The following is a 57,671-nucleotide window of genomic DNA, read 5'->3' on the forward strand; positions in this document are numbered from 1 at the left end:
ACATAATTGTCAATAATATAGAAATGTTTATAACATGTTGATAAACTGTACATAATATCCTAAAAAATTTTTTTTATTAAAATTTATTGGAGGAATAAGAATGGATGCCGATCTAAAAAACTTGTGGGATAAAACTTTAGATATTATAAAAAGCGAATTAAGTGAGGTTAGCTTTAATACTTGGATTAAAAGTTGCGAACCCCTATCTATTTCTTCAGATACACTTAAGATAAGCGTTCCAAATTCCTTTACTCAAGACATCTTAGACAAGCGATACAAAGTTCTAGTTGCAAACTCAATAAAAGCAGTGTGTTCAAAATTATATACAATTGAATTTATCATAATGTCTGATAATTACGATAAGGAAGACGATAAAGCAAATCCTACCAATAATAAAACTTCAAAATCAATTATTGTAAATGATGAAATGTCTTCAACTTTAAATCCCAAGTACACATTTAATTCTTTTGTAATAGGTAACAGTAATAGATTTGCTCATGCAGCATCATTAGCAGTAGCTGAATCTCCTGCAAAAGCTTATAATCCATTATTTATATATGGTGGTGTTGGACTTGGAAAAACTCATCTAATGCATGCTATAGGTCACTATATTTTGGAAGGAAATCCTAATGCAAAAGTTGTTTATGTTTCTTCTGAAAAGTTTACTAATGAATTAATTAATGCTATTAAAGATGATAAAAATGAAGAATTCAGAAATAAATACAGAAATGTTGATATTTTGCTTATAGATGACATTCAATTTATTGCTGGAAAAGAACGTACTCAGGAAGAATTTTTCCATACCTTTAATGCACTACATGATGCTAATAAACAAATTATATTATCATCAGATAGACCACCAAAAGAAATTCCAACATTAGAAGACAGATTGCGTTCTAGATTTGAATGGGGATTAATCGCAGATATTCAAGTTCCAGATTTTGAAACTAGGATGGCGATTTTAAAAAAGAAAGCTGATGTTGAAAACTTAAATGTAGCTAATGAAGTAATGGGCTATATTGCTACAAAAATAAAATCAAATATAAGGGAACTTGAAGGAGCATTAATAAGAATAATTGCATATTCTTCACTAACAAATAGAGAAGTTACTGTGGATTTAGCTTCTGAAGCTCTAAAAGATATAATATCTAAAAAACAAGGAAAACATGTAACTATTGATTTAATTCAAGATGTAGTATCTAGTTACTTTAATTTACGTGTAGAAGATTTAAAATCACAGAGAAGAACTAGAAATGTTGCATATCCAAGACAAATTGCAATGTATTTAAGCAGAAAATTAACAGATATGTCTTTACCCAAAATAGGAGAAGAATTTGGTGGACGAGATCATACCACAGTAATACACGCATATGAAAAAATATCTGAAAACTTAAAAACAGATGATTCATTACAACACACTGTTAATGATATCACAAAAAAGCTGACTCAAAATTAATCCACATCTGTATATAATAATTCAATCATAACTTGTGGATAATATTTTTGTGGCAATAATATTATGTAACTTGTGGATAACCAGTTGAATTTGTTACTGATTTATCCACAATATTTTTGAATGCAATTTTGTTGATATAACAAGGTTAGAACTAGTTATCAACAAATTAACAGCCCCTACTACTATTATTACTATAAAAATATTAATCTATATCTATTTATTATCTTTAAATTTCATGTTAATAAATAAGGAGGATTCAAAATGATTTTTACATGTGAAAAGCAAAAAATATTAGAAGGTATTTCTATCGTACAAAAGGCTATAACAGGCAAATCAACTATGCCTATACTAGAAGGAATATATATAAAAGCCAAAGGATCAACATTAACACTTATTGCTTCAGATATGGATGTTAGTATTCAAACATTAGTAGATGCAACAGTTATAGAAGAAGGTAGCATTGTTATTGATGCTAAAATATTTGGAGAAATAATAAGGAAATTACCAAATTCAAGCATAAAAATTGAGATTATTGAAAATCAATTACTAAAAATTACTTGTGAAAAATCTGTATTTGACGTAGTTTATATGAATTCAAATGAATTTCCAGAATTACCTCAAATAAATGAGCAATTAAAAATATCAGTAAATCAAAATATCTTAAAAAACATGATAAAAGGTACATCTTTTGCTATTGCGCAAGAAGAAACTAGACCTATACTTCAAGGAATTTTATTTGAAGTACAGAATAAAACATTAAATTTAGTAGCTCTTGATGGGTATAGACTAGCTATAAAAAGTGAGTTTTTAGATAATGATATGGATATAGACGTTGTTATCCCTGGGAAAACATTGATTGAAGTATCTAAGATATTAGAAGATATTGATGAGATTGTAGATATAACATTTACAAATAATCATATACTATTTAATTTGGAAAAAACTAAAATAATATCTAGACTATTAGAAGGTAAATTTATTAATTATAATTCTTTATTACCACAAGAACATAAATTATTTGTAAATGTAAATAGGCAAGAATTACAGAATGCAATAGAAAGAGCATCTTTAATGGCCAAGGATGGCAATACTAATTTAATAAGACTAGATATACAGCAAGATAATCTAATAATAACATCTAATTCTCAATTGGGAAAAGTACGAGAAGAAATATCGATAAAATTGCAAGGAGAAGGAATTCAAATTGCATTTAATTCGAAATACTTATTGGATGTATTAAAAAACATGGAACAAAATGAAGTTGTTATGAAAATGACATCAGGAATAAGTCCATGCGTAATTGAAGAAGAAAATAATGAAAATGCTAAATATTTAGTATTACCTGTAAGATTAATGAGATAGGAGGATAAATATTATTATTAATATTTATACAATAAAATGAATAAAGTAAAAATTGATACTGAAAATATAAAATTAGATGCCTTTTTAAAATGGGCTGGGATAGCTTCTTCTGGGTCAGAAGCTAAATTTTATATACAAGATGGATTAGTAAAGGTTAATCAAGAGATTTGCATTCAAAGAGGAAAAAAATTAAAAATTGGAGATGTAATAACTTTTGATGACTCAGATTATGAAATTATATGAGATGATTATTAAAAATAATAAATAAACTGTTATTTTATTATATATGATATAATTATTATAGGTGTATTTTTATGTATGTTAAAAACATAAGTTTGCTTAATTATCGAAATTATGAAAATCTAAATATACAATTAATTAAAAATGTTAATGTTTTTGTAGGTGACAATGCTCAAGGAAAAACTAACATTTTGGAAGCTATTTATTATAGTGCATTTGCAAAATCACATAGAACTTCAAAAGATAAGGAACTGATAAATTGGAAGAAGGATAACGCTTATATTAGTTTACTTGTAGGAAAGAATAGATTAGATAAAAAAATAGATATAAACATTTTAAGAGATGGAAAAAAGGCTATTAAAGTAAATAATATTAAAGTAAATAAGATAGGTGAATTATTTGGAACCTTTAACGTTGTAATGTTTTCTCCAGAAGATTTAAAAGTAATAAAGGAATCTCCTACTATTAGAAGACGAATGCTAGATATGGAGTTATCTCAAATTAATCCAAAATATTATTTTAATTTAGTTCAATATAATAAAGTATTAAATGAGCGTAATATTATATTAAAAAGTAAAATATTTAATCAAGATATTTTAGAAGTATATGATATGCAATTAATTGAATATGCTGATTATATTGTTTCAAAAAGGTTAGAATATATAGATAAGATAAACTTTTTTGGTGATGAAATCCATAAAGAAATAACATCTAGTAAGGAAAAAATTGAATTTAAATATAATTGTACTGTGAATTTGGAGAACTTTAAGGATAATTATTTACAAAAACTAAAAGCTAATGTTTTAAAAGACAGGGAAAGAGGATTAACTTCAGTAGGTCCTCATAGAGATGACTTTAGTGTATTTATAAATTCCATAGATACCAAAATATTTGGATCTCAAGGTCAACAAAGAACATCAATTTTAACTATGAAGTTTTCATCTTTAAAAATAATAAAACAAATAACTGGAGAATATCCAGTCTTATTATTAGATGATGTTCTATCTGAACTTGATTCAAGTAGAAAGAGATATATACTAAGTTCAATAAATGATATACAGACAGTAATCACATGTACTGGTGTCGAAGATTTAAATGATTATTTAGATGAAAAAGTTAAGATTTTTACAGTATCAAATGGTAAAGTTTTAAATTAAAGGAGGAATATTTAGTGTTTTTACATTTGGGTGAAAATGTTGTAGTTCCTATTAAAGATATAATTGGAATATTCGATCTTCAAAATACAATGTATAGCTCTGATACAATACAATTTTTGAGATTAGCAGAAGAAGATGGTTTTGTAGAACGCATTACTGATGAAACACCAAAATCATTTATTATTGCAGAAGTTGATAATAAGAGTAAGATATACCTTTCACCAATTTCATCAACAACATTAACAAAAAGAACTGATATAGAATATAGTTCTTAATTTTATAATTAATAATAATTTTAATATTTATTAAGTTTAGGAGGAGTCTGATTTGGAACAAAATAATAATAAGTATGATGAAAATCAGATACAAGTTCTTGAAGGATTAGAAGCAGTAAGAAAAAGACCAGGTATGTATATTGGAAGTACTAGTTCAAGAGGGCTTCATCATTTAGTTTACGAAATAGTTGATAATAGTATTGACGAAGCATTGGCAGGATTTTGTAAGAAAATAGAAGTCAACATTAACGAAGACAATTCAATTACAGTAAGCGATGATGGTAGAGGAATGCCAGTTGGGATGCACCCTAAAATGGGTAAATCTACAGTTGAAGTTATAATGACAATATTACATGCTGGTGGTAAATTTGGCGGTGGTGGATATAAGGTTTCTGGAGGACTTCATGGGGTTGGTGCATCTGTAGTTAATGCTCTTTCAGAAGATTGTACAGTTACAGTCAAAAGAGACGGTCATGTATGGCAACAAAAATACAGTAAAGGAAAAGTACTTACTGAGGTTGTAAAAATCGGTAATAGTGATCAAACTGGTACAGAAACTTATTTTAAACCTGATGCTGGAATTTTTGATGAAATTATATTTGATTTTGATGTATTAGCTCAAAGATTAAGGGAGTTAGCTTTTTTAAATAAAGGAATTTATATAGAGCTAATAGATAAAAGATATGATAAAAAAGAAACTTTTCATTACGAAGGTGGAATAAAATCATTTGTTAGCTATTTAAATAGAAACAAAGTACCACTTCATGAAGAACCAATATATATAGAGGGAGTAAAGGATAAAATAGCTGTTGAAATAGCACTTCAATACAATGATGGTTATACTGAAAATATTTTCTCTTTTGCAAACAATATAGATACTGTTGAAGGTGGTACACATTTAGTTGGTTTTAAAACAGCGCTAACAAGGGTTTTTAATGATTATGCAAAGAAGTTTGGACATATAAAGGAAAATGATAAAAATTTCACTGGTGATGATATAAGGGAAGGTCTTACAGCAGTAATATCAGTTAAAATTGAAGAACCACAATTTGAAGGGCAAACCAAGACAAAGCTAGGAAACAGTGAAGTTAGAGGAATAGTTGATTCGATTGCAGGTGAAAATATAGGGATATTCTTAGAGGAAAATCCTGCTGTTGGAAAGATGATTGTTGATAAAGCGCTGATGGCAGCAAGAGCAAGAGATGCAGCTAGAAAGGCAAGAGAATTAACAAGAAAATCTGTATTAGAAAGATCTGCATTACCCGGGAAATTAGCAGATTGTTCTTCAAAGGATCCTCGAGAATGTGAAATTTATATAGTCGAAGGAGATTCTGCCGGTGGGTCAGCTAAACAAGGCAGAAATAGAAAATTCCAGGCCATTTTACCACTAAGAGGTAAGATACTAAATGTTGAAAAACAGAGACTTGATAGGATATTGAATGCAGATACTATAAGATCTATGGTTACTGCATTTGGTGCTGGTATAGGAAATGATTTTGATGTGGAAAAAATTAGATATGATAGAATCATAATAATGACAGATGCCGATGTTGATGGAGCTCATATTAGAACATTGTTATTAACATTTTTCTATAGATACATGAAGCAATTAATAGATGATGGCCATGTATACATAGCTCAACCGCCACTATACAGAATTATTAAGAATAAAAAAGAGTATTATGCTTATAGTGATAAAGAATTAGAACAAGTATTACAAGAAGTAGGTGGAAAAGACAATTCTACTGATATTCAAAGATATAAAGGTCTTGGTGAAATGAATGCAATTCAATTATGGGATACAACAATGGATCCAGAAAAAAGAATTCTATTAAAAGTAAATGTAGAAGATGCTATGGCAGCAGATGAAATTTTTACTATATTAATGGGCGAAAAGGTTGAACCAAGAAAAGATTTTATACAACAAAATGCTAAATATGTTGTAAATTTAGACATTTAGTACTGATATGAGGTGAAGTACATGGATTTTAATGAGGGTAAAGTTGAACTTGTAGATATTAATAAAGAAATGAAACGATGCTATATAGATTATGCTATGAGCGTTATAGTAGGGCGTGCATTGCCAGATGTAAGGGATGGATTGAAGCCTGTACATAGAAGAATACTATATTCTTTACAGGGGTTAGGATTAACTCCTGATAAGGGCTATAGAAAATGTGCAAGAATAGTCGGTGAAGTTTTAGGTAAATATCATCCACATGGTGATACTTCTGTTTATGATGCATTAGTAAGAATGGCTCAAGATTTTTCTATGAGATATATGTTAGTAGATGGTCATGGAAATTTTGGATCAGTTGATGGTGATAGTGCTGCTGCTATGAGATATACAGAAGCAAAAATGAATAAGATAGCTGTAGAGATGTTAAGAGATATAAATAAAAATACAGTTGATTTTATGCCAAATTTTGATGGAGAAGAACAAGAACCAGTAGTTTTACCATCAAGATTTCCGAATCTCTTAGTTAATGGTTCATCAGGAATAGCAGTTGGAATGGCAACAAATATTCCACCGCATAATTTAGGAGAAATAATAGATGGAACTATAATGCTTATCGATAATCCAGAAGTTACGATATTAGATCTTATGACTAAAATCAAGGGGCCAGATTTTCCTACTGGAGCAACTATTATGGGCAAAGCAGGGATTAGAGCTGCTTATGAAACTGGAAGAGGTAAAGTGGTTGTTAGAGCTAATGCAGAAATTGAAGAGGAAAATGGAAGACATAAAATAGTTGTAACCGAAATACCATATATTGTAAATAAGGCGAAGCTTATAGAAAATATTGCAGACTTAGTAAAGGATAAGAAGATTACTGGAATATCAGATTTAAGAGATGAATCAGATAGAGAAGGTATGAGAATAGTAATAGAACTAAAAAGAGATGCTAATCCTAATGTAGTGCTAAATTTACTATATAAGCATACTAAGCTTCAAGATACATTTGGGATTATAATGTTAGCATTGGTTGACAATGAACCAAAGGTATTAAATTTAAAAGAAATATTAAGAAACTATATAGACTTCCAAAAAGAAGTCATAACAAGAAGAACAATATTTGAGTTAAATAAGGCAGAAGCTAGAGCTCATATACTTGAAGGATTAAAGATTGCATTAGACAATATAGATGAGGTTATAAGCATAATTAGAAATTCTAATACTAGTGAAATTGCTAGAGATACTTTGATAGAAAGATTTAATCTTTCAGAGAAGCAAGCTCAAGCTATATTAGATATGAGATTAAGAAGATTAACAGGTTTAGAAAGAGATAAGATTGAAGATGAATTAAATGAATTAATGAGGCAAATAGAATATTTAAATTCTATTTTAGCAAGTGAAGAAAAATTATTAGGAGTTATTAAAGATGAACTTCTAGAAATAAAAGCTAAGTATTCAGATGAAAGAAGAAGTAAAATAGAAAAAATTATAAATGAAATTGATATAGAAGATTTAATCCAAGAAGAAGATGTTGTTATAACATTAACTAGTTCAGGATATATAAAGAGAATTTCAGCTGATACTTATTCTTCACAAAGAAGAGGTGGAAAAGGAATTCAAGCAATGACAACAAAAGAAGATGATTTTGTTGAACATCTGATGATAACATCTACTCATTCTGATGTATTGTTCTTTACTAATAAGGGAAGAGTATATAAATTAAGAGCTTATGAAATTCCTGATGCTGGAAGACAAGCAAAGGGTACAAATTTAATAAACATTATAGCAATAGAGCCTGATGAAAAAATTCAAACAGTATTAACTGTAGCTGATGGAAAAAAAGAAGGATTTTTATTTATGGGTACTAAACAAGGAATTGTTAAGAAAACTCCAGTAAGTGAATTCAAAAACCTAAGAAAAAATGGATTAATTGCTATAAGCCTAAAAGATGGAGATGAGCTATTAAAAGTAAAGAACACATATGGAGATGCAAACATAATGATGGTAACTCAAAATGGTTATGCAGTTAAGTTTAACGAAAAAAATGTTAGACATATGGGAAGAACTGCATCTGGAGTTAAAGCTATTAACTTAAAAGAAGATGATGTAGCTGTATGTATGGATATAGCAGTTGATGGAGAAGAATTACTAGTAATAAGTGAAAATGGATATGGAAAAAGAACTCCTATTGAAGAATATAAACTTCAAAACAGAGGCGGCGTAGGATTAATAACTTATAAGATTAGTGAAAAGACTGGAAAACTTGTTGGAGCAACAATATGTAAAGTTGATGATGAATTAATGCTTATAAATTCTAGCGGTGTAGCTATTAGAATAAATGTAGCTGATATTTCAGTTACTAGCAGATCTGCAATGGGAGTAACATTAATGAGAACCAGTGATGATGAAAAAGTTGTTGCAATTGCTAAAATATTAGGTAGTGACGAATCAGAAGAAGATTCTATTAATGAAAGTGATGAAACTTCAGAAGAATAATATTAACTGAATTTTATATGAATAAGATTACTAACGATAAATTCAAATTTATCATTAGTAATCTTAATTTTTTGCAAGTTTAAACAATAAAATCTTAGTAAACAATGTCAAATGATCCTAGCGTATCATAGTTAGAAAAATAAAAGAAAAAGTAAATAAATAGAGAATAACTAATTTAAATTAATTTAATTGCAATATATTATGTAAAAACATATAAATATTATGTTAATATAAAACACGTCGCTAAGAGTGAAAGAACTTGAGAAAATTACGACTATAGCATATAGTGTTAACATTTTAAATACTATTAAAATGTTGTTGACAAAGCTAAAGTTAAGTGATATACTAGTGAAGTCGCTTGAGGGTGACAAAAACAAACAAAAGATTACAGCGAAAGCTGTAAGAAAGAAAATGGTCTTTGAAAATTGAACAGAATAAGATAAATATATTTAAGTAAACCAGCAATTTTTATTTGAGTAAGCTAAGATTAAACTTTTTATTGAGAGTTTGATCCTGGCTCAGGACGAACGCTGGCGGCGTGCTTAACACATGCAAGTCGAGCGATGAAGTTCCTTCGGGAATGGATTAGCGGCGGACGGGTGAGTAACACGTGGGTAACCTGCCTCATAGAGGGGAATAGCCTTTCGAAAGGAAGATTAATACCGCATAAGATTGTAGCACCGCATGGTGCAGCAATTAAAGGAGTAATCCGCTATGAGATGGACCCGCGTCGCATTAGCTAGTTGGTGAGGTAACGGCTCACCAAGGCGACGATGCGTAGCCGACCTGAGAGGGTGATCGGCCACATTGGGACTGAGACACGGCCCAGACTCCTACGGGAGGCAGCAGTGGGGAATATTGCACAATGGGGGAAACCCTGATGCAGCAACGCCGCGTGAGTGATGACGGTCTTCGGATTGTAAAGCTCTGTCTTCAGGGACGATAATGACGGTACCTGAGGAGGAAGCCACGGCTAACTACGTGCCAGCAGCCGCGGTAATACGTAGGTGGCAAGCGTTGTCCGGATTTACTGGGCGTAAAGGGAGCGTAGGTGGATATTTAAGTGGGATGTGAAATACTCGGGCTTAACCTGGGTGCTGCATTCCAAACTGGATATCTAGAGTGCAGGAGAGGAAAGTAGAATTCCTAGTGTAGCGGTGAAATGCGTAGAGATTAGGAAGAATACCAGTGGCGAAGGCGACTTTCTGGACTGTAACTGACACTGAGGCTCGAAAGCGTGGGGAGCAAACAGGATTAGATACCCTGGTAGTCCACGCCGTAAACGATGAATACTAGGTGTGGGGGTTGTCATGACCTCCGTGCCGCCGCTAACGCATTAAGTATTCCGCCTGGGGAGTACGGTCGCAAGATTAAAACTCAAAGGAATTGACGGGGGCCCGCACAAGCAGCGGAGCATGTGGTTTAATTCGAAGCAACGCGAAGAACCTTACCTAGACTTGACATCTCCTGAATTACTCTGTAATGGAGGAAGCCCTTCGGGGCAGGAAGACAGGTGGTGCATGGTTGTCGTCAGCTCGTGTCGTGAGATGTTGGGTTAAGTCCCGCAACGAGCGCAACCCTTATTGTTAGTTGCTACCATTTAGTTGAGCACTCTAGCGAGACTGCCCGGGTTAACCGGGAGGAAGGTGGGGATGACGTCAAATCATCATGCCCCTTATGTCTAGGGCTACACACGTGCTACAATGGCTGGTACAGAGAGATGCTAAACCGCGAGGTGGAGCCAAACTTTAAAACCAGTCTCAGTTCGGATTGTAGGCTGAAACTCGCCTACATGAAGCTGGAGTTGCTAGTAATCGCGAATCAGAATGTCGCGGTGAATACGTTCCCGGGCCTTGTACACACCGCCCGTCACACCATGAGAGTTGGCAATACCCAAAGTTCGTGAGCTAACGCGCAAGCGAGGCAGCGACCTAAGGTAGGGTCAGCGATTGGGGTGAAGTCGTAACAAGGTAGCCGTAGGAGAACCTGCGGCTGGATCACCTCCTTTCTATGGAGAAATCTAGATCAGCATGATGTCTGACTAGTACAGATACATTTATGTATCAAATTAAAATACTTACTCGACAGGTTGCTTAAAGTATTTGTTCTGTTCAATTTTGAAAGACTAGGTCTTTCAAAAGATATGGGGGTTTAGCTCAGTTGGGAGAGCACCTGCCTTGCACGCAGGGGGTCAAGGGTTCGAATCCCTTAATCTCCACCATTTGATTTAATTTAGTAATTGAATCAATTATTGTTCTTTGAAAATTGCACATAGATTTGATGTATAAAAAATACAACAAAGCCAAGAATATATATTCTTTGTGATATGACTAATAAATAGGTCAAGCTACAAAGGGCGTATGGTGAATGCCTTGGCATCAGGAGCCGATGAAGGACGCGATAAGCTGCGATAAGCTTCGGGTAGACGCACATAGTCAGAGATCCGAAGATTTCCGAATGAGGAAACTCACATGGGAAACCCCATGTATCATAAAGTGAATACATAGCTTTATGAAGGTAAACCCAGGGAACTGAAACATCTAAGTACCTGGAGGAAGAGAAAGAAAAATCGATTTTCTTAGTAGCGGCGAGCGAAAAGGAAAGAGCCCAAACCAGAGATTTATCTCTGGGGTTGCGGACAGAACATAACGTGAAATTATTGTTAACCGAACACAACTGGAAAGTTGGACCATAGGGGGTAATAGTCCTGTAGGTGAAAATGATAATGAACAGTTCTGCACCAGAGTACCACGAGACACGTGAAACCTTGTGGGAAGCAGGGAGGACCACCTCCCAAGGCTAAATACTACCTGATGACCGATAGTGAAGCAGTACCGTGAGGGAAAGGTGAAAAGAACCCCGGGAGGGGAGTGAAATAGAACCTGAAACCATATGCCTACAACCGATCAGAGCACCTTACGTGTGTGATGATGTGCTTTTTGTAGAACGAGCCAACGAGTTACGGTATGTAGCGAGGTTAAGTACTTAAGGTACGGAGCCGAAGGGAAACCGAGTCTTAATAGGGCGATTAGTTGCATGCTGTAGACCCGAAACCGGGTGACCTATCCATGGCCAGGTTGAAGCGAGGGTAAAACCTCGTGGAGGACCGAACCACGTTGCTGTTGAAAAAGCATGGGATGAGCTGTGGATAGCGGAGAAATTCCAATCGAACTCGGATATAGCTGGTTCTCCTCGAAATAGCTTTAGGGCTAGCGTCGGAAAATGTGAGTAGTGGAGGTAGAGCACTGAATAGGCTAGGGGGCATAGCGCTTACCGAACCTTATCAAACTCCGAATGCCATATACTATCAGTCCGGCAGTCAGACTGTGAAAGATAAGTTCCATGGTCAAAAGGGAAACAGCCCAGATCGTCAGCTAAGGTCCCAAAGTGTAAGTTAAGTGGAAAAGGATGTGGGATTTCTAAGACAACTAGGATGTTGGCTTAGAAGCAGCCACTCATTAAAAGAGTGCGTAATAGCTCACTAGTCAAGAGATCCTGCGCCGAAAATGTCCGGGGCTCAAACTTACCACCGAAGCTACGGGTTCACGTTTATACGTGAGCGGTAGAGGAGCGTCGTAATCGGGCTGAAGTCGTACCGAAAGGAGCGGTGGACTGATTACGAGTGAGAATGTTGGCATTAGTAGCGAGATGTAGGTGAGAATCCTACAGGCCGAATATCTAAGGTTTCCTGAGTAAAGTTTGTCTTCTCAGGGTTAGTCGGGACCTAAGGCGAGGCCGAAAGGCGTAGTCGATGGACAATTGGTTGATATTCCAATACCACTATTATCGTTAATATCGAGGGTGTGACGGAGAAGGATAGGATGTGCTAGCTATTGGATGCTAGTCTAAGCGTTTAGGGAGTTGGGATTGGCAAATCCGTTCCAACAATTCTGAGGCGTGATGGGGAAGGTTCTACGGAACCGAAGTATCTGATTCCATGCTTCCAAGAAAAGCATCTAGAGAGAGAAGTAGTGCCCGTACCGCAAACCGACACAGGTAGATGAGGAGAGAATCCTAAGGCCGACGGAAGAATTGCAGTTAAGGAACTAGGCAAATTGACCCCGTAACTTCGGGAGAAGGGGTGCCTGCGAAAGCAGGTCGCAGAGAATAGGCACAAGCAACTGTTTAACAAAAACACAGGTCTCTGCTAAAGCGAAAGCTGATGTATAGGGGCTGACGCCTGCCCGGTGCTGGAAGGTTAAGGGGAATACTTAGCAGCAATGCGAAGGTATGAACTTAAGCCCCAGTAAACGGCGGCCGTAACTATAACGGTCCTAAGGTAGCGAAATTCCTTGTCAGGTAAGTTCTGACCCGCACGAATGGCGTAATGACTTGTGCACTGTCTCAACTGCAAATCCGGCGAAGTTGTAGTGCGAGTGAAGATGCTCGCTACCCGCGATTGGACGGAAAGACCCCGTAGAGCTTTACTGTAGCTTAGCATTGAATTTCGGTATTGTCTGTACAGGATAGGTGGGAGACTGGGAAACTAGGGCGTCAGCTTTAGTGGAGTCGTTGTTGGGATACCACCCTGATAGTATTGAAGTTCTAACTGGATGCCATGAAACTGGTGACAGGACATTGTTAGGTGGGCAGTTTGACTGGGGCGGTCGCCTCCTAAAATGTAACGGAGGCGCCCAAAGGTTCCCTCAGAACGGTCGGAAATCGTTCGAAGAGTGCAAAGGCAGAAGGGAGCCTGACTGCGACACCTACAAGTGGAGCAGGGACGAAAGTCGGGCTTAGTGATCCGGTGGTACCTCGTGGGAGGGCCATCGCTCAACGGATAAAAGCTACCTCGGGGATAACAGGCTGATCTCCCCCAAGAGTTCACATCGACGGGGAGGTTTGGCACCTCGATGTCGGCTCGTCGCATCCTGGGGCTGAAGTAGGTCCCAAGGGTTGGGCTGTTCGCCCATTAAAGCGGCACGCGAGCTGGGTTCAGAACGTCGTGAGACAGTTCGGTCCCTATCCGTCGCGGGCGTAGGAAATTTGAGAGGAGCTGTCCTTAGTACGAGAGGACCGGGATGGACTGACCTATGGTGTACCAGTTGTTTCGCCAGAAGCATAGCTGGGTAGCTAAGTCGGGAAGGGATAAACGCTGAAAGCATCTAAGTGTGAAGCCCCCCTCAAGATGAGATTTCCCATAGCATAAGCTAGTAAGACCCCTTGAAGACTACAAGGTTGATAGGTCAGAGGTGTAAGTATGGTAACATATTTAGCTGACTGATACTAATAGGTCGAGGGCTTGACCAATTAGTTAAGTTGTAAAACAATACATTAAAAAACTATGTGCAATTTTGAAAGAATATTACTTAAAATTACTTGACATATTGTATATTAATAAGTATAATTTTCTTTGTAATATCTGGTGATGATGGCATAGAGGTAACACTCCTTCCCATTCCGAACAGGAAAGTTAAGGTCTATTACGCTGATGGTACTGCATGGGAGACTGTGTGGGAGAGTAGGAAATTGCCAGGTAAGTTAATAAAGGGATCTTTAGCTCAGTTGGTTAGAGCAACCGGCTCATAACCGGTAGGTCTAGGGTTCGAGTCCCTGAAGGTCCACCATGGGGGTATAGCTCAGCTGGGAGAGCACCTGCCTTGCACGCAGGGGGTCAAGAGTTCGAATCTCTTTATCTCCACCAAAATAAAGTTATGAAGTAATTCATAACTTTTTTTGTTATATAAATATTTATGGCTTTTTAATATTGGTTAAAATATTCAATAGGAGAAATTATATTATGATAGCATATAGGATTAAACAATTTTATTGGGCAATAGAATCATTATTTATTAAAGATGATTTTAAAATGTTAAATATGTATCTTAGTAATCTTGAATTGAGTTTATTTATGAAAATTACTAAAGCAGAACGACAGCATTCTATAAGAGTATGTAAAGCTGCAATAGAATATATTAGATCTAATAATATACATGATATTGATGAATATATAATGTGTAAATGTGCATTATTACATGATATAGGAAAATCTAAAGTTAAATTAAATATAATATATAAAAGTATTATTATAATTATAAATAAGATTACCTTTGGTAAATTTTTAAAGTATAATAAAAATACGAGAATAATTAATTATTATAATCATCCTAAAATTGGAGTAGAATTATTAAAAGTCATTGGTCAAGAGAATCAAGATATAATAGATTGTGTTAGATATCATCATAATGTGGATATGTTAAAGGAAAATAAGTATATAGAAATAGTATATATTTGTGATAATTGTAATTAGAATAGGAGGTAAATATGAATTCTATTGAGAGAAGAGAGTACATAGTTAAATTATTGTTAGAGAGCGAAGAGCCCCTAAAAGGAAGTTTTATAGCTAAAAAATACTGTGTTACTAGGCAAGTTATAGTAAAGGATATAGCTATTCTTAGGGCAAAAGGTAATAATATAATAGCAACTCCAGATGGATATATAATTAATGCAAATCAAAATAAGGTTAAGGCGATTATTGCAGTAATGCATTCAGAAGAAGATATGTTTAATGAATTAAGTATAGTAATTAAATATGGTGGAATGATTGAAGATGTAATAGTAGAACATCCATTATATGGTGAGATAAAGGGAATGCTGATGATTAAGAATTATAACGATTTAAATAAATTTATAGAAAGATATAAAGCACAAGAAGCTAAGTTGTTATCAGCATTGACTAATGGAGTTCATATTCATACAATAGCTGCTGAGAATCAGGAAGATATTAATTTAATTATATCAGAATTAAAGCTAAATAAGTTTATAGTTTCAGATTTGGAGGATTAGTTATGGATTATGATGTGTTAATTTTAGGTGGGGGAATAATTGGATGTGCTGTAGCATATGAACTTTCAAAGTATAATTTGAATATAGCTTTAATTGAAAAAGATTATGATGTAGCCAATGATATTTCTTTTGCAAATACAGCAATTATTTTTGATGGGTCAGAAGCAGAAAATGATTTGATGAGTTCATTAGAGTTTAGAGGAATGAATTTGATTAAAAGTCATTGTGAAAAGTTTAATCTTTCATACAAAAAAGTTGGACTATTAAAAGTTAATTTAAATGAAACAAAAGCTTATATAATTGACGATATGTATGAAAAAATAAAAATCAGAGAAATTGATGGAGTACATATAGTTAATAATGAAGAAATTAGTAAGATAGAGCCTAATTTAAAAGTAAATGCTAGTAAAGCTTTATATTCAGAAAATATTTCAATAATATCACCATATAATTTAGCTGTTTCTTATGCTGAGGTTGCAGTAGATAATGGGGTTAATTTTAGATTAGAAGAAGAGGTTATAGATATAAAATCTATTTCTAAAGGATTTAAGGTTACAACAAATAAGAATAAATTTACTTGCAAATTTGTGGTAAATACAATTCCTAATGAAGTTTTTAATGATGAACATAATGAAATGGAATGCAATTCGAAAAATAAGAAAGTAAGATGTATATTATTAGATGAAAAGTTAGAAGAAAATATAAATACTGTTATTATAAATTATATAGATGAAGATACATTTATTATAAATGTTCCTTGTGTGATAGGTGGAAATCTAATTGGAATAAAGAGTGATAAAATATTAAGTTTTGAAAATGATTTGATATTATCTCAAAATTCATTAAAAAATATAAACAGAGAGTCAATAAATAGTATATTTACTGAAGTATATAATCAAAGTAATATGTTTATAGATGATAGTAATTTGGAAGATGGATATATAAGAATTTCTGGAAATAACTATGCCAAAGTTACTATTGCGCCTGCTATTGCTCAAGAAATAGAAGAAAAAATAAAAACAAATATGAATATAACTAAAAAAAGAGATTATATAGATAAAAAAAGAGAGGAATACGTATTTAGTAATATGTCTAAAGAGCAGAAAAATAAAATAATAGCTTTAGATAAGCGATATGCAAATATTATTTGTAGGTGTAATAATATTACTGAAGGAGAAATTGTTGATTCTATAAGAAGACCTTTAGGTGCTAGAACTATAGAAGGTGTTAAAAGACGTACTGGTATAGGTCTTGGTGGGTGTAATGGGTCATATTGCAATATGAAGATTATGAAGATATTAGCAAGGGAGATGAATAAAAGTATCTTAAATATTGTAGATGATTCTATGGATTCTAAAATTTTGGTAGGAAGAATTAAAGAATTTAATGAAATTTAGGAGGAAGTAAGTATGACATCTAAAGATGTATTTACAAGTCTGGTTAGAATTAGAGGTAGCCAAAACTACAAAGTAGTTTCAGTAAAAAGTAATAAACCTATAGAAAAACATTTTTGGATAGAATTTTCTAAAGTGCTTGGTAGGATTTATGTAAGTACACCTATAAATATAGGAGATATTGTTTGTAAAAATGTAATGAATACTGGAGTAGATATAGTATGTACAAAAAAAATAGAATAAATTATTAAAAAGTTGTTGACACATGTCTAATTGATTGATATAATGATATCTGTCGTGAGACGTGGAAAGATGGTCGAGTTGGTTTAAGGCACCGGTCTTGAAAACCGGCGTGCGTGTGAGCGTACCTAGGGTTCGAATCCCTATCTTTCCGCCATTTTTTTTGTCTAAAAATATTTTTATTAGATGTTATAAAAGTGGTTAAGGATCTAATCATTTTAATGATATAGGTTGGATAGATAAGATATAAGTTCAAGTAATTAATATTTTCAAAAATGCATTTTGATTTTACTTAGGATAAAAGATTAATGTGTAGTAAAACCAAATTAATTATAATAAATTGTTGACAATAGTAAATTTGGTTGATATAATAGTTTTTGTGAGTTACGGAAAGATGGTCGAGTTGGTTTAAGGCACCGGTCTTGAAAACCGGCGTGCGTGTGAGCGTACCTAGGGTTCGAATCCCTATCTTTCCGCCATATTTTAAATATGTAGGGCACATGGAGGATTACTCAAGTGGCTGAAGAGGCGCCCCTGCTAAGGGCGTAGGTCGGGTAACTGGCGCCCGGGTTCAAATCCCGGATCCTCCGCCAAAACATCTAACATTATGTTAGGTGTTTTTTTTATGTTCTAGTGTAAAAAGGCGCCTACAAATAATTAATTTTAAATTATATAATAAATTTAAATTAATTATTATTTTGAAAGAGAAATAGCATTTAGTATATTATAATAAGAGAATAGGATGATATATTAATTAACTTAAGAAGGTGGAATATGCTTAAAGGTTATAAAGTATCTTTGAGGCCATTGGAACAAGAAGATATTGGAATGTTATATAAGATATCTAATGAGGAAAATGTAAGAAAATTTAATATAAGACATAATACTATACAAGATAACGGTGAAGAAATAAATTTAAGAAAAGCTTTTAGTATAATTAATGAAAATGACATTTTAATTGGTTTTATAACGTATAAAGAAATTTATGATAAATTGATATATTCTATTGGCATAACGATTGGAAGTAGTTATTGGGGAAGGGGATATGGGCAAGATTCTATAAAAACATTATTACGATACTTATTTGGTGAATTAAATGCTATGAAGGTTGAATTAGAAGTTATTAAAAATAATTTAAGAGCGATAAATTGTTATATAAAATGCGGATTTGTTGAAGGTAGAATAAAAAAGAATAATATTTATGTAGATGGTGAATATATGGATATTATAATTATGGAGATATTTAGAGAAGATACAAACTATAATTAATATGTGAGGGAAAATGTATATGAGCATAAGATTTATTTATGGAAGAGCAGGAACAGGTAAAAGCAGATTTTGTATTAATGAAATAAAAGAAAACATATATGGAGAAAATTTTGAAAACAAATTAATTTTATTAGTACCAGAACAATATACATTTACAACTGAAAATAAAATTTTACATTCAATTGGAGAAAAGGCTTTTTTAAGAACGGAAGTGCTGAGTTTCAAGAAAATGACTCGTGAAGTTTTTGAAGAATATGGAGGACGTGTTAAAGAAATAATAAAAGAGTCTGGAAAGAACATGTTAATTCACCGTGTACTAAATGAAAATATGGATAATTTAACTTATTTTAAAAAAATATCTAAGGAGCAAGGATTCTATGGAATCATATCAGAAGTAATTTCTGAATTTAAAAAATATAATATAAATCCACAAAGTTTTCAAGAAATAGATAAGAATATAGATAATGTTGAATTGATAAAAAAACTTAAAGAATTAGATGTAATTTATGAAGCTTTCAATTTGAAAATGCATGAAAATTATATTGATGGAGATGATGAACTAACGTTATTAAGTGAAAAATTATTGAAATGTAATGCTTATGTTGATTCGGAAGTATGGGTTGATGAATTTACTACTTTTACTCCCCAACAGTTAGAAATATTAAAATTATTAGCTAAGCGATGTAAAAGAGTTAATATAACTCTCTGTATGGATGCTCAACCATTCAAAGATAATGATAAAGATGTAACTAATATATTTAATGTAACAAAAAATACAGAAAATAAGATATTAAAAATAATGAGCGAAAATAATATAGCTTATGATAAACCTATTTATCTAAACAGTTCTATGCCATATAGATTTAAACATAACAGTGAGCTTTGTCATATAGAAAAATACTTTTTTAATTATCCATTTAATAAGTATTTTGAAAAATGTAATAGCATAGAACTTTACAAGGCAAATAATATTTATGATGAAGTCGAGAGAGTTGCTAAAAGCATCACAGAACTTGTTAGAAATAAAGGATATAGGTATAAAGATATATCTGTTGTATGCAGAAATATAGAGGATTATGAAAAAATAACTGCTGTAATTTTTAAAGATTATGATATACCATATTTTTTGGATAAGAAAATTCAGTTATTAAGTAACCCTCTAATTATACTTATAAGTTCTTCTTTTGAAATTTTATCTAAAAATTGGTCTTATGAGAGCGTATTTAAATATTTGAAAAGTGGGTTAACTGGGATTGATAGTTCATATATAGATATTTTAGAAAACTTTATATTGGAGCACGGGATTAAAGGATACAAATGGACTGTGGACGAAATAATTTCTGAAAAATGGTTTAATAATAATGAAGATATAACGAATGAACAAATATCAATTGCTGAAGTTATGGAGGAAATAAGAAGGCCTCTCATTATATTTCATAATAAAATAAATGGAAAGCATAAAGTTAAAGATATGTGCGCAGCTATTTATGAATTTTTAATTGATATAAATGCATTTGAAAGAATAGATCAATGGATTAAAAATTTTGAAGAAATAGGGCTAGAAGATAAGGTTAAAGAATATAGTCAAGTTCAAAGTATAGTTATAGATATATTAGATCAAGCAGTTGACGTAATTGGAGAAGAGATAATAGATTATTTTGAGTTTTTTAAAATATTAAATTCAGGATTTGAAAATGAAGAAATAGGAGTTATACCAATTGCATTAGATCAAGTAAATATTGGAGATGTAGCAAGAATCAAAGGAAGAGAAGTGAAAGTACTTTATATAGTTGGAGTTAATGATGGTGTATTTCCTGCTGCTAAAAAGGATGAAGGAATATTATCTGATAGAGATAGAGAAATATTAAGTGAAGTTGGAATAAATTTAGCTGCAACGACAAGAAATAAGGTGTTTGAAGAGCAATATATATTATATACAGCATTAACAATAAGCAGTGAGCGCCTAATATTATCATACCCAATGGCTGATTTTGAAGGCAAATCTTTAAGACCATCAACAGTCATACATAGAACAAAGAAGATATTTCCTAAGCTAATAGAAGAGAGTTCAATCTATAACTTAGATAACACAAGAAATAAATTTACAAAGGTTATATCTCCTATTCCAACGTTCAATGAACTCATAGTTGCTGTAAGGAGAGATTTTGATAAAGAAGATATAGAAGCTTATTGGCCAGAAGTTTATAATTGGTTTAAAGAAAATCAGAAATATAAAGAGAAGGTTGAAAATATTTTTAAGGGACTTACATATTCAAATGTAGGTGATAGAGTTGCTAAAAAGAAGCTTAGAGAGCTTTATCAAAATGATATGGGGAAACTAGTATTTAGTGTTTCACGATTAGAAAAATATGCTGAATGTCCTTTTTCTTATTTTGTTCAATATGGGCTAAAAGCGAAAAATAGAAAAATATATGAATTTGCACCTCCAGATCTAGGATCATTTGTTCATGAAATGTTAGATTCTTTTACTAATAAAGTTAAAGAAGAAGGTATATTATGGTCAGAATTAAATAATGAAAAATGTAAAGAAATAGTATCTAATATTATTGATAAAAAATTAAATTCAGAAAGTAATTCAATATTAAATAGTACAAATAAATTTAAATATTTAACTAAAAGGTTTAAGAGAGTAATATCTAAATCAGTTTCAGTTATAGCAAACCAAATAGGAAAAGGCGAGTTTGAAGTATTTAAGACTGAATTTAAATTTGGAGATTATAATTCTGGGGAAGCTATAACTTTAGATCTAAGTTCTGATGAAAAGGTATATCTTCAAGGTAGAATTGATAGGATAGATACGTTAGATTTAGATGGAGAAACGTATATTAGAGTTATAGATTATAAAACTGGAAGCAAAAAATTTGAGTTAAATGAACTCTATTATGGTCTACAGATGCAGTTATTAGTATATTTAGATGCACTTATTAGAAACTCTAAATATATTTTGAATAAACAAGCAAAACCAGGAGCTATATTATATTTTAAAATAGATGATCCTATAATAAAAAACAATAGGGAAATGGAATTAGAGGAAATTGAAAAAGAGGTGTTAAATAATTTAAAATTAAAAGGTTTAATTTTAAAAGATGCTAGAGTAGTTAGGGCAATGGATAAAGACATTGATGGTTACTCGTTAATTATACCAGCTGCATTTAAGACTGATGGAGAATTTAAGTCTAATAGTGATGTTATTACTGAAGAGGAATTTACATTGCTTAGAGAATATGTTAATAAAAAGATGGTTGAATTATGTGAAGAAATGTTAAGTGGTGAAATAAAAATACAGCCAACTAAAAGATCTAATAAAACTCATTGTGAGTATTGTGATTTTTCATCTATATGTCAATTTGATACAACTATAAAAGATAACAAGTATAATGTAATAACAAAAAAAGCAACAAATGATATTTGGAAAAATATAAAGAAGGATATAAATGACTTGAGTGAAGAAGAAAATTCAGATGATTTAATTTAAGTTAATGATAATAAAGAATAGTGTGAAACAGTTTCTATTATAGTTTGGATTATTTTAATTAGAAGTAGGAGAGATTAATATATGGGAGAAACAAAATGGACTAATGAGCAGCTAAGTGCAATTAAAACTAGAAATTGTAACTTATTAGTTGCAGCAGCAGCTGGATCTGGTAAAACCGCTGTTCTAGTAGAAAGAATTATAAAAATAATAACTAATGAAGAAAATCCAGTTGATATAGATAAATTATTAGTAGTTACATTTACTAATGCAGCAGCAGCAGAAATGAAAGAAAGAATAGCTGACGCTATATCAAAGGAATTAGAAAAAAATCCAAACTCAAAAAATTTACAAAAACAATTAACTTTATTAAATAGAGCTAATATTACTACTATGCACTCATTTTGTTTAGATGTAATTAAAAATAATTTTCATAAGGTTGATTTGGATCCATCATTTAGGATAGGTGATCAAACAGAGATAATATTAATAAAATCAGAAGTAATAGAAGAGCTTTTTGAAGAAAAATATGATGAAGAGGATCAAGAATTTATTAACTTAATTGAGGCTTTCAGTAGTTATAAAAATGATGAGAATTTAAAAGATTTAGTTCTAGATTTACATAGTTTTATTATGTCTGGTCCATGGCCAGAAAAATGGCTTAAAGATAATGCAGAAGCTTTTAATATCAGTTCATTAGAGGAATTAAATAAAACTAAATGGGTTAATGTGTTATCTAAAAGCATTAAGATTGAAATCAGTGGATATATAAAGGCGATGGAAAAGGCCATTGAAATAATTACTGAAACTGAAGAATTAGAAGCATATAGAGAGAATTTTGAAAGTGAACTAAGTTATATAAAAAATGCTTATGAATCAGTTGAAAATGGATTAGATGAAATGTATAAAGCACTATCAGCAATAAGTTTTAATAGATTAAAGACTATTAAAAAGAGTGAAATTTCTGATGAGATAGCACAAAGTACTGTAAAAAAAATACGGGATGATATTAAAAAGAAAATAACAGAATTAATTAATAATACATTTTCAGTAACACCAGAGCAAATGATAAGTAATATTAGAGGCGCATATCCATATATAAAAAAACTATCGAGCATTGTTTTGCAATTTGATAAAAAATTTAGTAATAAAAAGAGAGAGAGAAATTTACTAGATTTTAATGATTTAGAACACTTATGTTTACAGATTTTAATTGATTATGATGAAGAAAAAAATATAGTTCCTTCCAATGTTGCTATTGGATTTAAAGAATACTTTGAAGAAGTTCTTGTTGATGAATATCAAGACTCAAATAATGTACAAGAAACTATCATAAATTTAGTTTCTAGGAAAGAGAATGAAAATCCTAATGTATTTATGGTTGGTGATGTAAAACAAAGTATATATAGATTTAGGCAGGCAAAACCTGAGCTGTTTATTGAAAAATATAATAACTATCAATTAGATCAAGGTAGAAATAGAAAAATTCAATTATTTAAAAACTTTAGAAGTAGAAAAGAAGTTATTGATGGAGTTAATTATATTTTCAAAGAAGTAATGTCTGAAACTGTTGGAGAACTTGAATATTCAGATGAGGAAGCATTAAATTTAGGTGCAAATTTTAAAGAAAAAAATAATAATATGATTGTTGGTGGGGCGATAGAGCTTAATATAGTAAATAAGCAATCTGAAGAATTAATAGAAGAAGATATTGAAGAGCATGAAGAAATAAACAATGTTATTTTAGAGGGAAGAATTGTTGCGAGAAGAATTAAGGAATTAATGTCTCAAAGTGTTGAGAATGTTTTTAAGGTTTTAGATAAGGAAACAGGAGAATATAGACCATTAAAATATAAAGATATAGTAATTCTTCTTAGGGCAACAAAGAATTGGTCTGAAAGCATGCTTGATGAGTTAGGTGCAGAAGGAATACCAGCATATGCAGATACAGGAACAGGTTATTTTGAATCAATTGAGATTAGAACGATAATTTCCCTTCTAAAAGTGATTGATAATCCTTTGCAGGATATCCCAATGATAGCTTTAATGAGATCTCCAATTATGGGGTTTTCTACAGAGGAAATAAGTGATATTCGACTTATAAATAAAGATTGCTATTTTTATGAAAATATTAAATATGTAAATAATGAAATTGAAAAAGCTAATGAGTTGCCTTATTCGAAAGAATTAATTAGCAAATGTAAATATTTAATTGATAAGATTGAGAAGTGGAGAAATAAGTCAATATATATGGCAATTGATGAATTTATATGGTATTTATATATGGATACAGCATATTATGGATATATAGGAGCTATGCCAAATGGAATTCTTAGACAAGCGAATTTAAAGATATTATTTCAAAGAGCAAAACAATTTGAAAGAACAAGTTTCAAAGGTTTGTTCAATTTTATAAATTTTGTAAATAAACTTACTAAATCATCAGGAGATATGGGAAGTGCTAAAGTATTGGGCGAAAATGAAGATGTAGTAAGAATTATGAGTATTCATAAAAGTAAAGGATTGGAATTCCCAGTAGTATTCTTATGTGGAGCTGGAAAGAACTTTAATCTAATGGATTTAAATAAGAATATGATGTATCATGATGAATTAGGATTTGGTCCAGATTTTGTAGATTTAGAAAAGAGATTTAGTATTAGTACATTAGCAAAGGAATCAATAAAAAAGAAAATGAAGATTGAAACATTGTCTGAAGAGATGAGAATATTATATGTTGCTTTTACTAGAGCAAAAGAAAAATTAATAATGACAGGTACAGTTTCAAATATTGAAAAATCTATAGATAAATGGTTAAGTTCTGCATCTTTAGAATATAATCGGATTTTACCATCAGAAGTTTTAAACGGAAGATCCTATATGGACTGGATTGGAATGGCATTATGCCATCATAGAGATGGTGTCGCTCTCTGGGAAGTTGTTGGAACTTTAAAGGAAATGTATAAGAATGATATATCTAATTGGAAAATTAATTTATGGAATAAAAATGAATTGATTAATGATATAAATACTGAAAATACAGAAAATGAAGATAACAGTGAACAAAGAATAATATCTAGAAGTTTATTAGATAAAAATATTACTGAAGAAATAAATAAGATATTATCTTATGAATATCCATTTAAATCGTCAACTATTATTAAAAGTAATATTTCTGTTTCAGATTTAAAAAGAAGAAATGAAGAGATAAATTATAATAGTGAAAATGTATATAAGGAAAAAGTTATGATTACTCCAAGATTTCTTCAAGAAAAGAAGGGATTAACTTCAGCAGAAAAAGGTACAGCAGTTCATTTTGTGATGAAGAAGATTAACTTAAATAAAGTTTCATCAATACAAGATATTAAGGAACAATTACAAGAATTAGTAGAAGATGAACTTTTACTTATTGAAGAATTAAAAACTATTAATCCATATAAAATATTAAATTTCTTTAAATCCAACTTAGGAAGAAAAATTCTAGAATTAAATAAACAAGGAAATAAAATTTATAGAGAGATACCTTTTTATACTGAGATAAGTAGTTTGGAGGTAGATAAATCACTAAATTATAAATATAGGGATGAAACGATTAGATTGCAGGGAATAATTGATTGCTTTTTTGAATATAATGGGGATATGATATTATTGGATTATAAAACTGACTATTTAAAACAAGGTGAAGAAGAGGAATTTAAGGAAAAATATAAAAAGCAATTAGATTATTATAGTAATGCAATATTTAAAATGACTGGTAAAAGTGTAAAATATAAATATTTATATTCATTTTCATTGGAGAAGGAAATTGAAATAGTATAATCATTATGTTCACTAAAAATAGGTTATTAATAATTTTTTATAAATGGAATAAAGGTTCTATAATTATTTTGTAGAACCCTTATTATCTACTTTATTATTACTTTACTTCCTTTAGGAATATTAGTATAAACCCATTTAGCGTCATCTATTGATAATCTTATACAGCCATGAGAAGATGGTTTATTAAGTGTTGTATCTAAAATGGTAGATTTATCTTTAGCGAATGGAAATGAATGAAACAAAATGTCTCCAGTAATTTGAGACCAATACTTTCCTCCTTGTGAATATCGTTCAGAAAAGAACCAATCACCTTTTTCTTTAATTGCGAATGAGCCTGAAGGTGTATCCTCACCTTTTATTCCTGTAGAACAAGGAAATGTTTTTATTAAATTCCAGTTGTTAGTTTTTCCTTTATAGATATATGTTTTTTGATTAGATAGATTTACATTAATAAAATAAGATGTATTACTTTCAATATTTAATGTATTAATATTAGCAGTAGATATAGCACTGGTCAATGCACTAGATGAAGCTTCAGCAATAGCTGAATTTTTATCAAAGTATTCCTGTTGTTTTGATTTTATATCTGAAATTTTTGCGTCTATATCTGAATCAATACCTAAAAATTTATTGTTATCTGAGATTTTAGATAAAGCATCACTGTAATGGTCATTATTAACTAAGTTATCGCAGTAAGCAAATAAAGTTTCTTTAAGTTTGCTCCTACTATACTTTAAATATATTAGTGAATTAGTATAATTTAAATCCAAACTAGAAACTTTTTTAAGAGAAGAAATTGCATTTGTATACTGTTGACTATTAAAGTAATTTACACCAGATTTGTAATTATTAATTGAATCTTGAATTAAGTCAATAGAACTTGAAACACTGTTTATTTTATCCTCATCTATTATATTATAATGTTTAATCTCATTAAGTTGTATTAAGACTTCTTCAGAAGAAATTTTTTTATTATTAATATCTTCCGACAAAGTCTCGATTCTTCCATAGAAATAATTAGATATATCCTTTTTAAGTAAGAATATTTTAAAAGGATTAAAATTTTCGGAAATTAATAGATCATTATTTGCATTTGAAAATTCGTACTCTTCGAAATTTGTTTTAAAATTATCAATTAATTTTTTGTATTTATAAGATTCATAAAAATAAGTAAAACTAAGTATTGTGACAAACACTAAAAAATATATAAGTCTTTTTATTAAAGTTTTGCTATATCTTTTACTGTATAGATTTATATTCAAAAAAATGCCTCCTATTTAATTAGCAAAACATATTAAAAGTTCTAAAAATATGTTTTTTCTTTTTAGCTATAATATTGACAATAACAGTAAATAATAAACCTTAACATTTGAACTAAGAAATATGTATGTTAATATATTTGTAAGAATTACTAATACTAAAGATATCGAGTTGGAGGAAAAAATGAATTATAATACTAATTTTTTTACTAAATTTATAACTTCTATATACGACATAAAGGTTTTTTCTAAATATGCAAAAGAAGGTATTTTTAGATCAATTTCTTATGCAATGTTACTCACTTTAATTTCAGTTTTAATAAGTGATTCAATTAATGTATATAGAACTAGTTCTTTTGAAATTATGCCCTTTATAGCACTCATAATTAATAACTTTGGAATGAAATTTCTAAATTTATTATTCAATTGTCTAATTGTAGCTATTGTTTCATCAATATTTACATTATTTATGAAAATGATAGTTAAATATATAGCTTTATTTTCATTAACCATATATGCAGCAACACTTCCATTAATAATTCAAATGATTTTAGAATTGATTAAACCTAATATAGATTTTAATACTATGTTTATAATAGGTACATTGACTTATGTTGTATTAATTTTGAAATATATAAAAGATGAAATAATAAGCAATATGAATTAGCAAATTGTATTATTATGCAAGTTTTAAAAAATAATATATATATTTTATTAAATATATAGTTGTTAGCTGGAAAAAAATATGATATTATGTAATAGGATTTATGGTAAAAAAAGTAAAAAATGAAGGGGATTAAAAATGGGTGAAGTTAATATTATGAATAACTGTGAGTTGGAAGAAGATAATTTACTAAAAAAAAGAGAATTGCTTAAATTATCAAAAGATGAATTAGTAAATATGGTTATTAATTTATCAGAATCTAAAAAGGCTCAAGAGGATTTTATTTTAAATATTTCTCATGATTTAAGATCACCGCTTAATATTATTTTAAGTATTTTGCAGTGTTATAAAGATGAATGTTTGGATGTTAACAAAGTTAAGCAAAACAAAGAGCATATAGACATTATTAAAAGAAATGCGTATAAGATATTAAAGCTTATTAATAATCTTATAGATACTACAAAATTGGAAAAGCAGCATTATAATCTTAAGAAGGAAAATTTAGATATAATAAATCTAATTGAATGGAACATATCGGCTATTGATAAATATGCTAAACAAAAAGATATATCTTTAGTTTTTGATACAAATGTTGAGGAATGTGTTATGGCAATAGATCCAGAGGCAATAGATAGAATAATAATGAATTTAATTTCTAATGCTATAAAATTTTCGCCACAAGGAAAAAGTATATATATAAATGCTTGGAAGAGTATTCATCAGTTAACTATTTCAATAAAAGATGAAGGTATTGGAATTTCAAAAGAAGAACAAAAAACAATATTTAATAGATTTGTTCAATCATCAAGAAATAAAAATAATGAGAATTTTGGCAGTGGAATAGGATTAGATTTAGTTAGATATTTAACCAAAGCTCATAATGGAACAATAGAGCTTAAAAGTGAAGAAAACAAGGGATCTGAATTTATTGTTAAATTACCAATGGAATTATTAAAAGAAGATGAGTTTGGTAAAAATAAATATTTAAATGTTAAAAATAAAGTTGAATTATTTGAATTAGAATTTTCTGATATTTATTTATAATAGATAGAATAATTTATGTTTATTCATGATGCATAGGGTTATTTTTATAAAATTATAATATTAACCCTATTATAAACTTGATTATTATGGTAGCTTGTGATAATATAAGTTTGTTGTTAAAAATTAATAAGGAGTGTTAGTTAAACGGATATAACATACCGCTACGGACGGTACATTGAGGGTTCGATTCCTTCACACTCTGCCAGGTTGCAATAAAGAATGGCTTGACCACTAGGGTTAAGCCATTCTTATATATTCAGAAGGAGACAAAAAGAGGACTCTTTATAAATATAACATTAAAATTAAGTGGAATTGAAGATATATAAATATGTTTTAAAATGTAGTAAAATAGTTATATTAAGACATCTGATTGTATTTGAATAAATTCGAAAAATCATATAGGGGTATCCCGCTGGGAGTACTAATATACAATAAATAATGGAATAATCCCGTAGGTAACTAAGTGTTACTTACGGGGTTTTATTTAGTTGTTTGTAATTTTTTGGTAATAATTAAATTTTTGTTTAAGGAATATATAATACGAAGATTAACTTAAAATCTATTGAATATTAATCTAAATTATCATAATATATTTATATATAGGAATATATGTTAAATATCTACGTTATATATACATAAATAATAGAATAAAACGTCTAAAAAAAGGAATGAAAGTGCATTTTGCTTTTAGTTAATTTTTAGTAATATAGAATTAGGATCATTATTAAAGGATAAAAATAAACTCTGCAATGGTTGATTAGAGCTCGAGCATTGCAGAGTCGAAAGAGAACTAACAAAACAAATGTTAGCAATTGCAATTATAGTATGTTTCGATAAGCCTGTCTATAGAATAGAATGAAAATTACATAATGTGTAAGGATATTATTTGTTTTTTAACATCTCTTTAACAGAAAGAGGGGGAAATAACAATGTTTGATAATGAAATCTTGACGCAAGGGGAAAGATTAAAGAAGATAAGACAACTAATGCTTAGAGCAACCCAAACAGAAATTGCACAAGGCGCATGTACAAAAAATATGATTAGCCAAGTTGAAATGGATAAGAAAAAGTTAAATATTAACTTGGCTACTAAAATTTCTAAAAATTTAAATAGAATTGCAAAAGAGAAAGGAATAAATCTATCAATAATTACGCCAAAGGAATTATTGATAGAAGACTATGAGCAAGCAAATTATATTTTCATTAATATTTTGAAGGAATTAAAAGAAATTAAAGTAATAGATTTGTTTGACAAAAAGTTGTCTGAAGCTGAAGAACTAATCGAAAATTATAAAATTACAGATAATAATAAAATAGAGTTGTATAAATTATCTGCTGATTTTTACTATTATAAGCGTATTTATTCTAAAAGCGAGCGAATGTGTGATATTGGATTAAAGATAAGTATCAGTTCCCAAAATAGTTTCGAGGAAGTGAGTTTATATATATATAGATCAAGAAATAATATATTTACTGGGAACTATGTTAGAGCATTACAACAATTAGAATATGCGGAAGAGTTAAATAAGAGCATAATCAATGATGAACTTTCAATAATGATATTTTATCATAAAGCGTTGACATATAAAAGGTTAGGTGAGTATGATAGATCTTTAGAATATTTTAAAATACTAAAGCAATTTGATATTAATGATTATAATATGTTATTAAAAGTAAAGATGGTATATGCAAATTGTTTAATGGATTACCATATATCTTTTGACGAAGCAGAAAAAGAATATAAGGAAATACTAAGTATTGCCATGAAATATGATTATAAAGACTTTATAGCTCTGGCTTACAGTAATATTTCAGAATTATATTTTAATGAAAAGGATTATAAATTAGCAGGAAGATATGCCAAGGAATCTTTGAAATACAATCTAGACAATGAATATCTTAATGAGATTTTGTATTTTGTAGCAAAAATGCTTCAAAGTTCAAATGAACATGTTGAAACGTATCTTTTACAGTCATTAGAAATATGTGAGAAAAAGGATACTGAGAACTTAGACTTGATTGAAAAAGTAATTTATGAGTTGGTGCTTATTTATATAAAAAAAGAAGATAAAGAAAATTTAATGCTAATGGCAGATAAAGCAAAAGAATTAAATATAGATTATTCTTTAATATATTTAGAGATTGGAGATTATTATAGAAATAAAAATAATGAAGAAAAAAGTAAATATTTTAACAGTAAAGCAAAAGAAAAGTTGAAGCAAACCAAAAAATTTTCGTATAACAGCTAGTATTATGTTACAATATAGAATGAAAGATTTGTAAATTTAGTTAACTTTTTTTAGGAGGGGAATGTTTATGAAAAAAATTATATTAGCAGTAATAGCAACATCAATGTTATTAACAAATGTTGCATTTGCTTCAACTAAAACCACACATAAAAATACTAACAGTACTAAAGTAACTCAAAATAATGTGTATAGTGTAAATTCAATAGATCCACATTAATAGCAATAAAAACATAAAGATTAAATAAATTTTAAGAAAATTTATTTAATCTTTTTCATTTTTAAAATATACAAATTGGAAATATAATTCATTTTAGGGTAAATATTAAAAATGAATTTAAGCAGATTCTAAAAAAAAATCGCAAATTTTAACATTATGTTACAATGTTAAATGAAATGTTTGTCGATTTGGTTGACCTTTTTTTAGAATGGAAATCTATAAAAAAAAGTAATAATAACATCAATGTTATTAACTAAGGTTACGTTTACTTAAACAAAGGCAAATATAACTAAAACAGAGCAAATATCTATTGTAGAACAAAATAATACGATTTAATTATATACACAATACCTATATTAATAGAAATAAAAAGCATAAAAAAATATTAAAAATAAATGATAAAATATGGGAAAAGTCCAACGAATTAGAGTTAATTTTGTTGGACTTTTTTAAATTTGTAAAAAATTAAATATATCTATATAATTGACCTCGTAGCAAGCATTTAAGAAAAATAAGAAGATAATATACGAGGGAAAATGAGGAAATTAAAATTGAAAAATGATGAAGCTATTTTTAAGTTTAACCAAGCTATGGAACAAGCTAGAGCGGATTTACATAAGGCTATTGAAATATATGGTCGGGATTCTAATGAGGTGGTAATTGCAAGTCAAAATTTAGATACATATATAAACATGATTATGAAAGAAAATTTTTGAAAATGGAATGTAATTTTGATTTAAAGAAGTGGCAAAAGTGGGGTAGTAAATATGAAAAATATATTAGCAATAATGATATATAAATTATTAGTTAAATATTGTGAAATCCATGAGGACAGTTGTGGCAATTGTATTTTCAAGGATAATAGCTCTGAATGTATGTGTATGGCAAATGTACCAATAGAATGGCATAAGCCTAAAGCAGAATAGTCCAACGAATTAGAGTTAATTTTGTTGGACTTTTTTAAATTTGTAAAAAATTAAATATATCTATATAATTGAGCTCGTAGCAAGCATTTAAGAAAAATAAGGAAATAATATACGTGGGAAAATGAGGGAATCAAAATTGAAAAATAATGAAGCTATTTTTAAGTTTAACCAAGCTATGGAACAAGCTAGAGCGGATTTACACAAGGCTATTGAAATATATGGACGGAGTTCTAATGAGGTAATAATTGCTAGTAGGAATTTAGATATATACATAAACATAAGTATGAAAAGAAAAGTTTGATTTTTATATAAAGGTGGGGCTTAGATGATAATTAAGGAATCAATAGAAATATATATAGAAAATACTTCAATTGAAGATTTTAAAAAAGAAATTGAATTAATAGAAAGTGCTGGGTATGAAGTATCTGAGGAAAACGACGATTATGTGAAGTTGTGTCAAGGTGGAATTGTAGTTGATCCAGATTTATTCAATCACACTCTGCCAATTATAAAAAAAGTGACTTAACTTGAAGGTTAAGTCACTTTTTTTATATAATTTTTGTACCAATGTGTTCACCGAAAACAACTTTACATTCAAAACCGAGTTTAGATTGTTCTAAGATATCAGTATCTACATTTATACTATCTTTTTCAAAGAATAATATTGTTGTTGATCCTCCAAATTTAAAATATCCCTTTTCTTCACCTTTATTTACTTTAACATTAGGTGAATAAGTTTGAATAATTGAACCAACGCAAGTTGCACCAACTTCTATGTGCAATATATCTTTAAAGTTATCAGATTTAAATAATGACCATTCTCTTTTATTTTCACAGAAAAGCTTTGGAATAGCTTTTAATGCTATTGGATTTACAGAGTAATAATGACCTTGAATATAATTATTTTCCAAAGGAATTCCAGAATCTATAAAATGAAATCTATGATAATCTGTAGGACATAATCTTAATATAATGCATGTGCCTCCAATATATTTATTAGCAATATTATCATCATTTATAAGTTCCTTTAAACTATATGTTAATCCTTTGACTTGAACTATATTATCTAGATCAATATTTTCATATGCAGTAATTCGCCCATCACCAGGAGAAATTAAAACATTATTATCTTTATCTATCGGTCTAGCATCAGAATATAATTCTCGTGTGAAAAAATCATTAAAGGAATTAAATTCACTAAGATTTTTTTTTGAAATATTCATATCAATATTAAAGTTTTCTATAAATGATGGAATCTTTTTTGAACTTAACTTAGTATCACAATAAAGGCCATAAATTTTTGAAAAAAATTTCTTTTTTACGATAAGCTCAGTGAAGTTTTTTCCAATTGGTGATTCATATGTCCATTCTATATATTTTTTCCCTGCAATAAGTTCTTCTTCATAAGATTTTGTTGTTCTATTATATACTTGAATCATAAATACTATTGTCAAAACTTTATAAAAAATGCAAATTAAAATTCTAGCAAATTTTATAATGTTACAGCTATGACAAGTATCCTCCATTTCTTATTTTTATTATATATTTCTAATGTAATTATTAATTTTAATATATAAGTTCTAATTAAGATTGTACATTTCAATTCAAGAAATCCTGAAGGGATTTCCCCATTAACTGGTAATTTGAATATATATATTAGAAATATATGTTGGATAAATTATGTGTAACATGCATAATTCAGTTTTATACTTTAATACTAATTTTATCATACATATTGTAAATTTCAAAAGTATATTATATTGGTAATTAATATTAGCATTAGCTTTTTGTAATTATAGTTTATTATTATACTAAGTGGTATAATAACATTATTATGTTAATGGTAAATAATTAAAGGCGAAGGCGGAGGAATTTTATGAACAAAACTAAAAAATTAATATTTGAATCTGCAATAAAAATATTTTCTGAATCCGGATACAGAGGAGCTACAATGGATGATATAGCTATTAATGCAGGTCTTGCAAAAGGAACATTATATTATCATTTTGAAAGTAAAGAAGTGATATTTAATTTTATTGTTGAAGAAGGATTGAAGATATTGAATAGCCAAGTTCTTGAAGTTCAAGTTATGGATATAGGGCCTATAGAAAAATTAATAAGAATTTGTGAAATACAATTAACTTTCTTATATGGATATACAGATTTTTTCAAAGTTGTAATGAGTCAGCTATGGGGAGCAGATGACAGGCAGAATCAGTTACGAAAAAAAATAAAAGAATATATTAGTGAAATAGAAATAAATATAAAAAGTGCAATGAAAAGTGGTTTGATTGAAAATGGAGATACAGAGCTTATAGCATTTCAATTTTTTGGTTCACTGTGTTCATCGGCGATATATGAATCTATTCATGTTGAAAAAATTGAATTAGAAAATATTATTAAAAGTACTATAAGATTTACATTAAGAGGGCTAGGGATAGATTATAAGTAATTTTGTGAATTTAATAAATATAGTATAATTAAGCGTAGATTTTGTAAAAAATAACACCCAATGCATTCCAATAAAGGAAGGCTAGGTGTTATTTTTCTAATTATAATTATTTATTAGAATTGGTAAATTCTAAATATTCATCGAATGTCATAGTTCTATCAACTATAGAGCCATCATTTTTAATATCTATAATTCTATTTGCTATAGTTTGAACAAATTGATGGTCATGAGAAGCAAATAAAATGTTACTATTATAGTCATTTAATCCATTATTTACAGCTGTTATTGATTCAAGATCAAGATGATTAGTTGGTTGATCTAACATCAATACATTTGCATTAGAAAGCATCATCTTAGAAAGCATACATCTAACCTTCTCTCCTCCAGATAATACATTAGCTTCTTTTAAAGCTTCTTCTCCAGAGAATAACATTCTGCCTAGGAAACCTCTTATATAGCTTTCAGACTTTTCTTCTGAATATTGTCTAAGCCAATCTACTAAAGAAAGGTTACAATCTTCAAAATATTGTGTATTATCTGCTGGGAAGTAAGCTGTAGTTATAGTTATTCCCCACTTAAATTCACCACTGTCTGGTTCCATTTCTCCAGATAAGATTTTAAATAATGTAGTTACAGCTATTTCATTACCAATAAGAGCTATTTTATCTCCCTTGTTAACCATGAAGCTCACATTATCTAGAACCTTAACTCCGTCAACTGTTTTAGATAAGTCTGTAACCATTAATATATCATTACCAACTTCTCTTTCAGGTTTAAAACCTACGAAAGGATATTTTCTGCTAGATGGTTGAATGTCATCTAATGTTATTTTATCTAATAACTTCTTACGAGAGGTAGCTTGCTTTGATTTTGAAGCATTAGCACTAAATCTTGCGATGAAGTCTTGTAATTCTTTAATTTTTTCTTCTTTCTTTTTGTTTTGATCTTTTGACATTTGAAGAGCTAATTGACTTGATTCATACCAGAAGTCATAGTTACCAACATAAAGTTTAATCTTTCCAAAGTCAACATCAGCCATTTGCGTACAAACTGCATTTAAGAAATGTCTATCATGGGATACGACTATAACAGTTCCATCAAAGTTACCTAAAAAGTCTTCTAACCAGTTAACAGCCTTTAAGTCAAGACCGTTAGTAGGTTCGTCTAGAATCAATATCCCTGGATTACCAAAAAGTGCTTGAGCTAAAAGAACTTTAATTTTTTCTCCACCAGTTAATTCTGATACATTTTTAAAATGAAGTTCAGTTCCTATTCCAAGTCCTTGCAAAACAGAAGAAGCTTCGGATTCTGCCTCCCAACCATTAAGTTCAGCAAATTCACCTTCTAATTCAGAAGCTCGAATTCCATCTTCATCAGAGAAATCTGGTTTTGCATATATTTCATCTTTTTCCTTCATTATTTGGTAAAGTCTTTCATTACCCATAATTACAGTTTCTAAAACTTGAAAATTATCGTATTTATAATGATCCTGTTTTAAAACTGACATTCTTGTATTAGGAGGAATTATAACCTCCCCAGTATTAGGTTCAACCTCGCCTGATAATATTTTTAGGAAAGTACTTTTTCCAGCTCCATTAGCACCAATAACTCCATAGCAATTACCAGGAGTAAATTTAAGGTTGACATCTTCAAAAAGTTTACGTCCGCCAAATCTCAGACTAACATTTGATACAGTTATCAATCTATTTCTACCTCATTTCTTCTTATATTATTGTAATAATTTTTTATTGCATAAATAGTTTCGTCTCATGTTGCTTATTATAACATATAATTAATATATTTTGCATTATTACAAAGTTATATTAAGATTAATTATTTAGAATTATCGTGATCGCCAAAAAAATCATCGATTATTTTTTCACTCATGCGTCGATAAAGATTGCTCATAGAGACATAAGCACAAATTAATAAAAATTTTTCTTCAAAATCACCAAGATCAAGGTTCTTTGAATCTACCAATTTTTCTATATTTTCATAAATTTTATTTGATGATACATTAAGTTCATCCAAATTGAAATCATATATATCAAGGAAAGACTGATATATATCGTATAACGGATAATCATTTTCTTTATCAAAAGAATTGATTATAGGTGTTAATATTGTTTTAATATCTGTTAATGATAAAGAACCTTTTAAGTTGTAAATTAAGCCCATTAATATAAGATGGTTTTTAGTATATTTTTTATTTTTAATTTTCATTAATAACTTACCTTTTGCATAATTATTAATCATGGTCTTTGTTAAAACCTTATCGTCTTTATATCGCTTGGTATAACTCAATTTGTTCTCAAATAATTGCATTACTTGATCCATATACAAATCAATTTCAGGAAAATCATCTAGATTAATATTATTTGATGATTTTTGGGAGTTGATATAGTTATCAATACTAAAATCGCTCATAAAATTTCACCTTTCACATAGTAATCAAAACTATGTATATATTATATTTTCAATATTAATTGAATAAAGTATATAATTCAAGTATTTATGGGTAAAATAATAATTAACAATAATAATTTTTAAATATTGATAGATATATGAAATATTTTCTAGTATAATAAGAAGTAGTTATAAAAACTATGTGACAATTAGTGGGAGGGATATACATGGAAAAATATTTAAGAGAACCTATTAATGGATTAACTCATTTTGTTGGTGCAGTATTATCACTATTTGCTTTAATAGCTATGTTAGTGAAAGCTTATATTTCAGGAAGTTCGGCGATAACTTTAGGATCAGTAATCTTTTTTGGCATAAGTATGATTTTATTATATAGTGCTTCAGCAACATATCACTCTGTTATAGCTAATGATAAAGTAATAAAAATGCTTAAGAGAATAGATCATTCAATGATATTTATATTAATTACTGGATCTTATGCTCCATTTTGTTTAGTTGCATTGAGTGGTAAGATGGGCTTCAATTTATTTATGGCAGTAACAACGTGTGCTGTTGTAGGAATAATATTTAAGTTATGCTGGGTTACTTGCCCAAGATGGCTTAGTAGCACTATGTATATAGGCATTGGTTGGTTTGCAATTGTTGTTATATATCCAATGGCTCAAGTATTACCTACATTTGGACTAATGTGGTTAATAGTAGGAGGTTTAATGTACACCATAGGTGGAGTAATTTATGCATTAAAATCTGAAAAAATAAGAATATGGTTATTTGGAAGACATGAGATTTTTCATGTGTTCATTATGTTTGGAACACTTTGCCACTTTATTTGTGTATTTTCATACATAATATAAATAATTTTGGTATTAATACATTAATATAGAAGGACTAAGGATATAAAAATAATATCCTTAGTTCTTTTTATATATTATTTTCTAACTTGATAAGATATATTAGGTATAGTAAGATAAAACTTAAGAAATAAATAAGACTTTAAGGAGATGTAAAAATGGGCTTTCGTCAGAAATTAAAGGATGCAAATAGAATAGTTGTAAAAGTAGGAACATCAACTTTAACCTATGATAATGGAAATATTAATTTATGTAGAATTGAAAAATTAACTAGGATTTTATCTGACATAGTTAATTCAGGTAAACAAGTTACACTTGTAACATCAGGTGCAATTGGAGTTGGTGTAAATAAGTTGAAATTGAAAGAAAAGCCCGAAAGCATAAGAGAAAAGCAAGCTGTAGCTGCGGTTGGACAATGTGAGTTAATGCATATATATAGTAAGTTTTTTGGAGAATATAGCCATATAGTAGGCCAAGTTTTACTTACAAGAGATGTGGTTGAAGATGATCATGTTAGAGAGAATGTATGTAATACATTTGAAACACTATTAGAGAAGAAGATAATTCCAATAGTAAATGAAAATGATACGGTTTCTATAGATGAAATTGAAAACATAGTTAGATTTGGAGATAATGATAATTTATCTGCCATAGTTGCTTGTTTAGTTAATGCAGATTTATTAATAATATTATCTGATATTGATGGATTTTATGATTCAGATCCAAGAAATAATGATGATGCAAAACTATTAAGTGAGATAACTGAAATTACTCCAGAGTTAGAAGAATGTGCTGGAGGAGCTGGTTCTAATTTAGGAACTGGCGGAATGATTACAAAGTTGACAGCAGCTAAAACAGCAACTGGAGCAGGAGTAGATATGGTTTTAGCAAATGGAAGTGAACCAAATATACTATTAGAGATTTTAGATGGTAAGGAAATAGGAACTTTATTTATATCATCAGTAAAGAAATAGAAATGGGGGCTAAGAAATGAGTAAATTAGTAAGCATGGGGCAAAATGCAAAAGAGGCATCATATGAATTAGGTATTTCATCAACAAAAGAAAAAGATACTGCATTAATCTTTATGGCTGAGGAATTAATTAAGGCTAAGGAAGATATAGTAAAAGCCAATGAAATTGATCTAGAAGCTGCACGAATAAAAGGTACATCAGAAGCAATGTTGGATAGATTAGCATTAAATTATGAAAGAATTGAAAGTATGGCAGATGGATTAAAGGATGTAGTAAAGCTGCAAGATCCAATAGGAGAAGTAATTTCAATGTGGCAAAGGCCTAATGGTTTGCAAATAGGGCAAAAGAGAGTTCCACTAGGCGTTATAGGGATAATTTATGAAGCTAGACCTAATGTGACTTGTGATGCAGCTGGACTTTGTTTAAAGACTGGAAATGCAGTTATATTAAGAGGAGGTAGTGAAGCTATTAATTCTAATAAAGCTGTAGTTAATGCTTTAGTTAAAGGAATTGAGAGAGCCGGATTGCCAAAAGGATGTGTTCAACTTGTTGAAGACACAACTAGAGAAGTTGCTACTGAAATGATGAAATTAAATGAATTCATAGATGTTCTTATTCCAAGAGGAGGAGCGGGATTAATACAATCAGTTCTTAAAAATGCTACAGTTCCAGTAATAGAAACAGGAACCGGAAATTGTCATATATATGTAGATGAAGACTGTGATTTTGAAATGGCAAAAAATATTGCAGTTAATGCAAAAGCATCAAGGCCTTCAGTTTGTAATGCAGCAGAAAAGTTGCTCGTAAATGAAAAAATAGCTAATATTTTTTTACCAATTGTTGTTAAGGAGCTTAGAGAAAATGGCGTTGCTGTTAGAGGTGATGAAGCCGCACAAGCTATAATTGATGACCTTGAAAAAACTAATGAAGAGGATTGGGGAAAAGAATATTTAGATTATATAATGGCAGTAAAAATAGTAAAAGATGTAGATGAAGCAATTAACCATATCAATAAATATGGAACAGGACATTCAGAAGCAATTATCACTGAAAGTTATAAGAATTCTCAAAAATTCTTACAGAAGGTAGATGCAGCAGCTGTATACGTAAATGCATCAACAAGATTTACAGATGGCTCTGAATTTGGTTTTGGAGCTGAAATAGGTATAAGTACTCAAAAGTTACATGCGAGAGGTCCAATGGGTCTTAAAGAATTAACAACAATAAAATATATTATCTATGGAAATGGACAAATAAGATAACAAATAAATAATATGGGAGATATTTCTATATCTCTTATATTATTATATTTAAACTTCATAGAATCATTTTTAGTAATATATTTTTAGCTTTAAAAATAAACTAGAGGCTGTATATATAAATGAACTGTAATATTAATAAATTTAATGAGCTATGATTAAATAAATATAGCAATTTTGAGTATTTCCTCGGAAATACTCAAAATTGCTATAGATATATTAAGGAAAACTATAAAGATAAGGAAATTTCCTTATCTTCTATTTATATGTAAATTTGATTTATTCAATGTTCCGAAATTTATGAAGAAGCTGTAATTCGGAACATAAAATTGAGTGAGATTTTGAAATAAAGTGCAATAAGCTTTTTTATTGCAGAAATTTATAGTATAATTTTTTTATGAAAACGTATTTGAAACACTAAAAGGAGTTGTAATTATGAAAATTGCTTTAATAGCTCATGACAAAAAGAAAGAGGATATAATTGAATTTGCAAAAAAATATAAAGATACACTAGCTAAGTATGACTTGGTTGCAACTGGAACAACAGGAAAAAAGATATCAGAAGCAACTGGATTAGAAGTTAAAAGATACTTATCTGGACCATATGGAGGAGATCAACAGTTGGGGGGACGTATTGCAGAAGGGAAAATAGATTTAGTAATATTTTTTACAGATCCTTTAACTGCACAACCACATGAACCAGATGTAAATGCATTGCTTAGAGTGTGTAATGTACATAATGTTGCAGTTGTTACTAATGTAAAAACTGCTGAATTAGTGATCAAAGAATTTTAAAAAATGGACAATCTTATTGAAAAAGTTAAAATAATAGTGAAATAAATCTTATAAAAAATGCACTTATCAATACATATGATAAGTGCATTTTTTTAAAGTAAACTTATTAATATTCAGGAAAAGTCAGTTCATTATAACTGTAACTGCTTGAATTTTCTGAATATTTTCTTATTTATATAATACTACAAATTTAAACAAATTACAATGGATGCAATGTTAAATGTTTGTATATTTATAATTATAACGATTGACTTAGAATAAATAATAATATAAATATATTTAAGTTATGGAGTTATACTATATTTATATCTAAATAACAGTATTTTATAAATATAATACTATATATGCGAATGTTAAGAAAATATGATTTTAGTATATTTAGTAATATAATATATGAATAAAAATTCAATATAAATGAATTTTTATGCTTTATATATTTGTGGTTTTTGTGATAAGATTAGTATCAGAAAAAATATTTTATTAGTATTGAAAAGTAAAATAATTATAAATAAAAACTATCCTTAAATTATCTTGACATAGTATAAGCTATAAACTAGAATAGATAAAAAGAGAAAATTTAAAAGTTAAGATGCACTTTAACTTGGTCCTGTGAGGCCAAAAAGGGAACATGACTATGATATTTGAAAGCATGTAAAATTCATAGCTTATTTTTTGAATTCAAATATTTGTAAGGTATATCACAGGATAGTGAAGAGGCAGTTTTACTGTATGCTCTTTATTATCCTTTTGTTTTTATGTAAACAAAATTTATAAGGTGTAGTTTTAGCAAAAATATATTTGTAGGAGGCTTGAGCATGAAGGCAAAGCTTATATTAGAAAATGGTATGGTTTTTGAAGGTAAAGCTTTTGGATATCTAAAAGAAAGCGTTGGAGAAGTAGTATTTACAACGGGTATGACAGGTTATCAAGAAGTACTTACAGATCCATCTTATTACGGACAAATAGTAACTATGACTTACCCTTTAATAGGTAACTACGGAATTAACCTTGAAGATATGGAATCAGATTCAGTTAAGGTTAGAGGGTTTATTGTAAGAGAAAAATGTAGTATGCCAAGTAATTTTAGATGTGAATTAGAACTTGATGACTTTTTAAAACAAGGGAAAGTTATTGGACTCGAAGGAATAGACACAAGAGCACTTACTAAGGTTTTAAGAAATAGTGGAACGATGAGAGGCATTATTGCTCTTGAAGATTTAGAAGATGAATATATAAAAGAAAAAATTGTAGGTTTTTCTACAAAGGAAGCTGTGAAGACTGTTACAACAAGCAAATCCTATACAGTTGATGGAAATGGAAAACATGTTGCAATTATGGATTTTGGAATAAAAACAAATATAATAAGAAACTTTAAAAAAAGAGGCTGTAAATTAACGGTATTTCCAGCAACGGCTACAGCTGAAGAAGTATTAAATGTTAATCCTGATTTAGTATTTTTATCTAATGGACCTGGAGATCCAGAAGATTTAGATTTTGCTATTGAAAATATAAAGAAATTAGTTGGAAAGAAGCCAATTACAGGTATTTGCTTAGGACATCAATTATTAGGATTAGCGTTAGGTGGTAAAACTGCTAAGTTAAAGTTCGGACACAGAGGATGCAATCATCCAGTTAAAGATTTAGAAGCTAATCTTGTGCATATAACTTCTCAAAATCACGGTTATGTAGTAGAAAAATTGCCAGATGATATGGAAATTACTCATGTAAATATTAATGATGGAACAGTAGAAGGTATGAAGCATAAGACTTTACCAATATATTCAGTTCAATTTCACCCAGAAGCGTCAGCAGGGCCAAAAGACAGTGAATATATATTTGATAGATTCTTAGAATATGCACTTTAGGAGGTTAAGAGAATGCCATTAAATAAAGATATAAAAAAAGTTTTAGTTATAGGATCAGGTCCTATAGTCATAGGTCAAGCGGCTGAGTTTGATTACTCAGGAACTCAAGCTTGTGAAGCATTAAAATCAGAAGGTATAGAAGTTGTACTTGTGAATTCAAATCCAGCTACAATCATGACAGATAAAGAAGTTGCAGATAAGGTTTATTTAGAACCATTAACATTAGAATTTGTTGAAAAAGTTATAGCTAAGGAAAGACCAGATAGCTTACTTGCAGGAATGGGTGGTCAAACAGGACTTAACCTTGCTGTGGAATTGCATGATTCTGGTATATTAGATAAATACAATGTGAAAGTAATAGGAACATCTATTGCATCTATAAAAGAGGGTGAAGATAGAGAACTATTCAGAGATATGATGAATAGAATTGGAGAGCCTGTTATAAAGAGTGAAATTGTAACTGATTTAAAATCTGGATTAGATTTTGCTAGCAAAATTGGATATCCAGTTATAGTAAGACCGGCTTATACATTAGGAGGATCAGGTGGGGGTATCGCTAATGATGAAGAACAACTTGAAACCATATTAAGATTAGGTCTTCAATTAAGTACAATAGGTCAAGTTTTACTTGAAAAGAGTGTTAAGGGTTGGAAAGAAGTAGAGTACGAAGTAATGAGGGACTCTTATGGAAATTGTATTACCGTATGTAATATGGAAAATATAGATCCAGTTGGAATACATACTGGAGACAGTATAGTTGTTGCTCCTTCACAAACTCTTTCAGATAAAGAATATCAAATGCTTAGAACAGCATCAATAAATATAATAAATGCAGTTGGAATCGAAGGTGGATGTAATGTACAGTTTTCATTAAATCCAAATAGTTTTGAATATGCAGTTATAGAAATAAACCCTAGAGTTTCTAGAAGTTCAGCTTTAGCATCAAAAGCAACAGGATATCCAATTGCAAAACTTGCTGCTAAAATAGCTCTTGGATATGGATTAGATGAAATAAAAAATGCTGTTACGCAAAAGACATATGCATGTTTTGAACCAACACTTGATTATGTTGTAGTAAAAATACCAAAATGGCCTTTCGATAAATTCTTTGGTGCTGATAGAGAACTTGGAACAAAGATGATGGCAACTGGTGAGATAATGGCAATCGGTGCTAATTTTGAGCAAGCGTTCTTAAAGGGAATAAGAAGTTTAGAAATAGGGAAATTCTCTTTAGATCATAAGAAGTTCAAAGAATTAAGCATGTCTGAGCTTAAAGAAAGAGTAATGGCTCCAGATGATGAAAGAATTTTTGCATTAGCAGAGATGTTAAGAAGAGACTATAGAATAGAAAAAATAAATAAAATCACTGGAATTGATATGTTCTTCTTAGAAAAAATTAAATGGATTGTTGAAGAAGAGCAAAGGTTGAAATTGAGTAAAATAGAAGATTTAGATAAAGAATGGTTATACCACTTAAAGAAGAAAGGCTTTTCAGACAAGGCTATAGCTGATATGTTAAAAGTTAGTCCTGATGATGTATATAGACTTAGAGATATATGGAATATAAAACCTTCATACAAAATGGTTGATACTTGTGGTGGTGAATTTGAAGCATTATCACCATATTACTACTCAACTTATGAACAATATGATGAAGTAGAAGTATCAAATAATAAGAAGGTAATAGTTATAGGGTCAGGTCCAATAAGAATAGGGCAAGGTATAGAATTTGACTATGCTTCAGTACATTGTGTAAAAGCGTTAAAGAAGCTTGGAGTTGAAACTATAATAGTAAATAATAATCCAGAAACAGTAAGTACTGACTTTGATGTATCAGATAAGTTATACTTTGAACCATTAACTGAAGAAGATGTTTTAAATATAATAGAAAAAGAAAAGCCAGATGGAGTAATACTTCAATTTGGTGGTCAAACAGCTATAAAGCTTGCTAATTTCTTAAAAGAACAAAACATTGTTACTCTAGGAACTACTGCAGATCAAATAGATATGGCTGAGGATAGAGAAAAGTTTGATGAATTACTAGAAAAACTAGGAATAGCAAGACCAAAAGGTAAAGGTATATGGTCACTAGAAGAAGGTTTAGAAGAAGCAGGCAGATTGGGATTCCCAGTACTTGTTAGACCTTCATATGTAATTGGTGGTCAAGGAATGGAAATAACTCATGATGAAGAAGAATTAACATACTATTTAGAAAATGCATTTGCAAAAGATAAGAAAAACCCAATTCTTATAGATAAATACTTAATGGGAAGAGAAATTGAAGTTGATGCGATTTCAGATGGAGAAAATATATTAATACCAGGTATCATGGAACATTTAGAGAGAGCAGGAGTTCACTCTGGAGACAGTGTTACTATGTATCCAAGTCAAAATATATCTGACAAGATAAAAGCTGATGTATTAGAGTATACTAAAAAATTAGCGTTAGGAATTGGCATAAAAGGCATGATAAACATTCAATTCATAGAATTTGAAGGGAAATTATATGTAATTGAAGTTAATCCAAGAGCCTCAAGAACGGTTCCTTATATAAGTAAGGTAAGTGGAGTTCCAATTGTAGATTTAGCTACCCAAGTAATGCTTGGCGCTAAATTAAAAGATTTAGGTTATGGAATAGACGTATATAAAGAACCAAAATTGGTTTCAGTTAAAGTTCCAGTATTCTCAACTCAAAAATTACCTAATGTTGAAGTAAGCTTAGGACCTGAAATGAGATCTACAGGAGAGGTTTTAGGCGTAGGTAGAAATATAAAAGAAGCTTTATACAAGGGATTTGTTGGAGCATATATGTATCCATCAAAGGAAAAGGGAAAAATACTGGCAACAATAAACAAACATGATAAACCAGAATTCTTACCTATAGCAAAAGATCTTGCAGCTGTTGGATATAAATTTGTAGCAACTACAGGTACTTGTGCATTATTGAGAGAAGCAGGCATAGAGGTAGAAGAAATTAGAAAGATTAATGAAGAAGAACCAAATATCTTGGATGTAGTTAAGAATAGAGAAGTTGATCTAGTTGTAAATACACCAACCAAAGGAAATGACTCAAATAGAGATGGGTTCTTAATAAGAAGAGCAGCTGTTGAAAGAAACTTAGGTGTAATTACTGCCTTAGATACATTAAGAGCAATTGCTGATGTAGAACTTGAAAAATTTGATGAAAAAAATGATTTGGAAGTATTTAATATAGCTGAATAGAAAAATTATTTTATAAGGTTGCTGAGAAATAGTTAAGTTTTCAGTGGCCTTATAATCTTTCTTTGATTAACAATCAACTAGTTTTTAAACTAAATTCTAGAGTTATGTAGGATTAAATTAAACTTATATCAATAAAATGGTACTTGGGTTTTCATTTAAGGCTAGTTTTTATAATAAATACATGCAGAACTGAACTCTATTTACAAGAATTAACTATTAAATGTTGAATTTAACTTTTCATTTTAGCCATTTTACAAAATTATAATAGATTATATTGACAAGCAAACATCTGTTCCGTATAATGTAATTAATGAACATACGTTTGCTAAGGAGATGTATATTATGAAGGATACAGGAAGTTTTTTTGTTAAATTAAATTGTAAAAATATTGACAGTATTAAAAGCTTGATAATAGATAGACAGGGACATTATGTTAATGAAGAAAAAAAATATATAATGTGTGCAGGAAAATATGATAAAAATGGATGGACATTAGTATTTAGAGCTAGAAGTTTTGAAGAAGCTGAAGAACTAGCAAATTTAAATCCATTTTTATATAAGAAAGATAAGGATAAGTTAAAGCTAGTACAATAAATTGTAAAATCCCAAATACATATTTATTGATAGCCTAATATTTGAAGGTTAATCAAAGAAAAAATATATTACATATATAATATAAAAAAAGCTGATAAATATATTTTATCAACTTTTTTTATATTTCGTATTTTACATTTGATATAACTACTGAAAGAGTATCTATTAAATTAAGCTTTGAACCAACTTTGTTTGGTGTCTCACTTTGTAATATCTTTACTATTGGCCTTAATGGGAAATTGGGTATTGTTTCCTCAACTACTCCTATATCGCCATTACTAAGGCTTACTATTGTTCCTTGAGGAAAAGGAATAATGATCTTACAAAATACATCAAGTATATTAGGATCAAATAATGTACCAGAATTAGACATTAAATATTCTAATGAATCATTTGGACACATAGCTCTTTTATAAGGTCGATCAGAAGTTAGTGCATCATAAATATCAGAAATACTAACAATTCTAGCTAGATAACTAATACTTTCATTAGAAAGGTTTGATGGATAGCCCAATCCATCAAACCTCTCATGATGTTGTAAAACTATCAATTTAATATGTGAACTTAAACTATAAATTTTATTTAAAAAGTTATAACCATTTCGTGGATGCTTTTTTATTAGCTCAAATTCTTCTAGAGTTAATTTATCTGGTTTTTGAAGAACTTCACTTGGAATAAAAGATTTCCCTATATCATGAAGTAATGCTCCAATACAAAGGTAATTTAAATTTTGTCTAGATAAATTTAAACTAATACCAAGTATAACTGATATTACAGCAACATTAACAGAATGAGCATAAGTGTAATCATCCATATTTTTAATATCAACTAAAGATAATAACACATTCTTGTTTGATAATATATTTTCTACTAATTCTTCAGCAATTTTATTGATAGATTTAAAATATTTTTTTTCTTGTTTAGAATATTGATTAATATTTCTTTTTTTGAAGTCATGGGATGAGGAAATTCTTTCTATATGAGAAAAAGTTTCTTTAATTATGGAAATTGATTTATTTCTTAGCTCTGGCTTTATAATATCTTCAATAACAGCAGTGCTATAATCATCAATTATATAGAGAGAAAATATTTTATGTTCCTTAATTTTTTTTAATGTATCAATAGTTAATGGCAGTCCAGATTTTAGTAGACATCTACCATTAGATGTATAAATACTTTTACCTAAAATTGAATTCTCCTTGATACACTCTATAGGAACTAACCTCATAATTTCACGAACCTCCATTATAGAATAATAATTATTATATCACAAATTTTATGTAAGATTATACTACTCATATGAAAATAATGCTAAAATTATAATCTTTTATAACATAAAAATAAACAATAATACAAAAAACACATATTTTTATTGTATTATATAAATTGCTTTTGTAATTTAAACAGCATTCAAATATTAATGCTGATGAAGAAATTTTTATATAACTTGTTATAATTCATCATTATTTGAATTGGTAGACAGCAGATAAATAAAGTAATAAAATATTTACTAGATAAATAATGTTATATTAATTTATTTAGTAAATTTGAAAAATGGAGTGAGGATAGTTTTGGATAATAAAGATAAACCTATTGGATTTTTTGATTCAGGGGTGGGTGGTTTGAGTGTAATGAAGGAAGCAATTTCTATAATGCCAAACGAAAATTTTGTATATTTTGGAGATTCAAAAAATGCTCCATATGGAACTAAAGAATTGGAAGAAGTTAAAAAACTTACTTTAAATGCAGTAGATTTTTTATTAGATAAAAATGTTAAGGCAATTGTAATAGCGTGTAATACAGCAACTAGTGCTGCAATTGAGGATATTAGAGATAAATATAGTAGCATTATTCCGATAATAGGAATAGAACCAGCTTTAAAACCGGCCGTAAAGCTAAATAGAAAAGGAAATGTTATAATAATGGCAACTCCTATGACGTTAAAAGAAAAAAAGTTTAAAGCCTTAATGGAAAAATATAGGAATGAGGCCGATATAATATCATTACCTTGCGCTGGATTAGTAGAATTCATTGAACAAGGGGTATTAGAAGGTGAAGAATTAGAAACTTACTTAAAACAAAAATTTAAGGAATATTTAGCAAATGATATAAATTCAGTTGTTTTAGGATGTACACATTATCCATTTGTAAAGAATGCATTATCTAATGTTGTTGGAAGTGATATACCACTTATTGATGGTGGTGAAGGGACAGCAAAAGAACTAAAACGAAAGTTAAAGGAGAAGGATTTAGTTAACGATTCAAAGGAAAAAGGAAAAATAGTAATTTATAATTCTTTAAATGATAATAAAATTATAGATTTCTGTTATAATCTAATTAATTTATAAATATAAATTTATTCATATGTAATACATAAAGTGTGCATGAATTTAAATTTATATTTTAGATAATAATATTTATTAACATGTATATTGAGAGGAGAAATTAAAAGAATGAAAAATCCAATTATTACAATGACTATGGAAAATGGTGGAGTAATTAAAGCAGAATTATACCCTGAAATAGCTCCAAATACAGTGAGAAATTTTGTAGATTTAATTAATAGAGGTTTTTATGATGGATTAATATTCCACAGAGTAATTCCAGGTTTTATGATTCAAGGTGGATGTCCAGAAGGCAGTGGAGTGGGAGGTCCAGGATATTCTATAAAAGGAGAATTTACATCTAATGGATTTAAAAATACTCTAAAGCATTCAAAAGGAGTATTATCAATGGCTAGAGCTATGCATCCAGATTCAGCAGGAAGTCAATTCTTTATAATGGTAGCAGATGCACCACACTTAGATGGACAATATGCATCATTTGGTAAGGTTATTGAAGGAATGGAAGTTGCTGATAAGATTGTGGCTCAAAAGACAGATATGTCAGATAGACCTTATGAAGATCAAGTTATAAAGAGTATTACAGTAGATATGCAAGGTGAGAATTTAGAAGAGCCAGAAATAATTGAAGAATAAAAAATATATTATTAATCATTGAGCTTTTGGATAAGTTAAAGAAATGGGGTGCTTGAAATGGCTAAAAGTAAGAAATGTGTGTTAGCGTATGGATTAAGTGAAGAAGAAATTAGTAAGATCGAAAGCCAAAATATAAAGGTAATAGAAATAAAAAATAATATGACTTCAATGACCTTAGAAAGTATTGTTAATGAAAAGTTAGATGAAAATTCTTATGATGAATTGCCATTAAGTGAAAAGGCACTAATTTTCAATGGATTTAAAGATGAACAATTGAAATATACCATTAGATATATTAGAGGATTTTTACAAGGTGGTGTATTAGCAGTATCTACACCTCAAAATAATAAATGGACATTTAAGTATTTACTCGAACATTTAATTGAGGAAAGAGAATGGTATCATACACAGCAAAAGGGGAGAAAGTAAAGTGAGTCGTGTAGGAGAAAATATTAAGCAAGCTAGAGAAAAAAGTGGTATGACAGTTAAAGCTTTAGCTAAGAAGCTAGGTGTAGCAGAAAAATTTTTGAATGAAGTTGAAATTGGAAGAAAAGTTGCTTCAGAGGGATTAATAGATAAAGCTGCAAAAGTCTTAAAGGCTGATTTGAATGATATAAGTATGGTTGTAACAGATGAAATTCTTATGGAGGAAAAGAAAACTTTTAAAGAAATTCCAAAGAAAAATGAAAACTCAGAACTTTGGACTGATGCATTTTCATCTGTACTTAGAAGTGTACCGATATATAACTATTCTTTATCAAATAAAAAAGGGACTAAAGAAATGCCAGTTCATTCTAATAAAATTGATGGCTATCCACAAGATAAAGTATTTTATCTTGAAATAGAAGATGATGAAATGAATGGATTTAGAATGTTAAAGGGAGATATTGCTTTTGCTCATAGCATAAAAGAAGTAAGCAATAATGGATTCTTTTTAATTGACTATAAAGGACAAAGAAAAATAAGACAAGTAAAAGTTTTAGGAAATTCAAAAGTACTTTTGGTAAGTAATGCAGGAAATTTACTTACTGAAACTATGGAATTAAAAGAAATAGAGGTAATTGCTAAACTTGAAAAAGTTGAAATTACGCTATAACGTCAAAATAATTAAATAGCAAATTATAAATAGAGAATAGCTCATATTTGAATTATTCTCTATTTTTTATTGCATAAATATTTCATTTGTATAGTATGCTTAAATATATATTTATACAGGATGTGATTATTATGCCTGAAATAGGTAGTGATATATCTTCTAAAACTGATGCATCGATAGGATTATTAACTAATGTACCAAAAGCAATATTAGATCAAATAGGTTATAAATATAGCATGCAGGAAAATCAGAATAATATGTTGGAACTTATTATTTTATATAGGGATACGCCAGAACAGACACGAGCTTTTATTGAAAGTCTAGGTGGAAAGTTTCAGGATTTGGGTTATAGTTTCGCAGTGATTAATATACCTAGGGATAGGTTAGAGCAATTAGCCTTAAGTAATACGATTCAGTATATTGAATTACCAAAAAATTTATATGAACAAGATGAGGCAAGTAATAGAGTATCTTGTATTCTTCAAGTTAACTCTGATTATAGTGTTTTAGGAGACGGTGTATTAGTTGGATTTGTAGATTCAGGGATAGATTATACTCATCCAGCATTTATGAATATTGCTGGAACCACTAGAATAGAATACATTTATGATTTAAGCACAGGCGGAACTATTTATAATAAGGAAACTATAAATCAGGCAATAAAATCACCTAACCCATATTCAATAGTTCCATCTTTAGATAATACAGGTCATGGAACTCATGTAGCTGGCATAGCATGTGCTGGAGGTAATATCAATCAAATGTATAAAGGTGTGGCTCCGAATGCATCGATAGCAATGGTTAAGGCTGCTAGAGGTACTGCAATTTTAAGTTCACAAATAATGCAAGGGATTAGGTTTCTGCTTGATAAAAGCAAAGAATTAAATATGCCTTTAGTTATTAGTTTAAGTTTGAGCACAAATGATGGGGCACATGACGGAGGAAGCTTACTAGAACAATATATAAGAACTGTATCAAATTTAGAGAGAGTATCAATTGTTATTGCTGCAGGAAATGAGGGAGATGCAGGACATCATGTTGGTGGTGAGTTAATAAAAACTCAAAGGGAGACTTTTAATATAGGAAGTGATGAAAAAACAATAGTTATGAATTTCTATAAGCCAATCCTTCCTAATATATCAGTGAGTATAATAAATCCAACGGGACAAAATAGCGGGAATATTACTATACAGGAAGGATATATTCAAGGCACTATAGGGCGTGATAGATATGATATATATGTTGCAGGACCTAAACCATTTGAATTAACAAGTGAAATAAAAATTATTCTTTCAGCAAGAACAGGATATCTAGTTGAAGGAGTATGGACTTTAGAAATTAATGTTTTAAATGAATACTTAGGAGGGTATTCTATATGGCTTCCTGTTTTAGAGGGGCTTAATCCTAGTACAAAGTTTATGGAGCCAATTCAGTATAATACATTAGGAATACCAGCAACTGTTGATAATATAATTGCAGTAGGAAGTTATAATTATAGAACTGGTAACCTTTCTTCATTTAGCGGGAGAGGAGTTATAAATCAAGGGAACTTAACGAGGCCAGATTTAGTTGCACCAGGGGAAGATATTGTTGGGCCAGTACCAAATGGAGGATATGATAATAAAACAGGGACCTCAATGGCAGCACCTCAAGTAGCAGGAATATGTGCGCTAATGATGCAATGGGGAATACTCAAAGGAAATGATCCATATTTATTTGGTCAAAGGCTAAAATATTATTTAATAAAAGGAGCCAAAAGAAGGCGTACAGATGTAACATATCCTAATCCTTTATGGGGATATGGTGAAGTGTGTGCTTTTGATAGCATAAGTTTATTGGAGGCAGATTTAAATGCAATTTTATCAAGAGGAGATAAAGTTCATAAGGGTGCATCAGTAACAAATATAAAAGATAATAAATATAATATTTTGAGAAAAAATATAAAGAGGAAAGATATGGAGAGTACAAGTAATACAAATCCTATGAGTAATAAAGGAAGATTAAAAGTTCAGTGTTTTAGAGGGGATAACTATATTCCAATTGATGGAGCTAAGATAACTGTCCAAGGAACCCAAGGGACTGAAAACATCAAAAGCATTGAGTTAATTACAGATTCGGTAGGATTAACAACAGAAATAGAACTGGCTGCACCGCCACTAGAATTTTCATTAAATAAAAATAGTAATCAGATACCGTATAGTATGTATGATATAACTGTTGAAAGAAATGGGTTTAAGCCAATAGTAATAAGAGGTTGTCAAGTGTTTCCGACTCAAGTAGCATATCAAATATGTAATTTAGAAATTAGTTTAGGAAGAGGTGATATGCGACAAGAGATTATAAATGTACAGCCAAATACATTGAATGGTAATTATCCACCTAAGATACCAGAAGAGGTAGACAAACCATTACCACCACCAACATCAGGAGTTGTATTGCCTCAACCTATAGTGCCAGAATACATTATTGTTCATCAAGGAAGTCCAAATGATCCATCAGCTCCAAATTATAAAGTACCCTTTAAGGACTATATCAAAAATGTTGCTTCCTGTGAAATATACTCAACTTGGAATAATTCAGCATTGAGGGCTAATATTTTTTGTATAATATCTTTTACTTTAAATAGAATTTTCACGGAATGGTATAGAGGTAAAGGCAAGAATTTTGATATTACAAGCTCTACAGCTTATGATCATGCATTTAATTATGGCAGAAACATTTATGATAGTATAAGTCAAGTTGTAGATGAGATTTTTTCTACTTATGTAAGAAGAATTGGAAAGAAACAGCCACTTTTTACACAATACTGTGATGGAAAGAGTGTTACTTGTCCACAATGGTTAAGTCAATGGGGCAGCCAAGAATTAGCACAACAAGGTATGGTGCCATTTGATATATTAAAAAATTACTATGGAAATGATATTGAATTAGTTACTGCTGAAAAGGTAGTGGGAAGCCCTCAATCATACCCAGGAAATGCATTATCTATTGGATCATCTGGGCAAGATGTAAGAACAATACAAGGCCAATTAAATAGAATAGCAAGGAATTATCCATTGATTCCAAAACAAGCTGAAGATGGTCAGTATACTCAAAAAACTGCAGATGCAGTAAAAACATTTCAACAAATATTTACATTACCACAAACAGGTATAGTTGATTATGCAACCTGGTATAAGATATCAGATGTTTACGTTGGAGTAACGAAACTTGCAGAGCTTACAACTACTGAATCTAGTAGAGTGTTAGAAATTAATGAATTTATTCCGCCAATAATACCTGGGGTAGATAATAAAAGAGGAATACCAAAATTTTATTACTAATTTTTAAGTTGTTAATAATAAAGAGTTGACTAAGAAATTCATAGCCAACTCTTTTAATATTAAATTAATATTATTATAGAAATCTATTGTGATTTTAATATTCCATCTAAATTAAATGAAGGAATAAAATCTGTAGTATTAGAACCTTCATCTTGAATAAATCCATTTGTAACTCCAAGTTCTAAGGCATAATTTATTAAACTATCGTAATGTTTTGTATTTAGCCTCTTATTTATTTCAGGATAATTACAAGCATTAAACATAGGAACATATTGATTCATTAAACTAATATATATATTGCTGCCATATCTGCTATAAAGAAGATCAACTATTTTTTTTGAGTCAAAAAGAAGTCCAGGGAGCATCAAGTGTCGTACAATAACACCTTTAATTATTCTTCCTTCGGAATCAAATTTAGGAGTACCAACTTGATTTAACATTTCATCAACTACTTTTATGGTGTTAGAAGCATAGTTGCTTACCTTAGAATATTTTAATGCATATTTATCATTAAAGTACTTAAAATCTGGTAAGTAAACATCAATATATCCATTTAGTGCTTTGAGTGTTTCAATAGAATCATAACCATTTGTATTATAAAGTATAGGTATATTTAGATTATTTTTTTTTGCAATTTTTAATGCTTCAATAATTTGAGGAACATAGTGAGTTGGTGTGACTAAATTTATATTATTAGCTCCTTTTTCTTGGAGTTCCAAAAATATTTCGGAAAGTCTTTCAATAGATACATCTAGTCCTATAACTGAAGTTTTGCAGTTTGGATTTTGTATTTCGGTATTTCCTTGGCTTATATCATAGTTTTGACAAAACACACAATTAAAGTTACAGTGAGAAAAAAATACAGTTCCTGATCCTTTTCCTTGAGAAATAGGTGGCTCCTCCCAAAGATGCAAGAAGGCTTTGGCAAGTCTTACTTTATTTGAAGCTTTGCAGAATCCAGTTTCATCATTATTTCTATTAACCTTGCAGTTTCTATTGCAGAGTTTACATTCATTAAGCATATTTAAATTATTGTTGTCTATTGTATTAATTGAATTGGTCATATATACTAACTCCTTTATGCACCTTTAAAAAGAGCAGCTATGCACTGCTAGAAAGAGCAGCTATGCTGCAATACGGAACTATTTTGCAACATCGGAACTTATATTAGCAATTTTTAACCTGTTATTTATTCTCAGGTGCTGATATAATTTTATCTAAAACAAATTATAGCATAGTTATATATATTACAATTATCAAATTTTAGTTATCAATTAATTATGATATTCTTAAATTGAGATGTGTAATATTAATTGTAACTTATATATTTAACTATACTTTATTTATCACAATTGCAATTATGTTTAAAATAAAATAAAATACATTGAAATATAAATATTAAACTTAATACGCCAAACATAGGATATAACTTGTTAATTAAGTTTCCAAAACCAAATTGAGAAATTATAAGAGCAAAAGCTATAACTATAAATATGCCTTTTTTAAATTCAATATTAAAGGTATTAGTTAAAGTTTTGCTTATTGAATAGATATCTGAAACTTCAGTTGAAAACATCTCTAGCCAAATAATAACCAATAATAAAGCTTGAATTATATTACCAAATCTATTGGCCACAAAGAGTAATGGAATTTCATAGTTATATATATATGGTTGATTAACAGTTAATAACAGATTTATCATTAAGCAAAGTATGGTGAGACCAATTGCACCAATAATTACTCCAGTAATCATTATCTTAGTTTTTTTCATTTGATTACTTATTGGAACTAGAACTCCAGAAGCAGAAAGCGTATTATAGCCTGCATATAATATTGTAGACATAAGAATTCCAGATTTTTTAGGTGGAAAATTAGCTATATTTTTAAATGTAACTATATCTTTGCAGAAGGCAAAGTATAAGACTGTAATTAGGATAATAGTAACTATTAATGCTGGAACGATAAAGGAATTAACTTCTATTAAACCTTCTGTATCTCTTAATAAAAAAATCACAGCTATAAAAATCATAATTAATGAACCAATTATCTTTGGTAGATGGAAAAATTGATTAATTAAAGCTCCGCTTCCAGCTAGTATTATAGATGCGCTGGAAATAAGAAAAAATGTAGTTATAAGACCAGTTAATTTACCGAGTATATTTGGACTTACTATATTCATGACATCACTATATGAATTAAGATTATGATCAATGCTTATTTTAGAAATTATAGAACTTATTAGAATATAGAAAATTCCACAGGCTATAATACCTAAAAAACTTTCTATTCCATATTGAGTGAAAAATTCTGTAATTTCTCTTCCAGAAGCAAGGCCAGCACCAACAATTGTGCCGATAAATACTGTGGCAACCTGAAAGATTTTAGTTAATTCCTTTTTCAATGTTTATCCCCCTAAAGAATATTCCTTGTAATAATATATAAGGGTTACTTTTATTTTATTCTTTAAATGTTACAATATTAAAGAAATGTTTTTTATTTAGAAATAGTAATATTTTAAATTTACGGAGGATATATGAATAATTTTTGGAATGGTAAAAGATATCATAGTTTAAATTATTTTTTAAGAGATAAATTTGGTGAAAAGGTATTTAAAATATCTTTAGATGGAGGTTTTTCTTGTCCTAATAGAGATGGCAAGATAAGTAGTGGAGGCTGCCTTTTTTGCAGTGAAAGAGGCTCAGGAGATTTTGCAGGTAATAGGGAATTATCTATTACAAAACAGTTTAACAATATTAAAGATATGATGGCTAAGAAATGGAAGAATGGAAAGTATATTGCTTATTTTCAAGCTTACACAAATACATATGCACCAGTTGAGGAGCTTAGAAAAAAATATGAAGAGGCATTAAAGCAGGAAGATGTTGTAGCTATTGCAATAGCTACAAGACCAGATTGTCTAGATGATGATATTTTAGATTTATTAGAGGAAATAAATAATAGAGTTTATCTTTGGATAGAACTTGGACTTCAATCGTATAGTGATGAAACGGCAAAATTGATAAACAGAGGATATAAGCTTGAAGTTTTTGAAGAAGCAATGATCAAGTTAACGGAAAAAAATATTGATGTAGTAGTTCATGACATTTTAGGATTACCAGGTGAGACTAAGGCTGATATGTTAAAAACTATAAATTACATTGCTCATTCAGGTGCGAAGGGAATTAAACTTCATTTGTTACATCTAATGGAGAATACACCTATGGTTAAGTTGTATGAGCAAGGAAAGCTAGAATTTTTATCACAAGAAGATTATATTGAGTTAATAACCGAGGGAATAACTCTTTTGCCAAAAGATATGATAGTTCATAGACTAACAGGAGATGCACCAAGAAATCTTTTAATTGGACCAATGTGGAGTTTGAAAAAATGGGAAGTGCTTAACTCAATAGATAAGGTTATGGAAGAAAATGATTTATGGCAAGGAAAGAATTTTAAGGAGTAATTAAGTTTATTATATTTAGAAATGGGGTAACATGGTGAAAGTAGATATTATAATATCCGCTAATGATATAGTG

Annotated in this window: 44 protein-coding genes, 7 tRNA genes and 3 rRNA genes (1 of these 54 running past the window's edge); 47 read left to right on the plus strand and 7 right to left on the minus strand. The window is 29.6% G+C overall.

The window, feature by feature from the left end; all coding sequences use genetic code 11:
• Positions 1 to 100 precede the first annotated feature (100 nt).
• The 23 genes from dnaA to addA all read left to right on the plus strand — a co-directional run bounded on the left by dnaA (position 101) and on the right by addA (position 25,941).
• A complete protein-coding gene (gene dnaA, locus CSPA_RS00005) occupies positions 101 to 1,456 on the plus strand; it encodes a chromosomal replication initiator protein DnaA (RefSeq protein WP_015390182.1) in 1,356 nt (451 codons plus the stop codon).
• A gap of 261 nt (positions 1,457 to 1,717) precedes the next feature.
• The gene (gene dnaN, locus CSPA_RS00010) at positions 1,718 to 2,818 is read left to right on the plus strand and encodes a DNA polymerase III subunit beta (protein ID WP_015390183.1); all 1,101 of its coding nucleotides are present in this window, start codon (positions 1,718 to 1,720) and stop codon (positions 2,816 to 2,818) included.
• A gap of 36 nt (positions 2,819 to 2,854) precedes the next feature.
• Complete coding sequence (locus CSPA_RS00015) at positions 2,855 to 3,061, plus strand: RNA-binding S4 domain-containing protein (RefSeq protein WP_015390184.1); 207 nt, start codon at positions 2,855 to 2,857, stop codon at positions 3,059 to 3,061.
• Positions 3,062 to 3,132: 71 nt separating this feature from the next.
• Complete coding sequence (gene recF / locus CSPA_RS00020) at positions 3,133 to 4,215, plus strand: DNA replication/repair protein RecF (RefSeq protein WP_015390185.1); 1,083 nt, start codon at positions 3,133 to 3,135, stop codon at positions 4,213 to 4,215.
• Positions 4,216 to 4,229: 14 nt separating this feature from the next.
• Positions 4,230 to 4,490, plus strand: a complete 261-nt coding sequence (gene remB, locus CSPA_RS00025) for an extracellular matrix regulator RemB (protein WP_015390186.1) — start codon at positions 4,230 to 4,232, stop codon at positions 4,488 to 4,490.
• Between the two features lie 52 nt (positions 4,491 to 4,542).
• A complete protein-coding gene (gene gyrB / locus CSPA_RS00030; protein WP_015390187.1) occupies positions 4,543 to 6,450 on the plus strand; it encodes a DNA topoisomerase (ATP-hydrolyzing) subunit B in 1,908 nt (635 codons plus the stop codon).
• Between the two features lie 21 nt (positions 6,451 to 6,471).
• Positions 6,472 to 8,943, plus strand: coding sequence for a DNA gyrase subunit A (gene gyrA / locus CSPA_RS00035; protein WP_015390188.1), 2,472 nt, complete (start codon positions 6,472 to 6,474; stop codon positions 8,941 to 8,943).
• Positions 8,944 to 9,438: 495 nt separating this feature from the next.
• Positions 9,439 to 10,951 (plus strand): 16S ribosomal RNA (locus tag CSPA_RS00040).
• 137 nt (positions 10,952 to 11,088) lie between these two features.
• Positions 11,089 to 11,164: transfer RNA gene (locus CSPA_RS00045), tRNA-Ala, on the plus strand.
• Positions 11,165 to 11,283: 119 nt separating this feature from the next.
• Positions 11,284 to 14,193: ribosomal RNA gene (locus CSPA_RS00050) — 23S ribosomal RNA — on the plus strand.
• A 111-nt stretch (positions 14,194 to 14,304) separates the two neighbouring features.
• Positions 14,305 to 14,421 (plus strand): 5S ribosomal RNA (rrf, locus tag CSPA_RS00055).
• Together the 16S, 23S and 5S rRNA genes with 3 tRNA genes alongside form the textbook arrangement of a ribosomal RNA operon.
• A gap of 12 nt (positions 14,422 to 14,433) precedes the next feature.
• Positions 14,434 to 14,510, plus strand: a tRNA-Ile gene (locus CSPA_RS00060).
• Position 14,511: 1 nt separating this feature from the next.
• Positions 14,512 to 14,587: transfer RNA gene (locus CSPA_RS00065), tRNA-Ala, on the plus strand.
• A 96-nt stretch (positions 14,588 to 14,683) separates the two neighbouring features.
• Positions 14,684 to 15,193, plus strand: coding sequence for an HD domain-containing protein (locus CSPA_RS00070; protein ID WP_015390189.1), 510 nt, complete (start codon positions 14,684 to 14,686; stop codon positions 15,191 to 15,193).
• Between the two features lie 14 nt (positions 15,194 to 15,207).
• A complete protein-coding gene (locus tag CSPA_RS00075; protein WP_015390190.1) occupies positions 15,208 to 15,729 on the plus strand; it encodes a transcription repressor NadR in 522 nt (173 codons plus the stop codon).
• Between the two features lie 2 nt (positions 15,730 to 15,731).
• Positions 15,732 to 17,126, plus strand: a complete 1,395-nt coding sequence (locus CSPA_RS00080; RefSeq protein WP_015390191.1) for an NAD(P)/FAD-dependent oxidoreductase — start codon at positions 15,732 to 15,734, stop codon at positions 17,124 to 17,126.
• A 12-nt stretch (positions 17,127 to 17,138) separates the two neighbouring features.
• Complete coding sequence (locus CSPA_RS00085) at positions 17,139 to 17,366, plus strand: DUF1667 domain-containing protein (RefSeq protein ID WP_015390192.1); 228 nt, start codon at positions 17,139 to 17,141, stop codon at positions 17,364 to 17,366.
• Between the two features lie 63 nt (positions 17,367 to 17,429).
• Positions 17,430 to 17,520, plus strand: a tRNA-Ser gene (locus tag CSPA_RS00090).
• 231 nt (positions 17,521 to 17,751) lie between these two features.
• Positions 17,752 to 17,842 (plus strand) — tRNA-Ser (locus CSPA_RS00095).
• A gap of 23 nt (positions 17,843 to 17,865) precedes the next feature.
• Positions 17,866 to 17,956: transfer RNA gene (locus CSPA_RS00100), tRNA-Ser, on the plus strand.
• Positions 17,957 to 18,137: 181 nt separating this feature from the next.
• Positions 18,138 to 18,632 carry a GNAT family N-acetyltransferase gene (locus CSPA_RS00105; RefSeq protein ID WP_015390193.1) on the plus strand — a complete coding sequence of 165 codons (495 nt, stop codon included), beginning with the start codon at positions 18,138 to 18,140 and terminating at the stop codon, positions 18,630 to 18,632.
• A gap of 19 nt (positions 18,633 to 18,651) precedes the next feature.
• Complete coding sequence (gene addB, locus CSPA_RS00110; protein WP_015390194.1) at positions 18,652 to 22,128, plus strand: helicase-exonuclease AddAB subunit AddB; 3,477 nt, start codon at positions 18,652 to 18,654, stop codon at positions 22,126 to 22,128.
• Between the two features lie 81 nt (positions 22,129 to 22,209).
• Positions 22,210 to 25,941 (plus strand): helicase-exonuclease AddAB subunit AddA, encoded by a 3,732-nt coding sequence (addA, locus tag CSPA_RS00115; protein ID WP_015390195.1) that lies wholly within the window; start codon positions 22,210 to 22,212, stop codon positions 25,939 to 25,941.
• Between the two features lie 86 nt (positions 25,942 to 26,027).
• On the opposite strand, the gene CSPA_RS00120 is transcribed toward addA, so the two are convergent.
• Positions 26,028 to 27,209, minus strand: coding sequence for a L,D-transpeptidase (locus tag CSPA_RS00120; protein WP_042314484.1), 1,182 nt, complete (start codon positions 27,207 to 27,209; stop codon positions 26,028 to 26,030).
• A gap of 175 nt (positions 27,210 to 27,384) precedes the next feature.
• Here CSPA_RS00120 and CSPA_RS00125 point away from each other — a divergent pair, with 175 nt between their 5' ends.
• The 9 genes from CSPA_RS00125 (at position 27,385) to CSPA_RS00155 (ending at position 32,826) form a co-directional block, all read left to right on the plus strand.
• A complete protein-coding gene (locus CSPA_RS00125) occupies positions 27,385 to 27,867 on the plus strand; it encodes a DUF1189 family protein (RefSeq protein WP_015390197.1) in 483 nt (160 codons plus the stop codon).
• 135 nt (positions 27,868 to 28,002) lie between these two features.
• Entirely contained in the window at positions 28,003 to 28,908 is a 906-nt protein-coding gene (locus CSPA_RS00130) for a sensor histidine kinase (RefSeq protein ID WP_015390198.1), read from the plus strand.
• A gap of 130 nt (positions 28,909 to 29,038) precedes the next feature.
• Positions 29,039 to 29,113 (plus strand) — tRNA-Arg (locus tag CSPA_RS00135).
• A 724-nt stretch (positions 29,114 to 29,837) separates the two neighbouring features.
• Entirely contained in the window at positions 29,838 to 31,157 is a 1,320-nt protein-coding gene (locus tag CSPA_RS00140; RefSeq protein WP_015390199.1) for a tetratricopeptide repeat protein, read from the plus strand.
• Positions 31,158 to 31,224: 67 nt separating this feature from the next.
• Entirely contained in the window at positions 31,225 to 31,374 is a 150-nt protein-coding gene (locus CSPA_RS29910; protein WP_015390200.1) for a hypothetical protein, read from the plus strand.
• Between the two features lie 536 nt (positions 31,375 to 31,910).
• On the plus strand, positions 31,911 to 32,090 hold the full coding sequence (locus tag CSPA_RS00145) for an aspartyl-phosphate phosphatase Spo0E family protein (protein ID WP_015390201.1): 180 nt from the start codon (positions 31,911 to 31,913) through the stop codon (positions 32,088 to 32,090).
• A 51-nt stretch (positions 32,091 to 32,141) separates the two neighbouring features.
• Positions 32,142 to 32,300 carry a hypothetical protein gene (locus CSPA_RS29920; protein ID WP_017810883.1) on the plus strand — a complete coding sequence of 53 codons (159 nt, stop codon included), beginning with the start codon at positions 32,142 to 32,144 and terminating at the stop codon, positions 32,298 to 32,300.
• Positions 32,301 to 32,436: 136 nt separating this feature from the next.
• The gene (locus CSPA_RS00150; RefSeq protein ID WP_015390202.1) at positions 32,437 to 32,601 is read left to right on the plus strand and encodes an aspartyl-phosphate phosphatase Spo0E family protein; all 165 of its coding nucleotides are present in this window, start codon (positions 32,437 to 32,439) and stop codon (positions 32,599 to 32,601) included.
• 24 nt (positions 32,602 to 32,625) lie between these two features.
• Positions 32,626 to 32,826, plus strand: a complete 201-nt coding sequence (locus CSPA_RS00155; RefSeq protein ID WP_015390203.1) for a hypothetical protein — start codon at positions 32,626 to 32,628, stop codon at positions 32,824 to 32,826.
• A 22-nt stretch (positions 32,827 to 32,848) separates the two neighbouring features.
• Here CSPA_RS00155 and CSPA_RS00160 read toward each other — a convergent pair whose 3' ends face one another.
• Positions 32,849 to 33,739, minus strand: coding sequence for a phosphatidylserine decarboxylase (locus tag CSPA_RS00160; protein WP_017810882.1), 891 nt, complete (start codon positions 33,737 to 33,739; stop codon positions 32,849 to 32,851).
• Positions 33,740 to 34,176: 437 nt separating this feature from the next.
• Here CSPA_RS00160 and CSPA_RS00165 point away from each other — a divergent pair, with 437 nt between their 5' ends.
• Complete coding sequence (locus CSPA_RS00165) at positions 34,177 to 34,752, plus strand: TetR/AcrR family transcriptional regulator (RefSeq protein ID WP_015390205.1); 576 nt, start codon at positions 34,177 to 34,179, stop codon at positions 34,750 to 34,752.
• A gap of 106 nt (positions 34,753 to 34,858) precedes the next feature.
• Here CSPA_RS00165 and CSPA_RS00170 read toward each other — a convergent pair whose 3' ends face one another.
• Positions 34,859 to 36,454 carry an ABC-F family ATP-binding cassette domain-containing protein gene (locus CSPA_RS00170; RefSeq protein WP_015390206.1) on the minus strand — a complete coding sequence of 532 codons (1,596 nt, stop codon included), beginning with the start codon at positions 36,452 to 36,454 and terminating at the stop codon, positions 34,859 to 34,861.
• 131 nt (positions 36,455 to 36,585) lie between these two features.
• Positions 36,586 to 37,179 (minus strand): DUF1836 domain-containing protein, encoded by a 594-nt coding sequence (locus CSPA_RS00175; protein WP_015390207.1) that lies wholly within the window; start codon positions 37,177 to 37,179, stop codon positions 36,586 to 36,588.
• A gap of 206 nt (positions 37,180 to 37,385) precedes the next feature.
• On the opposite strand from CSPA_RS00175, the gene trhA reads away from it, so the two are divergent.
• From trhA to CSPA_RS00210, 7 genes are all read left to right on the plus strand, one after another.
• Positions 37,386 to 38,033, plus strand: a complete 648-nt coding sequence (trhA, locus tag CSPA_RS00180; RefSeq protein WP_015390208.1) for a PAQR family membrane homeostasis protein TrhA — start codon at positions 37,386 to 37,388, stop codon at positions 38,031 to 38,033.
• 155 nt (positions 38,034 to 38,188) lie between these two features.
• Positions 38,189 to 39,004 (plus strand): glutamate 5-kinase, encoded by an 816-nt coding sequence (gene proB / locus CSPA_RS00185; RefSeq protein ID WP_015390209.1) that lies wholly within the window; start codon positions 38,189 to 38,191, stop codon positions 39,002 to 39,004.
• 16 nt (positions 39,005 to 39,020) lie between these two features.
• Positions 39,021 to 40,265 (plus strand): glutamate-5-semialdehyde dehydrogenase, encoded by a 1,245-nt coding sequence (locus CSPA_RS00190; protein WP_015390210.1) that lies wholly within the window; start codon positions 39,021 to 39,023, stop codon positions 40,263 to 40,265.
• 432 nt (positions 40,266 to 40,697) lie between these two features.
• Entirely contained in the window at positions 40,698 to 41,057 is a 360-nt protein-coding gene (gene mgsA / locus CSPA_RS00195; protein ID WP_015390211.1) for a methylglyoxal synthase, read from the plus strand.
• Between the two features lie 815 nt (positions 41,058 to 41,872).
• Entirely contained in the window at positions 41,873 to 42,922 is a 1,050-nt protein-coding gene (carA, locus tag CSPA_RS00200; protein ID WP_015390212.1) for a glutamine-hydrolyzing carbamoyl-phosphate synthase small subunit, read from the plus strand.
• Positions 42,923 to 42,934: 12 nt separating this feature from the next.
• The gene (carB, locus tag CSPA_RS00205; protein ID WP_015390213.1) at positions 42,935 to 46,144 is read left to right on the plus strand and encodes a carbamoyl-phosphate synthase large subunit; all 3,210 of its coding nucleotides are present in this window, start codon (positions 42,935 to 42,937) and stop codon (positions 46,142 to 46,144) included.
• A gap of 342 nt (positions 46,145 to 46,486) precedes the next feature.
• A complete protein-coding gene (locus tag CSPA_RS00210) occupies positions 46,487 to 46,738 on the plus strand; it encodes a hypothetical protein (RefSeq protein ID WP_015390214.1) in 252 nt (83 codons plus the stop codon).
• 118 nt (positions 46,739 to 46,856) lie between these two features.
• On the opposite strand, the gene CSPA_RS00215 is transcribed toward CSPA_RS00210, so the two are convergent.
• Entirely contained in the window at positions 46,857 to 47,966 is a 1,110-nt protein-coding gene (locus tag CSPA_RS00215) for an HD-GYP domain-containing protein (protein WP_015390215.1), read from the minus strand.
• Positions 47,967 to 48,309: 343 nt separating this feature from the next.
• Here CSPA_RS00215 and murI point away from each other — a divergent pair, with 343 nt between their 5' ends.
• From murI to CSPA_RS00240, 5 genes are all read left to right on the plus strand, one after another.
• Positions 48,310 to 49,086: a glutamate racemase gene (murI, locus tag CSPA_RS00220; protein WP_015390216.1), complete on the plus strand. Its 777-nt coding sequence runs from the start codon at positions 48,310 to 48,312 to the stop codon at positions 49,084 to 49,086.
• A 105-nt stretch (positions 49,087 to 49,191) separates the two neighbouring features.
• Entirely contained in the window at positions 49,192 to 49,716 is a 525-nt protein-coding gene (locus CSPA_RS00225; protein WP_015390217.1) for a peptidylprolyl isomerase, read from the plus strand.
• Between the two features lie 57 nt (positions 49,717 to 49,773).
• Positions 49,774 to 50,145, plus strand: a complete 372-nt coding sequence (locus CSPA_RS00230) for a DUF3783 domain-containing protein (protein ID WP_015390218.1) — start codon at positions 49,774 to 49,776, stop codon at positions 50,143 to 50,145.
• Position 50,146: 1 nt separating this feature from the next.
• Positions 50,147 to 50,812, plus strand: a complete 666-nt coding sequence (locus CSPA_RS00235) for a helix-turn-helix domain-containing protein (RefSeq protein WP_015390219.1) — start codon at positions 50,147 to 50,149, stop codon at positions 50,810 to 50,812.
• Positions 50,813 to 50,943: 131 nt separating this feature from the next.
• A complete protein-coding gene (locus tag CSPA_RS00240) occupies positions 50,944 to 54,135 on the plus strand; it encodes a S8 family serine peptidase (protein ID WP_015390220.1) in 3,192 nt (1,063 codons plus the stop codon).
• Between the two features lie 83 nt (positions 54,136 to 54,218).
• Here CSPA_RS00240 and CSPA_RS00245 read toward each other — a convergent pair whose 3' ends face one another.
• Together CSPA_RS00245 and CSPA_RS00250 are read right to left on the minus strand one after the other, a co-directional pair.
• Entirely contained in the window at positions 54,219 to 55,199 is a 981-nt protein-coding gene (locus CSPA_RS00245) for a radical SAM protein (RefSeq protein ID WP_015390221.1), read from the minus strand.
• A 275-nt stretch (positions 55,200 to 55,474) separates the two neighbouring features.
• Positions 55,475 to 56,536, minus strand: coding sequence for a YkvI family membrane protein (locus CSPA_RS00250; RefSeq protein ID WP_015390222.1), 1,062 nt, complete (start codon positions 56,534 to 56,536; stop codon positions 55,475 to 55,477).
• Positions 56,537 to 56,668: 132 nt separating this feature from the next.
• On the opposite strand from CSPA_RS00250, the gene mnmL reads away from it, so the two are divergent.
• Complete coding sequence (gene mnmL, locus CSPA_RS00255; RefSeq protein ID WP_015390223.1) at positions 56,669 to 57,598, plus strand: tRNA modification radical SAM protein MnmL/YtqA; 930 nt, start codon at positions 56,669 to 56,671, stop codon at positions 57,596 to 57,598.
• 34 nt (positions 57,599 to 57,632) lie between these two features.
• A protein-coding gene (locus CSPA_RS00260) for a 2-phosphosulfolactate phosphatase family protein (RefSeq protein WP_017810881.1) crosses the window boundary here: on the plus strand, positions 57,633 to 57,671 show its beginning. Its footprint extends 681 nt past the window's final position; 39 of the gene's 720 nt are visible here — the first part of the coding sequence; the start codon lies at positions 57,633 to 57,635; its stop codon lies off the right edge, out of view.

It is taken from the genome of Clostridium saccharoperbutylacetonicum N1-4(HMT) (genome assembly GCF_000340885.1).
Lineage (GTDB): Bacteria > Bacillota > Clostridia > Clostridiales > Clostridiaceae > Clostridium > Clostridium saccharoperbutylacetonicum.

Bases quoted from the DNA above. Each gene is read 5' to 3' on its own strand.
- CSPA_RS00130 (WP_015390198.1), top strand. From the start codon at position 28,003: ATGGGTGAAGTTAATATTATGAATAACTGTGAGTTGGAAGAAGATAAT.
- dnaA (WP_015390182.1), top strand. From the start codon at position 101: ATGGATGCCGATCTAAAAAACTTGTGGGATAAAACTTTAGATATTATA.
- mnmL (WP_015390223.1), top strand. From the start codon at position 56,669: ATGAATAATTTTTGGAATGGTAAAAGATATCATAGTTTAAATTATTTT.
- CSPA_RS00080 (WP_015390191.1), top strand. From the start codon at position 15,732: ATGGATTATGATGTGTTAATTTTAGGTGGGGGAATAATTGGATGTGCT.
- mgsA (WP_015390211.1), top strand. From the start codon at position 40,698: ATGAAAATTGCTTTAATAGCTCATGACAAAAAGAAAGAGGATATAATT.
- CSPA_RS00075 (WP_015390190.1), top strand. From the start codon at position 15,208: ATGAATTCTATTGAGAGAAGAGAGTACATAGTTAAATTATTGTTAGAG.
- CSPA_RS00165 (WP_015390205.1), top strand. From the start codon at position 34,177: ATGAACAAAACTAAAAAATTAATATTTGAATCTGCAATAAAAATATTT.
- addB (WP_015390194.1), top strand. From the start codon at position 18,652: ATGAGCATAAGATTTATTTATGGAAGAGCAGGAACAGGTAAAAGCAGA.
- CSPA_RS00225 (WP_015390217.1), top strand. From the start codon at position 49,192: ATGAAAAATCCAATTATTACAATGACTATGGAAAATGGTGGAGTAATT.
- CSPA_RS00190 (WP_015390210.1), top strand. From the start codon at position 39,021: ATGAGTAAATTAGTAAGCATGGGGCAAAATGCAAAAGAGGCATCATAT.
- carA (WP_015390212.1), top strand. From the start codon at position 41,873: ATGAAGGCAAAGCTTATATTAGAAAATGGTATGGTTTTTGAAGGTAAA.
- CSPA_RS00155 (WP_015390203.1), top strand. From the start codon at position 32,626: ATGATAATTAAGGAATCAATAGAAATATATATAGAAAATACTTCAATT.
- CSPA_RS00245 (WP_015390221.1), bottom strand. From the start codon at position 55,199: ATGACCAATTCAATTAATACAATAGACAACAATAATTTAAATATGCTT.
- carB (WP_015390213.1), top strand. From the start codon at position 42,935: ATGCCATTAAATAAAGATATAAAAAAAGTTTTAGTTATAGGATCAGGT.
- CSPA_RS00140 (WP_015390199.1), top strand. From the start codon at position 29,838: ATGTTTGATAATGAAATCTTGACGCAAGGGGAAAGATTAAAGAAGATA.
- CSPA_RS00015 (WP_015390184.1), top strand. From the start codon at position 2,855: ATGAATAAAGTAAAAATTGATACTGAAAATATAAAATTAGATGCCTTT.
- CSPA_RS00070 (WP_015390189.1), top strand. From the start codon at position 14,684: ATGATAGCATATAGGATTAAACAATTTTATTGGGCAATAGAATCATTA.
- trhA (WP_015390208.1), top strand. From the start codon at position 37,386: ATGGAAAAATATTTAAGAGAACCTATTAATGGATTAACTCATTTTGTT.
- CSPA_RS00145 (WP_015390201.1), top strand. From the start codon at position 31,911: ATGAGGAAATTAAAATTGAAAAATGATGAAGCTATTTTTAAGTTTAAC.
- gyrA (WP_015390188.1), top strand. From the start codon at position 6,472: ATGGATTTTAATGAGGGTAAAGTTGAACTTGTAGATATTAATAAAGAA.
- CSPA_RS00240 (WP_015390220.1), top strand. From the start codon at position 50,944: ATGCCTGAAATAGGTAGTGATATATCTTCTAAAACTGATGCATCGATA.
- CSPA_RS29910 (WP_015390200.1), top strand. From the start codon at position 31,225: ATGAAAAAAATTATATTAGCAGTAATAGCAACATCAATGTTATTAACA.
- CSPA_RS00125 (WP_015390197.1), top strand. From the start codon at position 27,385: ATGAATTATAATACTAATTTTTTTACTAAATTTATAACTTCTATATAC.
- CSPA_RS00085 (WP_015390192.1), top strand. From the start codon at position 17,139: ATGACATCTAAAGATGTATTTACAAGTCTGGTTAGAATTAGAGGTAGC.
- recF (WP_015390185.1), top strand. From the start codon at position 3,133: ATGTATGTTAAAAACATAAGTTTGCTTAATTATCGAAATTATGAAAAT.
- CSPA_RS00215 (WP_015390215.1), bottom strand. From the start codon at position 47,966: ATGAGGTTAGTTCCTATAGAGTGTATCAAGGAGAATTCAATTTTAGGT.
- CSPA_RS00105 (WP_015390193.1), top strand. From the start codon at position 18,138: ATGCTTAAAGGTTATAAAGTATCTTTGAGGCCATTGGAACAAGAAGAT.
- proB (WP_015390209.1), top strand. From the start codon at position 38,189: ATGGGCTTTCGTCAGAAATTAAAGGATGCAAATAGAATAGTTGTAAAA.
- CSPA_RS00175 (WP_015390207.1), bottom strand. From the start codon at position 37,179: ATGAGCGATTTTAGTATTGATAACTATATCAACTCCCAAAAATCATCA.
- CSPA_RS00210 (WP_015390214.1), top strand. From the start codon at position 46,487: ATGAAGGATACAGGAAGTTTTTTTGTTAAATTAAATTGTAAAAATATT.
- CSPA_RS00160 (WP_017810882.1), bottom strand. From the start codon at position 33,739: ATGATTCAAGTATATAATAGAACAACAAAATCTTATGAAGAAGAACTT.
- CSPA_RS00230 (WP_015390218.1), top strand. From the start codon at position 49,774: ATGGCTAAAAGTAAGAAATGTGTGTTAGCGTATGGATTAAGTGAAGAA.
- CSPA_RS29920 (WP_017810883.1), top strand. From the start codon at position 32,142: ATGAAAAATATATTAGCAATAATGATATATAAATTATTAGTTAAATAT.
- addA (WP_015390195.1), top strand. From the start codon at position 22,210: ATGGGAGAAACAAAATGGACTAATGAGCAGCTAAGTGCAATTAAAACT.
- dnaN (WP_015390183.1), top strand. From the start codon at position 1,718: ATGATTTTTACATGTGAAAAGCAAAAAATATTAGAAGGTATTTCTATC.